Annotated in this window: 54 protein-coding genes and 1 pseudogene (2 of these 55 running past the window's edge); 25 read left to right on the forward strand and 30 right to left on the reverse strand. The window is 66.3% G+C overall.

Features of this window, described 5'->3' with window-relative positions; translation table 11 throughout:
- A protein-coding gene (locus ABZ942_RS21070) for an AraC family transcriptional regulator (RefSeq protein ID WP_357384384.1) crosses the window boundary here: on the reverse strand, positions 1 to 194 show its 5' portion. The gene continues 214 nt to the left of window position 1, outside the view; only the first 194 of its 408 coding nucleotides appear in the window; the start codon lies at positions 192 to 194; the stop codon falls past the left edge of the window.
- Between the two features lie 153 nt (positions 195 to 347).
- On the opposite strand from ABZ942_RS21070, the gene ABZ942_RS21075 reads away from it, so the two are divergent.
- On the forward strand, positions 348 to 2,345 hold the full coding sequence (locus ABZ942_RS21075) for an ATP-binding protein (RefSeq protein ID WP_357384386.1): 1,998 nt from the start codon (positions 348 to 350) through the stop codon (positions 2,343 to 2,345).
- 23 nt (positions 2,346 to 2,368) lie between these two features.
- Positions 2,369 to 3,388, forward strand: a complete 1,020-nt coding sequence (locus tag ABZ942_RS21080; protein WP_357384388.1) for an NADP-dependent oxidoreductase — start codon at positions 2,369 to 2,371, stop codon at positions 3,386 to 3,388.
- Between the two features lie 1,436 nt (positions 3,389 to 4,824).
- Here the strand turns inward: ABZ942_RS21080 and ABZ942_RS21085 are convergent.
- A complete protein-coding gene (locus ABZ942_RS21085) occupies positions 4,825 to 5,652 on the reverse strand; it encodes an SAM-dependent methyltransferase (protein WP_357384390.1) in 828 nt (275 codons plus the stop codon).
- Between the two features lie 506 nt (positions 5,653 to 6,158).
- On the opposite strand from ABZ942_RS21085, the gene ABZ942_RS21090 reads away from it, so the two are divergent.
- From ABZ942_RS21090 to ABZ942_RS21125, 8 genes are all read left to right on the forward strand, one after another.
- The gene (locus ABZ942_RS21090; protein WP_150407093.1) at positions 6,159 to 6,437 is read left to right on the forward strand and encodes a hypothetical protein; all 279 of its coding nucleotides are present in this window, start codon (positions 6,159 to 6,161) and stop codon (positions 6,435 to 6,437) included.
- Between the two features lie 210 nt (positions 6,438 to 6,647).
- Entirely contained in the window at positions 6,648 to 8,351 is a 1,704-nt protein-coding gene (locus ABZ942_RS21095) for a thiamine pyrophosphate-binding protein (RefSeq protein ID WP_357384392.1), read from the forward strand.
- Entirely contained in the window at positions 8,348 to 9,016 is a 669-nt protein-coding gene (locus ABZ942_RS21100; protein WP_357384394.1) for an SRPBCC family protein, read from the forward strand. Before ABZ942_RS21095 ends, ABZ942_RS21100 begins: the two co-directional genes overlap by 4 nt.
- Positions 9,016 to 10,032: a 3-oxoacyl-[acyl-carrier-protein] synthase III C-terminal domain-containing protein gene (locus tag ABZ942_RS21105; RefSeq protein WP_357384396.1), complete on the forward strand. Its 1,017-nt coding sequence runs from the start codon at positions 9,016 to 9,018 to the stop codon at positions 10,030 to 10,032. Before ABZ942_RS21100 ends, ABZ942_RS21105 begins: the two co-directional genes overlap by 1 nt.
- 8 nt (positions 10,033 to 10,040) lie before the next feature.
- The gene (locus ABZ942_RS21110) at positions 10,041 to 11,036 is read left to right on the forward strand and encodes an aminotransferase class I/II-fold pyridoxal phosphate-dependent enzyme (protein WP_357384398.1); all 996 of its coding nucleotides are present in this window, start codon (positions 10,041 to 10,043) and stop codon (positions 11,034 to 11,036) included.
- 210 nt (positions 11,037 to 11,246) lie between these two features.
- Positions 11,247 to 13,643: a hypothetical protein gene (locus tag ABZ942_RS21115; RefSeq protein WP_357384400.1), complete on the forward strand. Its 2,397-nt coding sequence runs from the start codon at positions 11,247 to 11,249 to the stop codon at positions 13,641 to 13,643.
- Positions 13,644 to 13,662: 19 nt separating this feature from the next.
- The gene (locus tag ABZ942_RS21120) at positions 13,663 to 13,977 is read left to right on the forward strand and encodes a type VII secretion target (RefSeq protein ID WP_357384402.1); all 315 of its coding nucleotides are present in this window, start codon (positions 13,663 to 13,665) and stop codon (positions 13,975 to 13,977) included.
- 120 nt (positions 13,978 to 14,097) lie between these two features.
- Entirely contained in the window at positions 14,098 to 14,634 is a 537-nt protein-coding gene (locus ABZ942_RS21125) for a MarR family transcriptional regulator (protein ID WP_357384404.1), read from the forward strand.
- Between the two features lie 3 nt (positions 14,635 to 14,637).
- On the opposite strand, the gene ABZ942_RS21130 is transcribed toward ABZ942_RS21125, so the two are convergent.
- The 3 genes from ABZ942_RS21130 to ABZ942_RS21140 all read right to left on the reverse strand — a co-directional run bounded on the left by ABZ942_RS21130 (position 14,638) and on the right by ABZ942_RS21140 (position 17,670).
- Positions 14,638 to 15,132 carry a phosphoribosyltransferase gene (locus ABZ942_RS21130; RefSeq protein ID WP_357384406.1) on the reverse strand — a complete coding sequence of 165 codons (495 nt, stop codon included), beginning with the start codon at positions 15,130 to 15,132 and terminating at the stop codon, positions 14,638 to 14,640.
- Between the two features lie 90 nt (positions 15,133 to 15,222).
- The gene (locus ABZ942_RS21135; protein ID WP_357384408.1) at positions 15,223 to 16,995 is read right to left on the reverse strand and encodes a long-chain fatty acid--CoA ligase; all 1,773 of its coding nucleotides are present in this window, start codon (positions 16,993 to 16,995) and stop codon (positions 15,223 to 15,225) included.
- 45 nt (positions 16,996 to 17,040) lie between these two features.
- The gene (locus ABZ942_RS21140) at positions 17,041 to 17,670 is read right to left on the reverse strand and encodes a TetR/AcrR family transcriptional regulator (RefSeq protein WP_357384410.1); all 630 of its coding nucleotides are present in this window, start codon (positions 17,668 to 17,670) and stop codon (positions 17,041 to 17,043) included.
- 141 nt (positions 17,671 to 17,811) lie between these two features.
- Between ABZ942_RS21140 and ABZ942_RS21145 the strand changes: the two genes are divergently transcribed.
- Together ABZ942_RS21145 and ABZ942_RS21150 are read left to right on the forward strand one after the other, a co-directional pair.
- Positions 17,812 to 18,630, forward strand: a complete 819-nt coding sequence (locus tag ABZ942_RS21145; RefSeq protein ID WP_357384412.1) for an endo alpha-1,4 polygalactosaminidase — start codon at positions 17,812 to 17,814, stop codon at positions 18,628 to 18,630.
- Positions 18,631 to 18,922: 292 nt separating this feature from the next.
- Positions 18,923 to 19,276, forward strand: coding sequence for a hypothetical protein (locus ABZ942_RS21150; RefSeq protein WP_357384414.1), 354 nt, complete (start codon positions 18,923 to 18,925; stop codon positions 19,274 to 19,276).
- A gap of 11 nt (positions 19,277 to 19,287) precedes the next feature.
- Here ABZ942_RS21150 and ABZ942_RS21155 read toward each other — a convergent pair whose 3' ends face one another.
- From ABZ942_RS21155 to ABZ942_RS21165, 3 genes are all read right to left on the reverse strand, one after another.
- Positions 19,288 to 19,632 (reverse strand): hypothetical protein, encoded by a 345-nt coding sequence (locus ABZ942_RS21155; protein ID WP_357384416.1) that lies wholly within the window; start codon positions 19,630 to 19,632, stop codon positions 19,288 to 19,290.
- Positions 19,633 to 19,745: 113 nt separating this feature from the next.
- On the reverse strand, positions 19,746 to 21,029 hold the full coding sequence (gene aspS / locus ABZ942_RS21160; protein WP_357384418.1) for an aspartate--tRNA(Asn) ligase: 1,284 nt from the start codon (positions 21,027 to 21,029) through the stop codon (positions 19,746 to 19,748).
- A gap of 215 nt (positions 21,030 to 21,244) precedes the next feature.
- Positions 21,245 to 22,009, reverse strand: a complete 765-nt coding sequence (locus ABZ942_RS21165) for a DUF6882 domain-containing protein (RefSeq protein ID WP_357384420.1) — start codon at positions 22,007 to 22,009, stop codon at positions 21,245 to 21,247.
- 124 nt (positions 22,010 to 22,133) lie between these two features.
- Here ABZ942_RS21165 and ABZ942_RS21170 point away from each other — a divergent pair, with 124 nt between their 5' ends.
- From ABZ942_RS21170 to ABZ942_RS21180, 3 genes are read left to right on the forward strand one after another with little or no spacing between them, the layout of a single operon-like run.
- The gene (locus ABZ942_RS21170) at positions 22,134 to 22,583 is read left to right on the forward strand and encodes an AraC family transcriptional regulator (protein WP_357384422.1); all 450 of its coding nucleotides are present in this window, start codon (positions 22,134 to 22,136) and stop codon (positions 22,581 to 22,583) included.
- 5 nt (positions 22,584 to 22,588) lie between these two features.
- Positions 22,589 to 22,999 (forward strand): VOC family protein, encoded by a 411-nt coding sequence (locus ABZ942_RS21175; protein ID WP_357384424.1) that lies wholly within the window; start codon positions 22,589 to 22,591, stop codon positions 22,997 to 22,999.
- Positions 23,000 to 23,039: 40 nt separating this feature from the next.
- A complete protein-coding gene (locus tag ABZ942_RS21180; protein ID WP_357384426.1) occupies positions 23,040 to 25,454 on the forward strand; it encodes an excinuclease ABC subunit UvrA in 2,415 nt (804 codons plus the stop codon).
- Between the two features lie 100 nt (positions 25,455 to 25,554).
- Here ABZ942_RS21180 and ABZ942_RS21185 read toward each other — a convergent pair whose 3' ends face one another.
- The 3 genes and pseudogenes from ABZ942_RS21185 to ABZ942_RS21195 all read right to left on the reverse strand — a co-directional run.
- Positions 25,555 to 26,583, reverse strand: coding sequence for a fused (3R)-hydroxyacyl-ACP dehydratase subunits HadA/HadB (locus ABZ942_RS21185; protein WP_357384428.1), 1,029 nt, complete (start codon positions 26,581 to 26,583; stop codon positions 25,555 to 25,557).
- 125 nt (positions 26,584 to 26,708) lie between these two features.
- The gene (locus tag ABZ942_RS21190; protein ID WP_357384583.1) at positions 26,709 to 27,203 is read right to left on the reverse strand and encodes an SRPBCC family protein; all 495 of its coding nucleotides are present in this window, start codon (positions 27,201 to 27,203) and stop codon (positions 26,709 to 26,711) included.
- Positions 27,201 to 27,707 (reverse strand): annotated as a pseudogene (locus ABZ942_RS21195) (YbhB/YbcL family Raf kinase inhibitor-like protein); the annotation flags it as partial. The gene ABZ942_RS21190 and the pseudogene ABZ942_RS21195, both read right to left, overlap by 3 nt.
- A 151-nt stretch (positions 27,708 to 27,858) precedes the next feature.
- Here ABZ942_RS21195 and ABZ942_RS21200 point away from each other — a divergent pair.
- Positions 27,859 to 28,554 (forward strand): GntR family transcriptional regulator, encoded by a 696-nt coding sequence (locus ABZ942_RS21200; protein WP_357384430.1) that lies wholly within the window; start codon positions 27,859 to 27,861, stop codon positions 28,552 to 28,554.
- A 100-nt stretch (positions 28,555 to 28,654) separates the two neighbouring features.
- Here the strand turns inward: ABZ942_RS21200 and ABZ942_RS21205 are convergent, their stop codons facing one another.
- Positions 28,655 to 29,551: an NAD(P)H-binding protein gene (locus tag ABZ942_RS21205; RefSeq protein ID WP_357384432.1), complete on the reverse strand. Its 897-nt coding sequence runs from the start codon at positions 29,549 to 29,551 to the stop codon at positions 28,655 to 28,657.
- 67 nt (positions 29,552 to 29,618) lie between these two features.
- Between ABZ942_RS21205 and ABZ942_RS21210 the strand changes: the two genes are divergently transcribed.
- Positions 29,619 to 30,428 carry a LysR family transcriptional regulator gene (locus ABZ942_RS21210; protein WP_357384434.1) on the forward strand — a complete coding sequence of 270 codons (810 nt, stop codon included), beginning with the start codon at positions 29,619 to 29,621 and terminating at the stop codon, positions 30,426 to 30,428.
- A gap of 340 nt (positions 30,429 to 30,768) precedes the next feature.
- Here ABZ942_RS21210 and ABZ942_RS21215 read toward each other — a convergent pair whose 3' ends face one another.
- From ABZ942_RS21215 to ABZ942_RS21225, 3 genes are all read right to left on the reverse strand, one after another.
- Entirely contained in the window at positions 30,769 to 30,975 is a 207-nt protein-coding gene (locus ABZ942_RS21215; RefSeq protein ID WP_357384436.1) for a DUF397 domain-containing protein, read from the reverse strand.
- A 379-nt stretch (positions 30,976 to 31,354) separates the two neighbouring features.
- Positions 31,355 to 32,152 carry an alpha/beta hydrolase gene (locus ABZ942_RS21220; protein WP_357384438.1) on the reverse strand — a complete coding sequence of 266 codons (798 nt, stop codon included), beginning with the start codon at positions 32,150 to 32,152 and terminating at the stop codon, positions 31,355 to 31,357.
- Between the two features lie 108 nt (positions 32,153 to 32,260).
- A complete protein-coding gene (locus ABZ942_RS21225; RefSeq protein WP_357384440.1) occupies positions 32,261 to 32,737 on the reverse strand; it encodes a MarR family transcriptional regulator in 477 nt (158 codons plus the stop codon).
- A gap of 41 nt (positions 32,738 to 32,778) precedes the next feature.
- Here ABZ942_RS21225 and ABZ942_RS21230 point away from each other — a divergent pair, with 41 nt between their 5' ends.
- The gene (locus tag ABZ942_RS21230) at positions 32,779 to 33,693 is read left to right on the forward strand and encodes an alpha/beta hydrolase (RefSeq protein ID WP_357384442.1); all 915 of its coding nucleotides are present in this window, start codon (positions 32,779 to 32,781) and stop codon (positions 33,691 to 33,693) included.
- Here the strand turns inward: ABZ942_RS21230 and ABZ942_RS21235 are convergent.
- Genes ABZ942_RS21235 through ABZ942_RS21245 form a run of 3 tightly spaced genes read right to left on the reverse strand, consistent with a single transcriptional unit; the run spans position 33,687 to position 35,865 of the window.
- On the reverse strand, positions 33,687 to 34,040 hold the full coding sequence (locus ABZ942_RS21235) for a VOC family protein (RefSeq protein WP_357384444.1): 354 nt from the start codon (positions 34,038 to 34,040) through the stop codon (positions 33,687 to 33,689). The two genes, ABZ942_RS21230 and ABZ942_RS21235, sit on opposite strands and share 7 nt — an antisense overlap.
- The gene (locus tag ABZ942_RS21240) at positions 34,037 to 34,351 is read right to left on the reverse strand and encodes a hypothetical protein (RefSeq protein WP_357384446.1); all 315 of its coding nucleotides are present in this window, start codon (positions 34,349 to 34,351) and stop codon (positions 34,037 to 34,039) included. Before ABZ942_RS21240 ends, ABZ942_RS21235 begins: the two co-directional genes overlap by 4 nt.
- Positions 34,352 to 34,401: 50 nt before the next feature.
- Entirely contained in the window at positions 34,402 to 35,865 is a 1,464-nt protein-coding gene (locus ABZ942_RS21245; RefSeq protein ID WP_357384448.1) for a carboxylesterase family protein, read from the reverse strand.
- A gap of 70 nt (positions 35,866 to 35,935) precedes the next feature.
- Here ABZ942_RS21245 and ABZ942_RS21250 point away from each other — a divergent pair, with 70 nt between their 5' ends.
- Positions 35,936 to 36,517, forward strand: coding sequence for an NAD-dependent epimerase/dehydratase family protein (locus tag ABZ942_RS21250; RefSeq protein ID WP_357384450.1), 582 nt, complete (start codon positions 35,936 to 35,938; stop codon positions 36,515 to 36,517).
- A gap of 2 nt (positions 36,518 to 36,519) precedes the next feature.
- Here ABZ942_RS21250 and ABZ942_RS21255 read toward each other — a convergent pair whose 3' ends face one another.
- The 10 genes from ABZ942_RS21255 to ABZ942_RS21300 all read right to left on the reverse strand — a co-directional run bounded on the left by ABZ942_RS21255 (position 36,520) and on the right by ABZ942_RS21300 (position 48,618).
- Positions 36,520 to 37,521, reverse strand: coding sequence for a methyltransferase (locus ABZ942_RS21255; protein WP_357384452.1), 1,002 nt, complete (start codon positions 37,519 to 37,521; stop codon positions 36,520 to 36,522).
- Between the two features lie 71 nt (positions 37,522 to 37,592).
- Positions 37,593 to 38,735 carry a MarP family serine protease gene (locus tag ABZ942_RS21260; RefSeq protein ID WP_357384454.1) on the reverse strand — a complete coding sequence of 381 codons (1,143 nt, stop codon included), beginning with the start codon at positions 38,733 to 38,735 and terminating at the stop codon, positions 37,593 to 37,595.
- Between the two features lie 150 nt (positions 38,736 to 38,885).
- The gene (locus tag ABZ942_RS21265; RefSeq protein ID WP_357384456.1) at positions 38,886 to 39,878 is read right to left on the reverse strand and encodes a pyridoxal-phosphate dependent enzyme; all 993 of its coding nucleotides are present in this window, start codon (positions 39,876 to 39,878) and stop codon (positions 38,886 to 38,888) included.
- Between the two features lies 1 nt (position 39,879).
- Positions 39,880 to 40,506, reverse strand: coding sequence for a QsdR family transcriptional regulator (locus ABZ942_RS21270; protein WP_357384458.1), 627 nt, complete (start codon positions 40,504 to 40,506; stop codon positions 39,880 to 39,882).
- 35 nt (positions 40,507 to 40,541) lie between these two features.
- A complete protein-coding gene (locus ABZ942_RS21275) occupies positions 40,542 to 42,338 on the reverse strand; it encodes an acyl-CoA dehydrogenase (protein ID WP_357384460.1) in 1,797 nt (598 codons plus the stop codon).
- Between the two features lie 61 nt (positions 42,339 to 42,399).
- Positions 42,400 to 43,401: a GAF domain-containing protein gene (locus tag ABZ942_RS21280; protein WP_357384462.1), complete on the reverse strand. Its 1,002-nt coding sequence runs from the start codon at positions 43,399 to 43,401 to the stop codon at positions 42,400 to 42,402.
- Between the two features lie 45 nt (positions 43,402 to 43,446).
- Entirely contained in the window at positions 43,447 to 44,568 is a 1,122-nt protein-coding gene (locus ABZ942_RS21285) for a CaiB/BaiF CoA-transferase family protein (protein ID WP_357384464.1), read from the reverse strand.
- A gap of 232 nt (positions 44,569 to 44,800) precedes the next feature.
- Complete coding sequence (gene cysC / locus ABZ942_RS21290) at positions 44,801 to 46,636, reverse strand: adenylyl-sulfate kinase (protein ID WP_357384466.1); 1,836 nt, start codon at positions 46,634 to 46,636, stop codon at positions 44,801 to 44,803.
- Positions 46,636 to 47,568 carry a sulfate adenylyltransferase subunit CysD gene (cysD, locus tag ABZ942_RS21295; RefSeq protein ID WP_357384468.1) on the reverse strand — a complete coding sequence of 311 codons (933 nt, stop codon included), beginning with the start codon at positions 47,566 to 47,568 and terminating at the stop codon, positions 46,636 to 46,638. The genes cysC and cysD overlap by 1 nt, the downstream gene beginning before the upstream one ends.
- A gap of 153 nt (positions 47,569 to 47,721) precedes the next feature.
- Entirely contained in the window at positions 47,722 to 48,618 is an 897-nt protein-coding gene (locus ABZ942_RS21300) for a helix-turn-helix domain-containing protein (RefSeq protein ID WP_357384470.1), read from the reverse strand.
- Between the two features lie 91 nt (positions 48,619 to 48,709).
- Here ABZ942_RS21300 and ABZ942_RS21305 point away from each other — a divergent pair, with 91 nt between their 5' ends.
- Genes ABZ942_RS21305 through ABZ942_RS21315 form a run of 3 tightly spaced genes read left to right on the forward strand, consistent with a single transcriptional unit; the run spans position 48,710 to position 51,853 of the window.
- Positions 48,710 to 49,873, forward strand: coding sequence for a hypothetical protein (locus ABZ942_RS21305; protein ID WP_357384472.1), 1,164 nt, complete (start codon positions 48,710 to 48,712; stop codon positions 49,871 to 49,873).
- Complete coding sequence (locus ABZ942_RS21310; protein ID WP_357384474.1) at positions 49,873 to 50,649, forward strand: SDR family oxidoreductase; 777 nt, start codon at positions 49,873 to 49,875, stop codon at positions 50,647 to 50,649. Before ABZ942_RS21305 ends, ABZ942_RS21310 begins: the two co-directional genes overlap by 1 nt.
- 34 nt (positions 50,650 to 50,683) lie before the next feature.
- Positions 50,684 to 51,853: a sulfotransferase gene (locus tag ABZ942_RS21315; protein WP_357384476.1), complete on the forward strand. Its 1,170-nt coding sequence runs from the start codon at positions 50,684 to 50,686 to the stop codon at positions 51,851 to 51,853.
- A gap of 578 nt (positions 51,854 to 52,431) precedes the next feature.
- Here the strand turns inward: ABZ942_RS21315 and ABZ942_RS21320 are convergent.
- Positions 52,432 to 53,103 carry a PaaI family thioesterase gene (locus ABZ942_RS21320; protein ID WP_357384478.1) on the reverse strand — a complete coding sequence of 224 codons (672 nt, stop codon included), beginning with the start codon at positions 53,101 to 53,103 and terminating at the stop codon, positions 52,432 to 52,434.
- 203 nt (positions 53,104 to 53,306) lie between these two features.
- On the opposite strand from ABZ942_RS21320, the gene ABZ942_RS21325 reads away from it, so the two are divergent.
- Positions 53,307 to 53,963 (forward strand): HAD family phosphatase, encoded by a 657-nt coding sequence (locus ABZ942_RS21325; RefSeq protein WP_357384480.1) that lies wholly within the window; start codon positions 53,307 to 53,309, stop codon positions 53,961 to 53,963.
- A 202-nt stretch (positions 53,964 to 54,165) separates the two neighbouring features.
- Here ABZ942_RS21325 and ABZ942_RS21330 read toward each other — a convergent pair whose 3' ends face one another.
- The gene (locus ABZ942_RS21330; protein ID WP_357384482.1) at positions 54,166 to 54,399 is read right to left on the reverse strand and encodes a hypothetical protein; all 234 of its coding nucleotides are present in this window, start codon (positions 54,397 to 54,399) and stop codon (positions 54,166 to 54,168) included.
- 111 nt (positions 54,400 to 54,510) lie between these two features.
- Here ABZ942_RS21330 and ABZ942_RS21335 point away from each other — a divergent pair, with 111 nt between their 5' ends.
- On the forward strand, positions 54,511 to 54,720 hold the full coding sequence (locus ABZ942_RS21335; protein WP_357384484.1) for a hypothetical protein: 210 nt from the start codon (positions 54,511 to 54,513) through the stop codon (positions 54,718 to 54,720).
- Positions 54,721 to 54,824: 104 nt separating this feature from the next.
- Positions 54,825 to 55,427, forward strand: the 5' portion of a protein-coding gene (locus tag ABZ942_RS21340; protein ID WP_357384486.1) for an alpha/beta hydrolase. 162 nt of this gene lie beyond the right edge of the window; only the first 603 of its 765 coding nucleotides appear in the window; the start codon lies at positions 54,825 to 54,827; the stop codon falls past the right edge of the window.

A 55,427-nucleotide genomic window follows, 5' to 3' on the forward strand; every position in this document is an offset into this window, starting at 1 on the left:
CGGTGCGGCGTATAACCGGTGGCGCGCTTGAACATTCGCAGGAAGTGGTACGTGCTGTACCGCGCGACGCCGGCCAACTCCGCGACGGTCACCGGCCGCGCCAACTGGTCCCGCATGTGAGCCACCGCCCGGAACACGGGGCTGCCCGCCTCGCGCGCGACCAGTTCATCGAGCGGCACTGCACTGTCATTCACCACGACATTCCTTCACTACGACGACTGCGACGCCCCTGAGCATCGATCGGCCGATCGCCCCTGGACAGACCACGCACTGCCCATCTACTGCCCAATTCGCCTGGCAGATCAGCCGGGAATGACCCGGGGGCGACTTGGGCTAACGTGGGTTTCGTGACGGTGCTGGGTGAGCGGCTGCGGGAGCTGCGCAGGCGTTCCTTCGTCGGCCGCGCCGATGAGGTGTCGTTGTTTCGAGCCGCGCTGGCCGAACCAGGCCTGATCTTCGTGCACGGTGTCGGCGGTATCGGCAAGAGCGCGCTGCTCGAGGTGTTCGCCGAGGTCGCGGCAGTCGCGGGACGGTCCGTGGTCCGGATCGACGCTCGGCATCTGCGGATCGCGCCGGACACGATGCCGACCGTTGCCGGCGGCCGGCCGATCCTGCTGATCGACACGTATGAATTGCTCGACGACAGCGACGACTGGGTACGCGAGGAGTACCTGCCTTCGCTACCCGCCGACGTGCTCGTGGTGATCGCCGGGCGTCAGGCACCCGGGCCACAGTGGCGGGCGGACCCGGCATGGCGAGATCTGATGCGAGTTGTCGCGCTGGACAACCTGTCGCCCGGCGACGGGCGGCGGTACCTGACGGCTCAGCAGGTCCCACCCGAGTGGCACGACCGGCTGTTGACCATCAGCCACGGCCACCCACTGACGTTGTCGATGTTGGTCGATGCGGTACGCCGGGGCGCGGTCCCGCGCACACTCGCCGATCTACCCGACGTGGTGAGCACGTTGCTGACGCAGACGATCGACGCGGCGCCGAGCACACGCCACCGCGCGGCGCTGGAGATCTGCGCACACGCACCCGTGACCACCGAAGAACTGCTGCATGAGGTGATCGGCGCGGATGCCGGTGAGTTGTTCGCCTGGCTGCGCACGCTGCCATTCATCGATGAGGGGCCGCGCGGGTTGTATCCGCACGACATCGCCCGCGACGTCCTCGACGCGGACGCGCGCTGGCGCGCGCCCGGCCGCTATGCCGATCTGCGGGAACGGATTTCGGCCGCGATGCGCGACCGGATCCGCGCGTCGGTAGCTGAGCGGGAACAGATCCAGCTGATCGTCGACTCGATCGTGTTGGCCGGCGCTCGCTCGAAGATCGAAACGTGCACCACCCCGCCGCCGACGATGCAGGCGTACGCCGACCGGCTGCGGGACGGCGATCGGGACCCGATCATCGCGATGACCTCGGCCTGGCAGGGCGAACAGCAGGCCGCGCTGGCGGACTACTGGCTGGCGCGGCAACCTGCGGCGTTCTGGGTTTTCCGCGCATTGTCGGGCGAGCCTCGCGGGTATGCGGTGTGTCTGGAGCTGACCGAGGCTGAGCTCGGCGAAGACCCGGGGGCAGCGGCGATGTGGCGGTACGTGCACGAGCACGGCGCGCCCCGACCGGGCGAGCGGGTCCGGGCCTGGCGTTTCTTCCTCGACCGCGAGCACGGTCAGTTCGCCTCGCCGTCGGTGACCCTGTTCGCGGCCTGCCAAACCCTCGACATCCTGAGCCGCGGCGACAACGCGGCGTGGACGTTGGTCGGCGCGTACGCCGACGCGGCCCGGTGGGGCCATACCATGGCGGACCTCGGTTTCCAGCCCGCACCGGGAGCCGAATACGCGGTCGGCGACAAGAGTTTTCCTGTTTTCGCGCACGACTGGCGCCGCACGAATGTCACGGAGTGGCTGCGTTTCGTGCACGCCCGGCAAGCCGGTGCGCCGACCGACTCGGCCGAACCCGGCAGCGGCAACGTGGTGCTCGCCGAGCCCGAGTTCGCGCGCGCCGTCCGGGATGCGTTGCGCGACCTGCACACGCCGGAACGGATACGAGACAACCCGCTGCTGCGCTCGCGGATGGTGCGGCAGCACGACGGCGGCCTGCCCGCCGTCGACACACTCCGAGACCTGCTGACCACGGGCGCGAGCATGTTGCGGCCCGATCTGAGCGAGCTGGTGGACCGCACGTTCCTGCATCCGACTACCACTCAGGAACGCGTCGCTCAGACGTTGCACCTGTCCTTCAACACCTATCGGCGACACCGGGACCGGGCGGTCGCGCACCTCACCGAGTGGCTGTGGGCCCGCGAGGTCGGTTCGACCGCGCAGGGCGACAGGCGGGGATGATCTCGGGGGCTAAGCTCGGATCCATGGTCGAGACGACGAGAATCGTGCTTGCTGCCCGCCCGGAAGGTGCGCCCACGTCGGCGAACTTCCGCACCGAAACGGCTGAGCTGCCGCCCCTGGAGGAGGGGCAGGTGCAGCTGCGAACGCTGTATCTGTCCCTCGATCCGTATATGCGTGGGCGGATGAGTGCGGCGAAGTCGTATGCGAAGCCGGTCGAGGTCGGCGCGGTGATGGTCGGCGCCACGGTCGCCGAGGTGGTCGATTCGCGCGCCGCCGGATTCGCGAAAGGCGATGTGGTGCTGTCCTATTCGGGCTGGCAGTCGCATGACGTCGCGCCCGCGTCGAGTCTGCGCAAGCTCGATCCCGACACGGTGCCGGTCTCGACGGCGCTCGGCGTCCTCGGTATGCCCGGGTTCACCGCATACTCCGGTCTGCTGAAGATCGGCCAGCCGAAGGCGGGCGAGACGGTCGTGGTCGCCGCCGCCACCGGCCCGGTCGGCTCGGCGGTCGGGCAGATCGCCAAGATCAAGGGTGCCCGCGCGGTCGGCATCGCGGGTGGACCGAAGAAGTGCGCGGCCCTGCTCGACGAATTCGGCTTCGACGTCGCGCTCGACCACCGCGCCCCCGACTTCGCCGAGCAGCTGAAGGCCGCGGTGCCCGACGGCATCGACGTCTACTTCGAAAATGTCGCCGGTGCCGTCGCCGAAGCGGTGTACCCGCTGCTCAACACCTACGCCCGCGTCCCGGTGTGCGGCCTCATCGCCAACTACAACGATGCCGGTCTGTCTGACGGCCCCGACCAGCTCCCCGCCTTCTACGGCCGCATCCTCGTCAAGAGCCTCACCATCCGCGGCTTCATCCAGTCCGAGTTCGTCGCTGAACTCTTCCCGGACTTCCTGCGCGACATGTCCGAGTGGGTCGCCGACGGCCGCGTGCACTACCTCGAAGACATCACCGAGGGCCTAGACAACGCCCCCGAAGCCTTCATCGGCCTGCTCGAGGGCCGCAACTTCGGCAAGGCTGTCGTGAAAGTCGCCGACTAGCAACGGGTTACATCATCACTGGACGCGGCAGCACCCGCACCCACCGCCGCCACATCCTGCAACCAACCCCAGCATCGAGTCGAGTCATATGGTCGTTAGTTGATCTCCAAGTTCAACCATTTGACTCGACTCGATTGCGCCAACAACCATTTGACTCGTCTCGATCACGATAAATCTCGAGAACAGCACCACAGCCAGTCTTCACGCTGGAACTCACACGCTGCCCATCACAGGCCGCGGAAGAGAAGGTCGGGGACCCCACCTGACGTGCCCAGCACTACTCCGGTCATCCGATGAGCTGTCGAAAACCTCTGGGGCAGCAGACTATCGGAGGTCTCTGATTACACGAACCCGAATCAGTACAGCGGCCGAAGGCGCCCCTCGCCCGCTGAGACCATCCGAAGGGCGCCTTCGGTTGACCGTTCACCCGCGGCCTGGGCATCGACCGGAGGCGACCTTCATCGGCTGTGACCAATCAGTACCGTTGAGAGACCCCGCAAAGGTGCACCTATCCGGGCAAGTGCTGCTTAGGGCTCCATGTGGTGAGCAGTTCATTGAGCTGAAGACCTGTCCACGTTTTCCTGTGAGTGGTGCTGGGCGCGTCGGGTGGGGTACCCGGCTTTAGGTGTGCGTCAGGTGCGTGGTGTCGCGTTTTTGAGGTGGTCATCTGGCTGTGGTTGCGTTGCGGGAGTTCGATATTGAGTGAATCTCGGCTTCCGGGGTGGTGAAGAAACCTGCGGGCACCGTTTGTGTCGGGCGCTCACTCAGTACAGCGGGGGTGGGGCTGACACGGTGGGTGTCCGGTTAGGTTCTCGCGTGGTGATCCGGCGATGGTTGCGCCCCGCAAGGGTGTATTGCCTTGGATCTGCACTCGGAATTGGGCTCTAGGGTCGGTGCAGATCCCGAGAGTGTGCGCGGATTCTGTCGTCTGTTAAGCGATTTGGGGGGCTGCACACCGTTTGTGTCGGGCGCTCACTCAGTACAGCGGGGGTGGGGCTGACACGGTGGGTGTCCGGATGGGTTCTCGGGTGGTGATCCGGCGATGGTTGCGGCCCAAGGGTGTTTCGCCTCGGATCTGCACTCTGTCTTGGGATCTGCACTCGGAATTGGGCTCTAGGGTCGGTGCAGATCCCGAGAGTGTGCGCGGATTCTGTCGTCTGTTACGCGATTTGGGGGGCTGCACACCGTTTGTGTCGGGCGCTCACTCAGTACAGCGGGGGTGGGGCTGACACGGTGGGTGTCCGGATGGGTTCTGGCGTGGCGATCCGGCTGTTGGCTGCGGTCCCACGGGCTTCGGCGTGGCGAAACCCGTTGGTGGGAAGGGGGTTCACAGGGGGTGTATACCCTTCACAGCAGCTCAGCACCCTGCGAAAGGTATGGGAGCTCTGTGGGTGTGGTCTCGCGGGGTGCGGGAGGGGGGTCAGGTGTGGGATCCGTCAGGGCTTGCGGCCGATGCCTGCCCAGTACCAGGCGGATTCGGGGTCGGCCGGGTTCTCGTCGGGGGCAGGGCGCCAGGTGACTACGGGGACGACGCCCGGGGCGATGAGGTCGGTGCCTGCGAAGAGGACCTCGGTTTCGGCGCGACTGCGTGGGTGGAAGGTGATGCCAGCCTGTTCGGCGGAGTCGACGACACGGGACATGGCGTGCTCGTCGAAGTCTGCCGTGGGGTGGGTGATCACCAGGTAGCTGCCGGAGGGCACCACGTCGAGGAGGTTTTTGATGATGTCGTGCGGGTCGTCCTCGTCGCGGAAGTACATCATGATCGCGACCAGCATGATGGCTACCGGTTGGTCGAGGTCGAGGGTGGTGGCGAGGGTCTGGTCGTGCAGGATGCCGGTGGGGTCGTGCAGGTCGGCGTGGATGAAGGTGGTCTTGCCCTGCGGTTTGCTCGACATCAGGGCGCGGGCGTGGGCGAGCACGATCGGATCGTTGTCCACATAGACCACGCGCGCCGCGGGATTGAGCCGTTGGGCGACTTCGTGCGTGTTGCCCGCGGTCGGAATGCCGGTGCCGATATCGAGGAACTGGGTGATGCCGGCCTCGCTGGTCAGATAGTCGACCGCGCGTCCGAGGAACGCGCGGTTGGCGCGGGCCATGGTGCGGATGGCGGGGATGTGGGTGGCGATGGCGTCGCCGAGCGCCCGATCGGCCGGATAGTTGTCCCGGCCGCCTAGCCAATAATCATAAACGCGCGCTTCGTGCGCGACGCTGGTGTCGATCTTGGTCGGTAATGCGGCGGTGGTGGGAGAATGGCTGTCCGGCATGGTTTTCCCTTCTGTGGCGGCCACCGGAGCGTCGGATCCGATGGCCCCCGAGTCGCCCACGGCCGGCGACTACTCCTGCGAAACTTGCTCGCCAAGGATATTCCAGCGAACGTTCGGCATACGACGATTCGGCCGGATAGGGGAGGTTTTCGGGCTGCCATCCGGTTTCGCTGAAATTTTCGCGCGGCACGCCGTGGTTGTCGCCGACCCGACAACAAACCGGTCGGTCGCCCTGGCTGACGGTGGGCCGTTTGTCCGGTGTGTCGGCGGGCATACGTGATCTTGATGGGGTTGAATTGCCCAGGTCACGAGTTTTTCCGGCGACGAGCGGAAAGCAGGAGACGACATGGTACGAGTCCGCAGCGACAGCTAGCGCCGTCGTGCCGGTGGTGTCGTCGAATTCTTCGGCGGCGCGATTTCTTCGATATCCGAGTTATTGGCGACCACACCGCGATTGCTCGTGTCCGGACCCACCTCAGCCTGCGAAAAGGAGCACGAACGTGAGCATGATTCTCGCCGCGCTACACGACACCGTTCTCGCGGAGGTCGGCAATCCGACACCGGAGGCGCCACCCCTGGCAGACAAATTGATGCAAATGGGCCGCTACTTCACCTGGTTGGTCCAGCTGTCCGGTATCACCGCCATTACTTACGGCGGCGGACGATTCGCCTGGGAGAAGTGGAACGGTGGCGGTTTGCAATCGCCGAAGATGATCGCCAGCGCGATGGCGGGCGGCGCGGTCGCGACCAGCGCGGGCACGATCATGAACTCCGTGATCGGCTGATCCAGTAAGACTTTGGTGTCACCGGCTCGGCGGGACGATCTCGTTGAGCCGGGTTCGGTTGTGTCAGGGCTGCATCAGCGCCTGGTTCAGTTGGGCATCGGACCAACAATTGGTCGCTTGTTCAAAGCTGTTGTGCAGCAAGCTATTTCCTGACCGTTATGACGCAGGTCACATTGTGATCTGACGACTGTCTCAGATACATTGTGGGCGATGAATCGCACGCGATCTATATTGGAAGCGGCGAGTGAAACCGCCGTCAAGTGCCGAAAGTCCGTTGCCGACCACATAGTCGACCTGATCGCCGAACGCAGCGACCACGTCTTCGGTGTCGGCGGCGCGAATATCGAAGACCTCTACGACGCGCTGCATCGCAGCACGGCATCGATCACCGGCATCGTCGCCAAGCATGAATTCGGCGCTGCGACAATGGCCGACGGCTACGCGCGCACTACGAATCGACTCGGTGTCGTTGCCGCGACCTCCGGCGGCGGTGCGCTGAATCTCATTGCCGCACTGGGGGAGTCGTTCGATTCACGAGTTCCGGTGCTGGCCTTGGTCGGACAGCCGCCGCTCGCGCTCGAAGGGCGCGGAGCGTTCCAGGACACCAGTGGTGGCGCGGGGCGGATCGATGCGGAGCGGCTGTTCGGATCGGTGGCGCGGTTCTGTGTCAAGCTCACCCGGGCCGGGGATGTCACCGCGGCCGTCGAGCAGGCGATCAGCGCCGCGATGGCAGGCGGACCGGCGGTCCTGTTGCTGCCCAAAGATATTCAGACACAACTGTTGCCGGATGTCGGCTCGGCCGCCCGGGCTGGGCTGGTGTCCGGCCCGGGCTTTGTTCGCGATGAACCGGACACGCATGACGAGGCGCTCGCCCTCGTTGCCGCCTGCACTGGTCGCACGGTGATCGTTGCGGGGCCCGAGGTGGCTCGCGCCGACGCCAGGGCTGAGCTCGTCGTCATGGCGCGGGCACTGCGTGCTGCGGTGGTGGTGACACCGGATGCCAAGGACGCCTTTCCGAACGACGATCCGCTGTTCGCGGGGATCGCGGGGATCATGGGGCATCCGCGGATCGCCGAGCTGATCGGCGACGCCGCCCTGTGCGTGTTGGTGGGCACCCCGATGCCGGTGATGGCGCGCGCCGGTCTCGAAGCGGCCCTGGCGAATTGCCCGAATGTGCTGCATGTGGGCACTGACCCGGCGTTCGTGCGGACAGATGCCTGGCTGCGCGGGCCGCTACGGACGCTGCTGGTGGAGGTGGCCTCGGCGACAGCGCCTACGGAGCCTGGATATGCGCCGATACCGACTCCCGCACTGAGCGTTCCGGCGGCATCGGGTCCGGGCGTGCGCTACCGGGATGCGATCGAAGCGATCAAGGCCAGGCTGACGCCGGGCACGGATGTGGTTGTCGATGCGGGCAATACGGGCGCGGCGGCGGTGCATCACCTGCCGGTGCCGCCCGATAGCCGCTTCGTCATCGCCCTCGGCATGGGCGGCATGGGTTACGCGTTCGGCGCGGGCATCGGCAGCGCGCTGGGTCGTCGCCGCAGAACATTCGTAATCGCCGGAGATGGCGCGTATTTCATGCACGGACACGAAGTGCACACGGCCGTCGAGTATCACGTGCCGGTGACCTTCGTGATCTTCAACAACAACGCGCACGCGATGTGCGTGACCCGCGAACAGCTCTACTACTCCGGCGATTACACCTACAACAGATTCGGCTCCGCACGCATCGGCGCCGCGGTCGCCGCGATGTTCCCGCGTATTCCGGCCTACTCCACCGACACTCGCGCGGAATTCGAAGCCGCGCTCGACCAGACCAGCGAAGCGACAGGACCTGTATTCATCGAAATCCTCTGTGACCCAGACGAAATACCACCGTTCGCCCCGTTCCTGAAGGAGTTCTCCGCATGACCGACACGCCGACCACGATCAAGGCCGAGCCCATCGAAGCGCCGGACATCGACGTTCCGGGCGTGTACCGAGTCGAGGATCTCAGCCTGAAACAGGCCATGCCGATCGTCCTCGACATGACCCGTGCCGTGTATCCGCACGACGAGGTGTACGGACAGTTCTGCACCGTCCATGAGTACATCGCGGCGCCGCCGGACGAGGTATTCGATTATCTCGCCGACACCCGCAGCCTGTGCGAATGGACCTACAGCATGCGGGGTTTCGAGCAAACCGGGGAGCCGGACCTCTGGGTGTCCGATGACCGCATCGGGGATAACACCCGCATCTACACCCGGACCGTCGCCAATGCCGCCGCCCGCACTGTGGATTATCACTGCGCCTGGGATCAGCCCGACCACCTCTGGATGATCTACATGATGCGGGTGGCCGACGCACAGGTGGCGCTGAACAAGCCGGGATCGGTGGTCATGTGGACCAATTGCCACCATCCGTTCTACGACGAGAACGGCTACCCCGATACCGCGCCGCCGGAGCGCCCGGTCTGGGTCGGCGATTTCTGGAACATCTTCTACGCGGGCCACCTGATGGAACTGCGCAATGTCAAGGCGATCTGCGAACACCGCCACGCCAACGGACAGCCGATCAAGCCGGAATGGATGCGCTGATGAGCACCGACACCGTCAGCCTGGTCGACGTTTCCAGCTACCTACCGAAAAACCGCGTCACCGCGGACTATTTCACCCGCTACGCCTCACCCGAGGACGCGATCTCGAGCGCGATGTTCAAGGCACCGCCGTTCCGCAGCCACATCGCCCCCGGCGAAACACCCGCCGACATGGCCGAGCAGGCCATCGCCCCGATGCTGGAACGGCGCGGTACCGACTTGCTCGACGAGGTCGACGTTCTCATCGTGCACACCCAGATGCCGGAGACATTCATCGTCGGCAATGGGGGAGAGATCGCCGAGCGCCTTGGCATTGCACCGGAGTGGCTGATCGACCTGCACAACGGCGGGTGCGCCGCCTTCATCCACGCAATGAAGGTTGCGAGGCAGATCCTGATGAGCAGTGACGCACGCTCCGCGCTGATCGTGACGGTGCAGAACGCCGCAGGTCCGATCTTCACCCAGGACCAGGTGCGCGGTAAGCCACAGGCCGCCGTCCCCGGCGACGGCGCGGGCGTCGGACTTCTCGTAAAGTCCGGTGACTCACCGATTCTCGATATCGAGGCCCGCCACCTCCCGGAATTCGCCGGGCAGATGACGGTGGTCGCCGATCCGCCGCGCAAGTACTGGGAGGCGGGTCCCGGCCAGCTGCATGTCGGCTTCACCGAGTCGAAAATCGCGAAAGTTCTTGCGCGCGGTAACCGTATCGTCCCGGAAGCGGCGCACGCCGTGTGCGGCCGCATCGGCGTGCGGTCGGAGGAGCTGGACGTGTTGGTGACCAACCAACCGAACCGGGCGTTCCTGCGCAACTGGCGTGATGCCCTGCAACTGCCGATCGAACGGCACCCCGACACCTTCGACGAATGTGGAAACCTGTTCGCCGCGGGCATTCCTGTCACCTTCGACCAAGCGGTGCAGGCGGGCCGGGTCCCCGCCGGATCGTTGGTGATGTTCGCCGGCTTCGCCCATGCCGGAGACTTCGCCGCGGCCGCCGCGGTGCGCTGGGGCGGGCGCTGAGGAACCCGATGATTGTGCACCCCGCGCAACTCGGCCACCAGCTTTCGCTCAACGAGAACCCTTACGGCCCACTGCCTTCGGTGCAGGTGGCGCTGACGGACGCGTTGGTCGAGGCCAACCGGTATCCGGAGTTCCTCCCGCGCAGGCTGCCCGGGCTGATCGCGGAGCGGCTCGGGCACGCACCGGACCGCGTCGTGGTCGGCCCGGGCGCGACCGGCGTGATCATGCATATCCTGCAGGAGTTCGTCACGCCGGGCGCGGCGGTGGTGATGGCGACACCGACCTTCGACGGCTATCCGTTGCTGACCGACACGGTGCGCGGACGGGTCGCAGCAGTGCCGCTTACGCACGACGGCCATCAGGATCTCCAGGCGATCTCGGCTGCCATCGACCAGCACACGGCGGTCGTCGTGCTGTGCAGTCCGCATAACCCCACCGGCACCTGCATTCGGCACGACGCGCTCGCCGAGTTCCTCGAACGCATCGACCCGTCGGTCACCGTTGTCTTCGACGAGGCGTACATCGATTTCGTTCCGCCCGGTGACCGCGCCGACACCGCCGCCCTCGTCGAACGGCACCCCAACCTGGTGGTGATGCGCACCTTCTCCAAGGCCTACGGTCTCGCCGCGCTGCGCGTCGGCTATGCCTTCGGTTCGGCGCCGATTATCGCGCGAATTCGCCGCTGGCAGCTGCCTTTCGGCATGACCGCGCTGGCCGAGGCCGGTGTCCGCGCCTGCTATGCGGCGGAGGACGAACTGGCGCTGCGCACCGAAACGATCACCCGCGAATGCGGCAGGCTCACCGCGGGCTTGCGCGAGCTCGGCTACCGCGTACCGACCAGCGCCGCGAACTTCGTCTACCTGTCCGGCTGCCCCGCCGAACTCGATCGGCTGCGCGCGGGTTTCGCCCGCGACAGCATTCAGGTGAAGCACTGCGCCACCGGTATCCGGATCACCGTCGGCGACACCGCGGCAACTGCGGCGGTCGTCACTGCGGCACAGTGAGACCGGCAACTCGCAAGTGTTGAAACACGAACTGCTGCAACCATTATCGGTCCATTGAGCAATGCGCTGATGACTGGTAGGTGAACTCGTCGCGACCAGGCCCGATTCGCCTGGCGGAGATGGTTACTCGTGCGTCATCGTGGACAGCGACCCTGCGCTTCGCGCGTGCGGCGTCGCCGATCGCCATCGATGAGCAGGAGGGGGAGTCGCATGAGCATGTACCTCCCCGAGGAGCTCCGCTGGCTCGGCTGGATCGCGGGATCGACCTGGCCGGACGGCGACGAAGACCAGATGTGGGCCGTCGCCGCGGCCTGGAAGACCGCGAGCGAACAGTTGCAGGCGCAGCTCGCACATATCGATACGGCCAAGCAGAGCACGTCGCGGGCCTATCCGCAGGGCCAGGCCGCCGAGGAGATGGGCAAACTCTTCGACGGGCTCCGCAGCGGCGACCAGTCGCTGGACTCGCTGGCCAAATACATACAGCAGATCTCGGACTCGACCTTCGACATGGGCACGCAGATTCAGGCGACCAAGCTCACCATCGTCATCTCGCTGGCCTGGCTGGCGATGGAGATCCTGTGGGCGTGGATGTTTCCGCCGACCGCGACCGTCGTGGAAGCCGCCGCCATCACCACCACCCGCTCGTTCCTGCGGGTGTTCGAGGACATGGTGCAGAAGGTGATCCAGAACCTGGCGCGCAAACTGGGGGCCTCGGCGGAGAAGCGGTACTTCTGGAAGACGGTGGCCAGCGGGCGGTTCGTGCTGCCGACCGCGAAGGGATGGGGCGTCTACGGCGTGAAGTTCGCCGAAACGGCCATCACGTCAGGGGGATTGAACGCGGCGGTGCAGCTCGGCCAGATGGCCGACGGCAAGCGGCGGCATTTCGACGGCAAAGAATTCGGCGTGTCCGTGTTCGCGTCGGTCGCCTCAGCGCTGCCGTCACGGGAGTTCGCGCGGTATCTGGGCAACGGGATCGACAAGTTGGCCGGTCGGCAGCTGAACAATGTGTGGGGGCGCACCGGGCGCGGCGCCTTCATCGGCGCGGGGGCCGGCGTGGTCGGCTCGGCATCGGGAAACCTCGCCGTCGGTGTGGCGACCGGAGACTGGTCATCGTTCAGCACACCTCAGGGCTGGGTCGGCGGTGCCGCGCGCGGCGGGATGGTCGGTGGCGCGCGCGGCGCCTTCGCGAAATCCAGCCCGATCTCGAGATCCGATGTGCGATATCCACTCTGGATGCACAAGCCGGGCGCGCCGCGGACACCGCCCTCCAACGCGGCGAGTCGCGGTAGTTCGATGCACGACGGTTCGACTCGATCACCCGGATCCTCCATTCGGCTGGAGTCGTTGAACGGCGACGGCAGCCGTGTCGGGTCGGGCAGTGGCCGGTCGGTGGGCTCGGGCGGGCAGAGCGTGCACGCCAGCTCGCACGGCACCGGGTCTGCGCCGTCGGTGCGTACGAGTGGTGGTGGGTCTTCGCGTGGCACTGGCCCTGCGCCTTCGGTGCATACGAATGGCACCGGTTCGTCGCATGGCACGGGGCCTGGACCTTCAGTTCGCACAAGCGGCGGGTCTTCGCATGGCACTGGGCCTGCGCCTTCGGTGCATACGAATGGCACCGGTTCGTCGCATGGCACCGGGCCTGGACCTTCAGTTCACACGAGTGGTGGGGGATCACAGAATTCGGCCCCGGTTGTGACGAACGGTTCGGGCTCACACCAGGGCCCGCCGTCGGTGAACTCGGGAGGTAGCACGGGGTCGGGCCGAGGCGACACCGGCAGCCGAGGGACGCTCGGCAGCGACGGTCGGTCGTTCCATACCGGTGCCGATCGCGGAACGCTTGACAGTCAAGGGAATTCGTTCCATACAGGCCGGGGAACAGTCGACAGTCAAGGACAGTCGTTCCACACTGCTCGCGAGTCGTACCGCACAGCGCAGGAGTCTCTCGGCAGTGGTCAGTCGTCGGTCCATGAATCGAGCGGTCAGCCCTCGGTGCACGGGTCGACCGGCGGCGAAGGCTCGACCCGGTCGGGCCGTAACGGGTTCGTGCCGCCGACCTCGTGGGAGGCCTCGGTCGACGGCGGCTGGCAGCCGCCCGCCGCTCGTGGGGCGTCGGTGGACGGGGGCACGCCGCCCGTATCTCCGATAAACAGCTCTTCCAGTGGCGGCGAGACGCGTTCGGTCAGCCCGATCCCAGGATCTTCGGTGCACACCGGATCAGGCGGCGATCGGTCGAGCACGGCATCCGGCGCGTCGGGCCAGGGCTCCGCGATCTCGCATCCACCGTCGACGGCACCGCCGAGCGGTACCGGCTCCACCCGAAATACGAACCCCCCTGCCCCGCAAGTCCAGCACCCGGCCGGCCAACCAGATCCCTTCCTGGGCGCCGGCAAGGACATGAAAGCCAAGACCCGCCCGAAGCGACTGCCGTACTGGGCCCCGCTGCCCGGAGTCTTCAACGCGCCACACGCACCGGACGACTCCGCGTGGGTGTACGGCGATTGGTCGGCAGACGACGACTCGCGCGAGGGAACCGGCGAGGGAGTCGACGACCCAACCGATCCGGACGCCGAAGAAACCGTGGATGTGCCCTTCACGCTGAAGCGCTAGACGAACGGAAAGCAGACGAATGGCAGGCAACGTAGAGGTCGACACAAACCAGCTACGACACGCAGCGGGCGAGTGCGACGGAATCCACGACAGCATCACGCACACCCTCACCACCTTGCGCGGTGTGGTGAGCGGTGCGAGTACCCCTTGGGGCAAGGACAGTTTCGGCAAAAAGTTCGCCGACGGCGACAAGGGCTATCGCGCCGCCCGCGAAAACCTGCTCGCCGCCATAGACCAGATGGCCACCACTTTCGGCGGCTACGCCGACGGCCAACGCAGCGCCGCCGACCGAATGGACGCGATGGAAGTAGGCAACACCAACGGTTTCAACTGAACTCGACGATCTTCCCGTCGCGGCCGACGAGCAACTACTCGGACAGCGACCCGCGGGCCGTCTCGCCGACCACGCAAAAGCCCATGAGCAGCGCCGAACTCGCTGGCGTAAGGTGATTGGATGCCCGAAGTAGCGCATCCCAGTTCCGCGGTGCGTGTCGAACCGGCCGCAACGCCGGGCAGCACCGCAACCGCTGGGGACTCCGACCACGACCTGCTGTCGTTGGCGAACCAGCTGTGTTTCGCCCTCTACTCGACCTCCCGCTCGATGACCGCGGCGTACCGGCCGTTCCTCGAGACGATGGAAATCACCTATCCCCAGTACCTCGCCCTGCTCGCGCTATGGGAACGGCCCGGGATGACGATGAAGGAGCTGGGCGAACAGCTGCGCCTGGACTACGGCACTGTCTCGCCGCTGATTCAGCGACTGCAGTCGCACGGCTTCGTGGAAAGCGTGCGTAGTGCCCACGATCGCCGCTCGGTGGAACTCCGTGCGACGGACGCGGGCCTCGCGCTGCAACGCCAAGCCAGGGAGATGATCGAGTCGGTGATGGCGTCGGTCGGCTACCCGCTCGACGCGCTCATCGCGCTGCGCGATCAGGTCAACGCGCTCGGCGAACGCCTCGACGCGATCACCGAGGGACGCAAGGAGCGCTGAGGGTTATGCGTCGAGCACCTTGACTTGGCGCTGCACCACCGGCGGCTCGGTCGACCACGGGAAGTTGATCCAGCGGTCGGTGTGCTTCCAGACGTACTCGCACCTGACCTCCGAGCGCGGCTTCTCATAGACCACCGCGCACCGGACCTCGGCCACGTGCTTCTCACAGAAGTCGCGCACCAGTTTGAGGGTGGCGCCGGTGTCGGCCACGTCGTCGGCGACCAGCACGGTGGCGCCGGCCAGGTCGACCGCCTGCGGCACCGGCGGCAACATCACCGGCAGGTCGAGGCGCTGGTCGATGCCGGTGTAGAACTCCACGTTCATCACGTGCAGGTTCTTCACGTCCAGCGCGTAACCGAGCGCGCCCGCGACGAACAACCCGCCGCGGGCGATCGACAGGATCAGATCGGGCTCGAACCCGTCGTCCGCGATCGTGGTCGCCAACTCCCGACTCGCCGAACCGAACAACTCCCAGGTCAGCACTTCCCGATCCGCCATGGATCCTCCATCTCCCTCGTCGCGACTGCGCACAGAGCATACGAGTAGCCACGATGTGGCCGGCTTCACGGTCCACCCCGGCGGCGTTGTTCAGGCGTAGAGGTCGTCGATGTCGGCGGCGTAGCGGTCGTTGATCGGCTTGCGGCGCAGCTTCATCGTCGGGGTCAGCACCTCGCTGCCCGGCTGCCAGAAGTCCGGCACGATGGTGAACTTCTTGATCTGCTCGACCCGCGACAGCTTCGAATTCGCCTGCGCGACAGCGTCGGCCACGATCTGCTGAATGCCGACGTCCTTGGCGAGCACGGCGGCGTCGAGGGCGACGCCCGCTTTGTCGGCGTACACGGCGGCCGCGTCCGGGTCGAGGGCGATGAGCGCGACGTTGTACTTGCGGTTGTCGCCGATCGCCACGGCCTGGCCGATCAGCGGCGCGAACGCCTTGATCCAGTTCTCGATGTTGCTGGGCGACATGTTCTTTCCGCTCGCATTGATGATGAGTTCCTTCTTGCGGTCGACGATCTGAAGGAAGCCGTCGTCATCGAGGGCGCCGATATCGCCGCTGTGCACCCAGCCGTCGGCGTCGATCGCCTCGGCGGTCTGCTCGGGCTTGTTCAGGTAGCCCTTCATCACGATCGGGCCGCGCACGAGCACCTCGCCGTCCTCGGCGATTCGAATCTCGTTGCCCGGCACGACTTTACCGACGGTGCCGAGGCGGACCTGGCCGGGCGGGCTCATGGTGGCCATGCCGGACAGCTCCGACATGCCCCATGCATCGGAGGCCGCGATGCCGACGCCGTTGAAGAAGCGCAGTACATCCGAGGCGATCGGGGCGGCGCCGGAAAGCGCGAGGCGCACGTCGCCGAGGCCGACCGCGGCGCGCAGCTTCGACAGCACCAGCGCGTCGGCCACGCGCTCCTGCAACGCGAGCAGGGGCGAGACGGGCTTGCCGTCGAGTCGAGCGTCGGACGCGGTGCGGCCTACGGTCAGCGCCCAATTCGCCAGGGCCGCTTTGACTCCGGTCGCCTCGGCCACCTTGGCCTCGATGCCTGCCTTGAGCTTCTGCCACACCTGCGGGACCGCGCCGAACACGGTCGGGCGGGCGTCGGCCAGCGTCGCGGCGAAGTCGGCGCGGTCGGCGACGGTGGTCAGCTGGTTGCCGAGCACCTCCAGGATGTAGAGCCCCGACCAGCGGTCGGCGACGTGTGCGGAGGGCAGGAAGGACACCATGCGCTCGGCCGGGGTGGCACTGGCGAGTTCCTCGGTGCCGTCGACCATGGCCAGCATGTTGGCGTGGGTGAGCTGCACGCCCTTCGGGCTGCCGGTCGTGCCGGAGGTGTAGATGAGGGTCAGCGTGTCGTCAGGTTGCACTGCGCGCCAAGCGGCGTCGAAGTCGAAGCCCTGGAGACTGCGTGTCTTGACCTCGTCGAGGGTGATGGTGCCCTCCGGTGTGCCGTCGATGCACACCACATGCTCGACCTGTGCGCCGTCCTGACTCGCGAATATGGTTGCGGCGTATTGGTTTTCGCAGACGACGACGGTCGCGCCCGAGTCGGTGAGCAGGTAGTTCAGCTGTTCGGGGGAGGAGGTGTTGTAGACCGAGAACGGGGTGGCGCCAAGGTGCTGCAGGGCGACGTCGATCGGATAGAACTCCGGCCGGTTCGTCATCAGCAGCGCGACTCGATCGCCGTGCCGCACCCCGAGCGCCGCGAATCCCGCTGCCAGCGAACGGACTTGCTCGCCCCACTCGCGATAGGTGAGGGTGCGCCGGTCGCCGAGTGTGCGCACGGCGACCTTGTTCGGGTCGCGGGCGATGGTGGCTTGGAATGCCTCGCATAGCGTGGACGAGGCGGATGCGAAGGTGGGCATACGATCTCCTGGCTCGTTGGTGGCCGGTGTTCCGGCGGCAGGTGGTCAGTGCTGATGAACGCCGACGAGAGCGTCGACAAATATCTGGGCGAGCAGCTCGACGTATTCGTCTCGCGCCATGTCGATTTCGCCGTTGTGCCAGGCGAGGGTGACGGCGGAGTTGCCGTGCACCACCACCAGTGCGGCGAGTGCGATCCTGGCGTGGGTTTGCGGGTCGGTCTCGCCGTGGACCGCGCAGACCTGGCGGGCGGCTTGTTCGGCGTAGCGCTTGATACCCTCGGCCTTGCGTGCGGCGAGGGTGGGCAGGGTCGCTGCCTCGGTGTAGAGGCGAGCGCGGCGGGGTTCCTCGGCGAAGAAGTCCAAGAAGGTCGCCACCGCCACCCGTGCGCGCACGAGCAGGTCGAGTGGCTCCGCCTCGACGGCGGCGATGGTGCGGGTGATCAGGTCGCTGATCATCGTCTCGTGCAGGGCGTCGAGGAGCTGATCACGGTTGCGAAAGTGTTCGTAGAAGTACCGCTGGGTCAAACCGGCCCGTTCGCAGACCGAACTCATCCGCAGCTGCGCGACGCCGACCGCCGCGATCTCGTCGAGGCCGGCCTCGAGCAGGTCGGCCCGGCGCTGGGCCAGCCGTTGCTCGGCGCTGACCCCGCGGAACGGGCGGACAACTGTGGACATGAACAAATCCTGACATAGCGCTGTGTCAAGATCCACCCTGTGGCCGAAAATCTCGATTTCGGGCCGGATATGCCGCTTGGCGACCGCTGAACAGTAAGAACTCCGTGGACGGTGTCGAAGGTCAGGATTTACTGTGCCGCTATGACTTTCGCTCGAACCTCGCGCCGATGGCTACGTACGACTGTTTTGGTCGCGGTCGTCACGGCCGTCGCCGCGTGCTCCTTCGGCGCCGCGGCGGCGGACCCCGGTCCGTGGTGGCATCCGGACAAGGGGCTCACCTGGCAGTGGCAGCTGCACAACGAGCCCGTCGATACCTCGATCAACGCCCAGGTCTACGACATCGACCTGTTCGAAAACCCCGCCTCGACCGTGAAAACCCTGCACGACCAGGGCCGCAAGGTGATCTGCTACCTGTCGGGCGGCTCGTGGGAGCCCTACCGGCCCGACGCAGGCGACTTCCCGGACAGCGTGAAGAGCGGCCCGGTCCCCGAGTGGGACGACGAGCGGTGGCTCGACATCAAACAGATCGACGTGCTGAAGCCGCTGATGGCGAAGCGGATGGATTTGTGCAAGCAGAAGGGGTTCGACGGCGTGGAGCCGGACTGGGCCGATCTGCACAACCAGGACACCGGCAACCTGACGATCACCGCCGCCGATCAGCTGACGTACAACCGCATGCTGGCGGGCCTCGCGCACGACCGCGGGCTTGCGATCGGGTTGAAGAACGATCTGGACCAGGTTGCCACGCTGGCCGGGCTGTTCGACTTCGCGGTCAACGAGCAGTGCTTCGAAGAGCGAGCGACGTGTGCGAAGCTCCAGCCCTTCATCGGAGCGGGCAAGCCGGTGTTCCACGCGGAGTACAACCTGAAGCCCGCCGACTACTGCGCAGACTCGGCTCGCCTCGGTTTCTCTTCCATCAGGAAGAAACGTGAGCTCGACGCTTGGCGTGAAACCTGCTGATGGCTGCACTGTTTCGCGAATAACCGCGCATCTGTACCCGGCAAACCTCGTGGGCAAACATTGCTACGGCATTTGCCGACGCGTTTTGTGGGAATTTCTATCCGGCTTTTCAACAGGTACCGATTCCACCGCGACACCCGGTTTCAAATAGGACAAAGCGTCGCCGGATTCAGCTACGGTTCGCGCTATCGCGTGTTACCTCGAACCCTCTTGGCTGCGTCGAAGCGCACGATGACAGATGCCTGCGCGTACTGCGGCCAATGGACCGACACCGTACAGAATGGGGATAGTCATGCGCTTTCGTCCGGCCCGGATCGCAGCCCTGGCAGTCTTGTTCATCGCGGCGGCCGCCGGCCTGACCGCCCTCGCCTCGGCCGCCATCGCGGACGAGCAGTGGACGTATGTCTGTGACGAGATCGAGGAGCCGGGCGAGGTCGGCGCGAAAGGCTCCGGGAACTGCCAGGCCGACAACGGCGCGCCACAATCCGGCCCGATCAAACAGAAATTCAAACTGCACCAACGCGGCGTGCAACCGAAGCCCGACATGATCGCCGTCTGCGAGGGCGAGGCCAAGGACGCCTTCGGTGAGGCGTCGCTGCCGACGCGGGTAGACGGATTCGGTTGCTACGTATACGAAATGCGCTGAATAGGAAGGCCTTACTGCCAAGCGGATTTGAGGCCGCGCATTGCGCTCATCCCCGCAGCGGACAGGTCGGGCCACGGCGGGCGGCGGAACACCGCGAGTGTCGCGATCACCGTCGCCGCCAGCCCGATGAATTCAGCGAGCAGCGCAACACGAGTGGTGTCGACCGCCGACTCCCATTTCACGGTGCCGTCGTGGATGACGAAGATCCCCAGCGGCGACGCACGGAACGGTCCGCCGCCTGCCCTCGCGACGGTGATGACAGTCGAGCCATCGGCAGTCTCGTACGGTTCGCCGAAGACTTGCACGCCCTTCGCGCCCGGCTCGATTCGTCGCACGGACCTACCGATGATGGTCATTTTCCCCACTCTCGCCGCAATCACCCACTGGCCCACCACCGTACCGCCAGCCGTCGGCGGGAACTCCCGAACGGGACATGAGTAACGCCGCCGTCATGTCCCGTTCGATGGGCTCAGGGCCGGAGGCGGTGGATGTCTCGGGGAAACAGGGTGGCGTGGCGGATGTTGTCGGCTTCGATCAGGCGGGTGACCCACCTTTCCAAGCCAATGGCGAAGCCGCCGTGCGGCGGCATCCCGTGGCGCATCGCTTCGAGGTACGGGGCGTATTCGGCGGGGTCTTCGCCGCGGACCGTCAGCGCCTCGAGGTAATCGGCGTGGTTGTGCAGGCGCTGCCCGCCGGTGACCAGTTCGAGCCCGCGGAACAGCAGGTCGAAGGAGTTCGTCCACCGCGGGTCGCTCGGTTGCGGGTGGGTGTAGAAGGGCCGCTTGACCGCCGGATATCCCTCTACCGCAAGGAAATCCGAGTCGAACTGGGACTTCGCCCACTGCCCGAGGAAGCGTTCGTGCTCGGGCGCGAGGTCGGGTTCGGTCGATGCCGCGCCGACGAGTTCGAGGGCTTCCCGGAAGTGGATGATCGGGATCTGCTCGGGCACGAACGGCAGCTCCGCGCCGACGGTTTCCACTGCGGCCCCGGCCTTTTCGCTGATCGCGTCGACCATCGCGGCGAGTGTGTCACGCAGCTGGGCGAGTACGTCGCGGTGGTCGCGGATGAAGCCGAACTCGACGTCGAGGGAAACGTATTCGGCGAGGTGCCGTGCGGTGTCGTGTGGTTCGGCGCGAAAGACCGGTCCCACTTCGTAGACCCGCTCGAACACTCCGGTGAGCATCTGCTTGTACAGCTGCGGCGACTGGGCGAGATACGCGGTCGACCCGAAGTAGTTCAGCGTGAACACATTCGCGCCGGATTCGGTGGATTGGCCGACGATCTTCGGCGTGCTGACTTCGGTGAATCCGGCACCGTCGAGCTGGCGACGGAAGCCGCTCATCGAAGCTGCGGCGATCTGCCAGACCGCCCGCCGGGTGGGATGACGCCAGGTGATCGCGGCATGGTCGAGCGCGGTGGGCAGGGTGACGCCGAGGCCAGGTCGCCACAGCTCGATCGGCGGTGGTTCGGCCGGCCCGCCCAGCGCGCGCACCGTCGGATCGATGATCTCGATTCCACCGGGTGCCTTCGAGTTCTCGATCGCCGTCCCGGTAACCCGGACGACGGTCTCCTCCGGCAGCCCCGAAACCTGTTCGCGGACTTGCGGATCGGTCACCACGGCCTGCGCGAGGCCGGAACGGTCGCGTAGCACGACGAACGTGACGGTCGCGAGTTGCCTGCGCCGGTGTATCCATCCTTCGACGGTCACCGATCCGCTTCCTGCGTGCAGGGCCGAACAGAGTGTGCGTGGCATCAGTTTCACCTCCTGGTCGCTATCCCCGGGAGGTGTGGGCGATCGGGTCCGTCGCGGTGCCACCACACCTTCGCAGCGCGATGCTCGCTGCCTCTGGCGGTCGATTTCTCAGTCGGTGACCGGCCGACGCGGCTCGGAGTTCGTCACGCTCGTCAGCGCCGCGCTCCCGATCTTAGCTGGCCGAATCGATTGCGCCAGCCATTAATACCCGATGGCTACGACGGGTGGCCGCTCGACGACGACATCGCCGTGACGAGCCCTTTCTCGTTGAACGCGATGGCTACCTCGACACCTGTGCCTGCTAGTCGCAGCTTCGACGCATCGTGGTTGAACGTGGCGATCATGCCGCGTTGCATCGCATAGCTGTGCAGCACGCGCCGGTGATCGGGGAGCCCGAGTTCGACGATGCTGTTGAGAACACGCATTGTCCGCAACGGCTCGGGCGCGGGCAAGGTGAGATCAGGGTGCTCGATCAATACCGCGAGGCGCGTGCCGCCGCCGACATCGCAGCTGTACCAGGTCCAACTGCCCGACACCGCCTTGGCGAGTTCACCCATCAACCAAGCGGCTCGATTCGGCTCGGTCGGCGCTCCCGGCAGCTCCGCGAACGGAACCTCGGCGCTGCGCAATGCCGAAATGCCGTGCCGCAGTCCGTAATCGCGAACGGAGCGGGCCAATTCGGTCACCTCCGGCGGATACCAATCATTGTTCGCCCAACTCCACAGCCAGCTCTGCGGCCCGGGCGCCGCCGTCCCCAACACGTGAAACCGGCTGCACGCCAACGGGTGATCGCCGAAGAACTCGAACCGCGGCGGTTCATAGCTCACCTGCCAGCGATGTTCACCGAGGACCGCGAGACAGTGCTCTTGATGTTCAAAAGACATTAACGCGGCATCATCGAGTAACTGTTCGAGCGTTGGTGATTCATCGTGGAGATAAGCGGTCACGATCCACGATCCTGTCCTACTGCTGGGCGGCATGCATCCCCATAAAAATAACGTCCATTAAGTTCGGACGGGTTGGGTAAATCGTGAATTCGGCAAATCGACTCGTATTCGGGGCGGCGCTGGGCAACATCCGGTGCGACGTGGCACGATCGTGTAGGTGACCAGCAGTTCCGCCGAAGCGCCGCACCTGCGCGACCTCGCGCGGCTGCGTCGCGTGCGCGACCGGATCGACCGGGAGTACGCGCAACCACTCGACGTCGAGGCGCTGGCCCGTGACGTGCACATGTCGGCCGGGCATCTCAGCCGTCAGTTCAAGCTCGCGTACGGCGAAGCACCGTACAGCTACCTGATGACGCGGCGGATCGAGCGCGCGATGGCGCTGCTGCGGCGCGGCGATCTCAGCGTCACCGAGGTGTGTTTCGCGGTCGGTTGTTCGTCGCTGGGCACCTTCAGCACCCGGTTCACCGAACTGGTCGGGGTGCCGCCGAGCACCTATCGGCGCGACGAGGCCGAGGCGACGGCCGGCATGCCGTCCTGCGTCGCCAAACAAGTCACCAGACCGATCAGGAATCGAGAAGCACAGGTAGTCGCGCCGGAACTAGCCTGATCACCATGAACATCACCATTCAAGCGAGCTTCCTCCCGCAGAACGACCCGGACGCCGCCATCGCCTTCTATCGCGACGTTCTCGGCTTCGAGGTCCGCAACGACGTCGGCTACAACGGGATGCGCTGGATCACCGTCGGTCCGGCCGACCAGCCCGGCACGTCCATCGTGCTGTACCCGCCCGCCGCCAGCCCCGGCATCACCGACGACGAGCGCCGCGTCATCGACGAGATGATGGCCAAGGGCACCTACGGCAGCATCCTGCTGGCAACCAAGGATCTGGACGGGTCGTTCGAGCGGCTGCAGGCCAGCGACGCCGAGGTCGTCCAGGAACCGACCGACCAGCCCTACGGCGTTCGCGACTGCGCGTTCCGTGATCCCGCGGGCAACATGGTGCGTATCCAGCAGCAGAGCTAGCTCACCGAACCCAGTCGGCGCAGGGTTGAATGGAGGCATAATGACGACCGCCGCGAAGAAAAAGGCCACGACTTCGTCCGTTGCCGACAGCCACGATCTGATCCGGGTACACGGTGCGCGCGTGAACAATCTGCGTGACGTCAGCATCGAGATCCCGAAGCGCAGGCTGACGGTGTTCACCGGTGTCTCGGGGTCGGGCAAGAGTTCGCTGGTGTTCAGCACCATCGCGGCGGAGTCGCAGCGGCTGATCAACGAGACCTACAGCTCGTTCGTGCAGGGGTTCATGCCGACATTGGCGCGGCCCGAGGTCGATGTGCTCGAAGGGCTGACGACGGTGATCACCGTCGACCAGCAGCGGATGGGGTCGGATCCGCGTTCCACGGTCGGTACCGCCACCGACGCGAACGCGATGCTGCGGATTCTGTTCAGCAGGCTCGGTAAGCCGCATATCGGTTCGCCGCAGGCGTTTTCGTTCAATGTCGCCTCGGCCAGCGGCGCCGGCGCGGTCAGTTTCGAGCGCGCGGGACGGACCGTGAAGGAGCGTCGCAGCTTCAGCATCATCGGCGGTATGTGTTCACGGTGCGAAGGGCGCGGTTCGGTCTCCGATATCGACCTCACCCAGCTCTACGACGCTTCCAAGTCGCTGGCCGACGGTGCGTTCACCATTCCCGGCTGGAAGTCGGACAGTTTCTGGACCGTGCGGGTTTACGCCGAGTCGGGCTTCGTCGATCCGAACAAGCCGATCAGCAAGTACACCAAGAAGGAACTCAACGACTTCCTGTACAAGGAGCCGGTCAAGGTCAAGGTCGACGGCGTCAACCTGACCTACGAGGGGCTGATTCCGAAGATTCAGAAGTCGTTCCTGGCCAAGGACCGGGAGTCGCTGCAGCCGCATATTCGGGCGTTCGTGGATCGGGCGGTCACCTTCACCACGTGTCCCGAGTGCGGTGGCACTCGACTCAGCGAAGAAGCGCGGTCGTCGAAGATCAAGCGGAAGAACATCGCCGAGCTCTGTTCGATGGAGATCCGCGATCTCGTGGAATGGGTTCGGGCGCTTGATGAACCGTCCGTGAAGCCGTTGCTCGATTCGCTGGTGCACACGCTCGACTCGTTCGTGGAGATCGGGCTGGGTTACCTCTCGCTGGAGCGGCCTTCGGGCACGCTGTCGGGCGGAGAAGCGCAGCGCGTCAAGATGATTCGGCATCTCGGGTCGGCGCTCACCGATGTCACGTATGTGTTCGACGAGCCGACGATCGGGTTGCATCCGCATGATATTCAGCGGATGAACGATCTGTTGCTGCAGTTGCGGGACAAGGGAAATACGGTGCTCGTCGTCGAGCACAAGCCGGAGACGATCGTCATTGCCGACCATGTCGTCGACCTCGGTCCCGGTGCTGGTTCGGGTGGTGGCACGGTCTGTTTCGAGGGCACCGTGGACGGGTTGCGCGGCAGCGGCACCATCACCGGGCGGCATTTCGACGACCGGGCGGCCTTGAAGGAGTCGGTGCGAAAGCCCAAGGGTGCGTTGAAGATCCGGGGCGCATCGGCGAACAACCTGCAGAATGTCGATGTCGACATTCCACTCGGGGTGCTGTGTGTGATCACCGGCGTGGCCGGTTCCGGCAAGAGTTCGCTCGTGCATCGGTCGGTGCCTGCCTCAGAGGGTGTTATCGCGGTCGATCAGACGCCGATCCGTGGTTCGCGGCGCAGCAATCCGGCGACCTACACCGGACTGCTCGAACCGATCCGCAAGGCGTTCGCGAAAGCCAACGATGTGAAGCCCGCGCTGTTCAGCTCCAACTCCGAGGGTGCCTGCCCCAACTGCAACGGCGCGGGTGTCATCTACACCGATCTGGGGATGATGGCCGGCACCGCCAGCACGTGCGAGGTGTGCGAGGGCAAGCGGTTCGACGCATCGGTCCTTGACTACCACCTCGGCGGCCGCGACATCAGCGAGGTGCTCGCGATGTCGGTGACCGAGGCCGAGGAGTTCTTCGGCGCGGGCGACGCGCGTCTCCCCGCTGCACACGCCATCCTCGAGCGACTCGCCGACGTCGGCCTCGGCTACCTCACCATCGGCCAACCCCTCACCACCCTGTCCGGTGGCGAGCGCCAACGCCTCGAGCTGGCCACCCACATGGGCGACAAGGGCGGCGTCTACATCCTCGACGAACCGACCACCGGCCTGCACCTCGCCGACGTGGAAAACCTGCTCGCCCTACTCGACCGCCTCGTCGAGTCCGGCAAATCCGTCATCGTCATCGAACACCACCAGGCCGTCATGGCACACGCCGACTGGATCATCGACCTCGGCCCCGGCGCGGGCCACGACGGCGGCAAGATCGTCTTCGAAGGCACCCCCGCCGACCTCGTCGCCGCCCGCTCCACCCTCACCGCCGAACACCTCGCCGACTACGTCGGCGCGCCTAAGAAGGCCACGCGGTCACGCAAGTAATTGGTCAACTGATCATGGGGAACTGGTGCTGGTATCGGCCGAGAGGCCAACAGCACCAGTTCCCCATGATCGCTTGTCCAGTAAGGTAATTCGAGGTGACCTACGCGAGGCGGACGGTCGCGGTGGCGAGGCCGAAGACCTTGCGGCCCGCGGACTTTGCGACGATGACGATGACGGCGGTTTTGGTCTCGGGGTCGAGAGACTTTATGCGGCCGGTGAATTCGACGTTGCCGACGGAGCGGGCGTCGATCACGGTGTAGCTGGACAGGCGCACGCCGTAGCGGGTGAGGGCCCCAGGGTCGCCGAGCCAGCCGGTGACGAATCCGGCGCCGAGGCCCATGGTGAGCATGCCGTGGGCGATCACGTCGGGGAGGCCGGTGAGGGTTGCTACGGAGTCGTGCCAGTGGATCGGGTTCGCGTCACCGGCGACACCGGCGTAGTTCACCAGGTCGCCGCGCGTGAGTTGGGTTGTCCGAGGGGGGAGTTCGTCGCCGACGGTGAGGTCTTCGAAGCGGATTGCGGTCCGGGGGAGGCGTGTTCGGGTGACCTCGGACAGGATCGGAGCGGCCGCCCGAGTTTTTTCGGTCGACTGGTCTGTCGCGACTCCCGGTGTCCGGGAGGGTACTTCGATGCCGTGCATGACCACGCGCTCGATCGCGTCGCTGATTCCTTCGGCGACGCTCTCGCCGGTGATGCCCGCGACGGTCGTGTGCATGATCTGCACGACCTCGCCGGTCTGGTCGGAGAAGGTGTTCTTGATGGTGAGCAGGTCATTGCCCGCTACCCGGCGGACCGAGGCGAGTTCGACGTCACTGACCAACCGGTCCCCGGTGACCACCGGCTTGTGCATCTCGAAGACCTGATCCGTCTGCACGTACACGTCGTAACCGGTGATGACGGTCTCGAAGAGCTTGCGGTTGGCCAGCATCGCGGGGATCGAGATGAATGTGGTCGGCGCGACCAGTCCGGCGTAGCCGAGTTCGTCGGCGGCGTCCTCGCTCCAGTGCACGGGATGGAAATCCTGTACCGCGCGGGCATACTCGCGGATCTTCTCCCGGCCGACTTCGTAATAGTCGTCGACCCGGTAGTGATGCCCGACCAGGGCGGCCACATCGAACATTGCTTCCATCAAGCCGCTCCTCGCGTTGGTTTCCTCGGGCATCGTAATCAGCGCTCGCAGAGCCGAATCCATCAGTCGAGAGTTTCCGGTCGCGGCCCGGCGTGCGGGCCGCGACCTGGAGCCTCAACGCTGGATCAGGCGGTCCGTCGACGGACGGTGCGCTCGAGGATACCCAGGGTGGCCTTGAGGGCCGACTCGGGGACCACCGGGAAGGTGAGGCGCCGCTGCCACTTCTCGTCGATCTCCGACCAGTCGTAGAACGACGTGACGAGGGTGCCGCCCTCGGCAGGCTGAAGCCGGTAGCCGTAGATGTGGCGGACGGGTGGACGTATCTGCCCCTCGACGGTCCAGGCGATCTCCTCGTCCGGGGTGAATGCGGTGATGACGACCTCGACGTCATACTTGCCAAGGGGGAAGTCTCCCAGGGCTTCTCGGTCCATATGAACCAGGAACCGGTCGCCGGTCTGCTCGACGGGTTCGCCTTCGGCATCGAGGAGCATGCCCGACGCGTCGATGTCCACGTGGCCCTTCGGGTCGGTGAGGACCGCGAAGATGGCGTCGGCGGGGGCCGGGATGAGGCGGGAGACCTCGATCCGTTGGGGGCCGGGCGTTTCCGCGGTGGCGGTCAGGACCGCGCGGCCGAGGGTGTGGCCGGACATGGTGAAGCCGAGGACGGCGGGGGTGGCGTCGGCCGGGACGCCGATGGACTCGACGTCGAGGGCGTGCACCACGATGAAGTAGCGATGCGGGCCGTGTCCGGCGGGCGGGGCGGCGCCGATGAAACGGGCGAGGCGCGCGTCGTTGGGTACCTGGAAGGCGCCCTCGGGCAGGCCCGAGCCGGTGTCGTCGCCCGCGCCCTCGGGCAATTCGGTGACGCCGGCGGGGATGTCGGCGACCGCCCAGTGCCAGAATCCGGACCCGGTGGGAGCGTCGGGGTCGTAGACGGTGACGGCGTAGCTCTTGGTACCCAAGGGCGCGCCGCTCCAAGACAGTTGCGGGGAAACATCTTTCCCGCCGGGGACACCGGCGGAGAACTGCTCGGGCGACCAGGCGGCGCCGTCGGTGACGGTGGCGCTGGTAACCGTGAAGGTGGCCGCCTCGGGGAGGCGAGCGAAGGGGTCGTTGGCGCTCATCGCGTCTTTCCTTTCAAGCCATGCTGGGAGAGTGGCGGTGGTGCGGCTGACGGAGGCCCGCAGCAGCGGCCCATGAGGGCGACGCCATCGCCACTAGATCGACAGTAGCATAGATAATCGATTATCTGTCAGATTGTTCTATACTAAGAGCATGACTCGGATGGCCCCCGCCTCGACCTCGTCGGGGAAGCAGATGCTCAGCGAGCAGATCTACACGCACCTGCGGGACGCGATCATGCGCGGCGACTACGCCCCCGGCGACGCCCTCAAACCGCAGGACCTCGCCAAGGAGCAGGGCGTGAGCTTGGCCGTCGTGCGCGAGGCGCTCGTGCGGGTGGTCGGCGAGGGGCTCGCCGACCGGCTGCACAATCGCGGCTTCGCCGTCCCGGCGTTCTCCGATCGCCGCTGGCAGGAGATCGCGGAGGCGCGCCGAACCATCGAACCGGCGATGCTGCGTATGTCGATCGAGCGCGGTGATATCGACTGGGAGGCCCGCGTCCGAGCCGCCCATCATCGGCTGGTTCGCACCCCGGCGTTCGTGCCGGGGGAGGGCGAGCACTACAGCGAAGCCTGGTCCGAAGCGCACCGGCTCTTCCATCGCACCTTGTTGGAGGGTTGCGGAAACCCGGTCCTGCTGGAGACTTTCGACCGGATGTGGATCGCGAGCGAGCTGGCCCGCCGCTGGTCGGCGCAGCGCACGCCCGGGCGGGACGGCGTCGAGGAACATCGCAGACTCGAGGAGACTGCGCTGGCCCGCGACGCCGATGCCGCGGCCGAGACGTTGATTCGGCACCTCACGCTCACCGCGGCCGGACTCGCCGGACATGAACCCGCGCAGGAAGTTTGATCCGTCGTCGGCTGCCTTCAGCGGGTGCGTTGACTGCCACGTCCTGACGGCGTTGCGACGACGGCGCGCGTACTCGGTGGCCAGGCCGAACGACGAGGCTTTATGCCCCGACAGCCGGCTTGAGGACCTCTTCGCACCACTCGCGGAAGGTAGTCGGGCTCGCGGTCTGCGGGGTGCGCGGAACGCCTGAGTCGAGTCCGTCGTCCTTGGCGAGCATCATGTCGACGAGGCCCTGCGCGTGCGCGTCGCCGACGCCATATCGGGCGAGCGCGGCACGGAAATCGTCGACCGACTGCCGTTCATAACGCACCGGGCGGCCGAGCACGTCGGTCATGATGCCGGCCATCTCGTTCTGCGAAAGGTCTTCGGGGCCGAGTACCGGGACTTCGCCCGTTCCCGTCCACGATCGGTCGCATAGCAGGCCCGCGGCGGCTGCGGCGATGTCCCGAGTAGCTACCGTCGGGCTTTTTTGGTCGGCGGTGACGATATCGGTGAACACGCCGTTGTCGCGGATCGAAACCACCTGCCGCAGTAGGTTATCCATGAAACTCGGGTTGGCGAGCGCCCGGTAGGCCACGCCCGTACCGGCGATGAGGTCGTCCATGGCCAGCGACGCGGTCACGTGCCCGGCGCGCCCCGCGACGAGAGTGCCGCGACCGAGCGCCGAGACACCGACGACGTGCCCGACCCTGTTGGCCGTGAACGCCTTCGCAGCGGCGCGGGTGAATTCGGCGAACACGGAATCGAGGCTCGATGCCTGCGGGTTCGGCGGTACCAGCCAGAAGACGGCGTCGGCGCCCGCGAAAGCCCGGTCGACGACCTCGGCGTCGCCATGTGAGCCGGTGACGACGTCGACGCGGGTACGGACCGTCTCGGGAAGCTTGCCGGGGTCGCGCGCAATGACGCGCAGTTCTTCAGTGCGAGTTGGGCTTTCGTTGAGCAGGAGATCCAGTAGCCTGCCGCCGATAGTGCTGGTGGGTGCGGTGATGACGATCATGCTTCGAGTCTCGGGTCGGCAACCCGCGCCGTCCAATACCCTTTCCAGCGATTGATACCCTCGAGGTATGGATCTCGATCTGCGCAAGCTCCGCTACTTCGTCGAGGTGGCCGAGCATCGGCACTTCGGCCGCGCGGCGGAAAAGCTCTACATCGCCCAGCCGGTGCTCAGCCGTCAGATCAGGGCCTTCGAGCAGGAGCTGGACTGCACCCTGCTCGTGCGAACCACCCGCAGTGTCGAGTTGACCGCCGCGGGACAGCAGCTCTACGAGGAGGCGAAGGGCATCCTCGCCTCGGTCGACGCGGCGGTGCGGCGCGTGCACGACGTCGATCAGGAGGTGCGGCGCCTCGTTGTCGCCTTCGCTCCGGGACTGCATGTGTCCGAGGCGATCCGGGCGTTCGCGTCGCGCTACCCGGACGTCGAAACTGACCTCGTCCCCGCGCGCTGGTGGGAGCAGGACGCGCCGCTCCGAGACGGTCGAGCCCAGGTCGCGTACCTGCGGCGACCGTTCGACGAGTCGGGTCTGCGAACCATCCTGATCGGTGACGAACCCAGAGTCGCCTGCATGCCCACCACCCATCCGCTGGCGCACCGCCTCGACCTCACCCGCGCCGACCTCGACGGCGAGCGAACGCTCGACGCGCCGACCAGACGGACGACCACCCTGGAAGAAAAATTCGAGCTCATCGCCGCCGGCCATGGCGTCGCCCTCATCCCGCTGAGCGTCGCCCGGGCCTACGCCCGCCCCGACCTCGTCCACCTCCCCGTGACCGACGCCCCACCGATCGAAAGATGCCTGGCCGTCTCCGTCGACCGACGCGAGAGTCTGCTGCGCGACTTTCTCGAGATCGCCACCTCGACACTGCGAGGCACCTGAAACCATTGCGGCACAGACTGTTCGAGTCGGCCACCGGGCGCGATGTTGCCCGCCGATAGTGTCACTCCACTTCGGCAGCAAGTACCGACCAGCTGTGCCAGCAGTCAGAGCAACCCGCCGCGCGGCAATGCATCCAACCCGCGCACTTCTCGTCCGGTTCCCACAGCACGTGCTCCGCGATCGGATGTGGGCATTGATCGCACACGGGTGGGGGAGTCCATCCGCTCCCTGGGGTACTCATAACACTCATTTCTGCAAGTACTGCTCGGTCAGGTCTACGCACGTGTCGAGCCCGACTCGAACGTGCGAGTCGGGCTCGTCAGCTATCTGCAACGGGCGACTACGCGCTGGTGAACTCGCCGTCAGCTACCCGCGCGGTGAACGTATCCCACACCTCAGGGGCGAAAACCAAAGCCGGCCCGGTCGGGTTCTTCGAGTCCCTGACACCGACCGCACCGCCCTCGACGAAGGCCACCTCCACACAATCCTTGGAGGCACCACTGCGACGGCTCTTGAACCACTTCGCGCCGGACAGGTCTACGTTCACGGGCATACTCCTTTGTGATCCTGAGAATGAGCGAGCGCGGCAACTGCCGCGCCCGCGATAGACACACACGGTCGGGCCGGGTCACGATACGACCCGACCCCACCCCGGCGCTACCCTCATTTCACATTCGCGCACCGCCGCAGGATCAATGGCCTCCCCGCATTACCGCCAGAAGTCCGCTTTGCGCGTTTCACGAAATGTCATGAGCACAACGCGATCTCTCATGGTTGAATGCTGGCCGGTCGAGCCAATTCGCTCATACAAAAACCACTGGCGTTCAAGGTGTTTCGTGCTCGAGCGGTCCAGTTCGTCTGGGATATCGAAGAAATCGATGTATTCCCAAAACGACGCGGCCTATTCGATGATTTCCGGACAATGCCTATCGCGCGTGCGCGAGGTGCCGGTGGAACCACTTGACCAGGGCGGTGTCTACATCGCGGGCGTGGGGGCGTTGGGGGGCGGGTTCGATGCCGGGTTCGTCGGCGAGCGGGTGCGCCAGTCCCGGGACGGGCAGGAGTTCGGCATTTTCGCCTACTGCGTCGGTGAGGTCGACTGCGTCGGCGCGTAGTGCGGGGTGGTCCAGTTCGCCGCTGACGACCAGCAATGGGGCGCGGCCGATGGTGGGTGCCTTGGTGACGAAATCCAAGCTGTCGACGGCTTTTTCGGACTCGGCGTCGTAGGGGTATTCGCCGGGGAACAGGTTTACGACGGAGCGCATTCGGATGGCGGCGTTGACTATGGCGGCGGCGAAGATCGGAGTTTCGGTGTCAGCGAGGACTCGCAGTGCGACGGCTCCGCCCAGGGAGCCGCCGAGTACGCCGATCGGTCCGTCGTCGACGGGTAGTTGCTCGCGGATCGATGCCAGGGCGGCGGGTAACTCCTCGGTCGCCTGGCGGACGAAGGGGTAGAGGAAGGACATCAGGACGTCCTTGCGCATCAGCTCCGCGCCGGCGTCCATGGTGCCGTTGACCATGCGCGCTCCGCACATCGGCATGCCGAGGTGGACGCGCCATGCGGGGAGGCCGTTCATCGGTAAGGCGGCGGCGAACGCGGCGTCGGAGCGTGGGGCGTCGAGCATGTGCCAGGTGACGATCATGGGTGCGGTGGTGGCGTCGCTGACCGGCGGTAACGCGGTGAACGGCACGCCGGCGGCGGTGCCCGTGATCGGTGATTGCATGTGGGTCACGGTAGGTCTACGGACTGCGTGCCGGGAACCGGTTTCGCTACCAGCGGAAGATGTTGCGGAATCATCGGTTTCGGATTGACCGCTTACCAGGTGGATGGATCATCCTGCGGGCAAGCCGACCTGGTCGCGCTCGAGCGCGCCGCGCAGTTGCGAAAGGGTCTGCGCGACAGCCGACCACGAGGAACTGGCGACGGCGGTGCCGAGCAATCGGGTCAACTCCTCGGCGAAAGTCTGCTCCGCTGCCTCGACCAGGCGTGCGCCAGCATCGGTCAGCGCCAGGAGCGACGACCGCCGATCCGACGGATTCGGTTGCCGCACAATCCATCCCTGCTTCGCCAAGCGGTCGACACCTTTACTCATCGCCCCGACTCCTGCGGCGAACTCGTTCGCGAGGTCCGCCACCCGGGCCGCGGGGTGGTCGCGCAGGAAGCGCAGGGATTCGAACTGCGAGGTGACGATCCCATGCCGTTCGCGAAGGCGCTCGTTGAGCGCGTTGTACAGCCGCGTCTCGCACCGGACGAGGTCGGCGAACAATCTCGGCAGGTCGACAGTGCCGCCATCCGATGTATATTCCATGGCATATACTGTACTGGAAGATAGTTCCTAGGAAGGTGCATATGAGCAGGGAACAACGCGCAAGGATCGACGCGCTGCTACGGCGGCCGCGACCTGCGGGGATGGGCTCGGTCGAGGAGATCCGCGCGGGATTCCGGGCGCTGATGGCCCAGATGAACGTGCCGACCGAGATCCACACTCGAACCACGACACTCGGCGACCGGCCCGCCGTGCTCGTCGAACCGGTGCGTGCTGCGCGAGCCGGGACGATCCTGTACTTCCACGGCGGCGGTTTCGTCTACGGTTCACCCGAGACGGCGATGCCGCTGACAGCAAACCTGGTGACCCGCACCGGATTCCGCGCCTACTCGGTCGACTATCGACTCGCACCCGAACACCCGTTCCCGGCCGCGATCGACGACACACTCAGCGCTTACCGAGCCCTGCTCGACAGCGGCGAACGCCCCTCGACCATCGCCTTCGCCGGCGATTCCGCAGGCGGCGGCCTGACCGTCTCCACCTGCCTCGCCGCCCGCGACGCCGGCCTGCCCATGCCCGCCGCGATCGTGGCGTTCTCACCCGGCCTCGACCAGACCCGCACCGGCGAAAGCATGGACACCAAAGCGGGCATCGACCCGCTGTTCACCCGCGAAGGCATGGAACACACCGGCGCCATGTACCTCGCCGGGCAGGACCCGCATCAGCCGCTGCTCAGCCCGGCAATCCTCGCCGACCTCAGCGGCTTCCCGCCGATGCTGCTGCAGGCAGGCACCAACGAAATGATCCTCGACGACGCCACCCGCCTGGCCGCCCGCGCGCGAGCAGCCGGTGTGGACGTCATCCTGGACGTCACCGCCGACGTGCCGCACGTGTTCCAGTCCTTCGCCGGCCTGCTCGACGAAGCCGACGAAGCGCTGGACCGTGCGGCCCTGTTCCTCGGCCAGCGCATCTCGACCCGAGAAGCGATCAGTCAGTAGTACTGGACCAAACAGAATTCGTGGTCTTCGGGATCGGCCATCACGACGACGACGCCCTCGGCATAGTCGTGCCGTTCCCCGGTGTGCCTGCCGCCGAGGGTGATGACCTGAGCGATGCCGTGCTCGATGTCGTCGACGGCGACATCGAGGTGCAGGCGCACCTTGCCGTGCTTCGGGTTGCGCACGGGTTGGAAGACGAGGCGCGGCAGCGAGTCATCGCGGTGGCCGAGGTAGATCCAGCCGGGCCGGGACGGTCCCGGTGGCCGGTCCAGCAGTGCGCTCCAGAATCCCGCGACCCGTTCCACGTCGACGCAGTCGATCGTCACGCCGACCCAGCGGTTCGTCATTCCGTCAGTTCTCCTGTGCCGAAGAGGATCTCGCCGGTGCATCGGGAGAACACGACCTTCCCGGACTCGGTGAACCGCGCACCGTCGGCGCGCAGTGCGACGGCCGGGCCGGATTCGTACGCGGCGAACGTCTTTCGATCCGGGAACAGGTAGCGCCCCTCGACGCGCCCGTCGTCGAGAAGCGCGACCTGCCCCGAGACGGCGGCGCCGAGCTCGACCACCTTCGCCACGTGGCCGTCTCGCATCCAGGCCAGATACTCCTGTCGCACTTCATCGTTGGCGAATTCCGCGGTCACTACGTAGGTGAACATGTCAACCATGTCACTCGGGAAACGTCGTCTTGGCAAGGGGCAGAACTCGATCAGGCGAGGTCGCTCCAGAGCTCGCGTTCGTCGGCGCGAGGATCGGAGATGAGCTGAGAGCGAGGGGCGTTGAAGGTCATGACAGGGCGCGTGTCGGGGTTGTAGGCGTCCCACGGGGTGCGGCCGTGGGCGAAATCTAGCCAAGCGCGGTGGATTTCGGCGGCGAGAGTTTGCGGTGGGGTATCGGGGCCGAGCAACATCGCTGTTCCTTCGGCGGTCAACGTGTCGAAGACGAAGGCTATTTCTATGGCATGGCAGGCCCTGAGGTCTAGATGGGTTGTGGGCCAGGCGAACTCATAGGCGTAGGCGGTGGTGGCCGCTTCGGCCAGGCGGATGGTGGGGATGCGGAACGCGAAGTCGGTGAGGATGGCGGCCAGGATGTCGCCGGGGGTTGCGTCGGGGCGGTTGGCGGAATAGGTGTCGGCGATGGCTGGGTCGATGCCTCGGGCGGTGAGGACGCTGGTGAGGGCCTCAGGAGTTAGCGCGGTGGTGAGGCCCGTTGGCGCGGAGTAGAGACGGAATTCGTCGGCGGTGGTGCCGATGATGAGGGGAACGTTGGTGGTTGCGGCGATGGCATCGACGGGGAGTTGGGTGAGGGTGTGGCCGTCGATGGTGGGGTGGAAGGCCATCAGGCCCAAGCCCGCGGTGATGGTGGATGGGCCCCAGCGGCTTGGGTTTTGGTTGAGCGTGAAGTCGAGGACGAGGTTCTGTTCGGCCTCGAGTAGAGCGGGGATGGCGGCGGTTTCGGGGGTGGTGTCGAGACGGCCGGCGAAATCGGCGGCGACCAGTCGCGCGTCTTCGAGGGTGGAGGCGATGGTTCCGTTGGCGCTCTGGATGATTGCGCGGTGGAACAGGCCCTCGGTCAAGGGAGACGCGAGCAAGGTGGCGACGCTCATGCCGCCTGCGGATTCGCCGAAGAGGGTGACTTGGCCGGGGTCGCCGCCGAACGAGGCGATGTTGTCGCGGACCCACTGGAGGGCGGCGATCTGGTCCAGGAGGCCGCGGTTGGCGGGGGTGCCCTCGAGGGCGGCGAAACCGATGGCGCCGAGGCGGTAGTTGAGGCTGACCAGGACGACGCCGTCGCGGGCGAAGGCGTGGCCGTTGTAGACCGAGACCGCGCTGGAACCGAGACGGAAGGCGCCGCCGTGGATCCAGACCATCACGGGGAGGCCCGAGGTGGCCGGGTCGGGAGTCCACACGTTGAGGTTGAGGAATTCGGGGCCCTCGATCGCGGGATTGTGCAGGATCGAGCGCAGGGGTTCCTGATAGCCCAGTTGTGGTGCGGTCGGGCCGAATCGGGTGGCGTCGCGCTCGTCATCCCAGCTGGGCGCGGGGCCGGGGGCTTGGAACAGGGCGGCACCCAATGGTGCTGCCGCATAAGGGATGCCAAGAAATTCGTGCACTGATCCGGTGACGCTGCCGCGCACCTTGCCTTGGGGTAGAGCCACTACTGACGTGTGCATTCGAGTTCCTCACAAATCGCCGACGACACCTTGAACGTCTCACACCCGGGCGGATCACTAGGGTGGAATGATGCGGATCTTTCTGGCCGGTGCGACCGGCGTGATCGGAACACGGTTGGTCCCACTGCTGGTCGCGGCGGGCCATGAGGTCGCGGGCATGACCCGATCGGCCACCAAAGAGAACCAGGTGCGCGACGCCGGAGCCGTCCCGGTGATCTGCGATGTCTACGACCTGGATGCACTCACCGCCGCCGTCGTGGACTTCCGTCCCGACCTGGTGATGCACCAGCTGACCGACCTCCCCGACAACGTCGCCCGCCTCGCCGAGTCGGCCGCCGCGAACTCGCGCATCCGCACCGAGGGCACGCACAACCTGATCGCCGCCGCCCGCGCCGCCGGGGCCAAGCGGTTCCTCGCCCAGAGCATCGCCTGGGAACCAGCGGGCCGAGCCGGGAGCATCCACGATCACGAAGCCGCCGTCCTCGCCGTCGACGGCGTCGTCGTGAAGTACGGCCAGTTCTACGGTCCCGGAACCTATTACGAAGGCGAACTCCCACCACACCCGCGCATCCACGTGGACGACGCTGCTGCGCAAACGATTCCGCTGCTGGACGCAGCGAGCGGCGTGGTGATCATCGCCGACGCCGCCTGAGCTCATCGGTCGATCAGCCGAAATTCGAGCAGACAGCGTTGGTCGGTCAGGTCGATCACCGTGTCCAAAACCAGGCCGTGCGGCGAAGCGAGCGTACGGAATTCGTCGATCCGACGCTCGCGCCCGCCGTACATCACGAGCATGGCCAGGTTGAATTCGCTCGCGGCCCGCATCCCGCCGACCGGTTCGATGACCAGCACGCGCCCGGCAGGCTGGGCGGCCTCGACGCAACGGCTGAGGATGCGGTGGGCGTGCTCGTCATCCCAGTCGTGCAGGATGTCCACCAGCAAATAGGCGTCCGCACCTGACGGCAGCGGGTCGAAGAAGCTCCCCGCCGTGACCCGCGCCCGATCGTCGAGAGCGTGGGCGCTGAAGGTGCGACGGGCTTCATCGGCAGTCGGTTCGAGATCGACCAGATGGCCATGTATTCGAGGGTGCGCGGCCAAGATCGCGGCGAGCACGCCGCCCCGGCCACCACCCACATCGACGACGGTGGAAAACCGGGACCACTCGAATCCAGCGACGATCCGTGGCAGCTGCTCGCGGAACCGGTGCGTCATCTGCCGGTCGAACGACGCACGCAGCCGCGGATATTCGGCCAGATCGGCCCAGAAGTCCTGCCCGTAGCGGCGTGGGTAGGCGGCTCGCCCGGTGGTGACGCTGTGCGCGAGTTCGACGAACGCCAGCTCGGCACGGCCGCCCGCGGCATCCAGATGCAGAAGGTCGGTCAGACCATTGCCTGCATCGGCACAGAGATTCGCACCGAAATCGGTCGTCCGGTAGCCGGTAGGAGTCCGTTCGACGACCCCGAGGGTCGAAAGATGGTCCAGCAGTAGCTCGAGTGCGATCGAATCGACGGCCAGCGCGGCCGCGAGTTCATCGACGGAAGCACCCTCGCCGAGCAGCCGATCCGGCAGCCCGAGAGTCACCGCCACCCGCAACGCCATCGGCGTAGCCAGCCCAGCCATGCGCCGGATCGAGTCCGTATCGTCGTTGCGTCCCACGAGAATCCACTGTGCCCTGCCTGTCAACTGAGAATCGATCCTGTTCAGCCGACACGGAAACCATGTCCGGTCTAGGCGACGCAGGTGCCGGTGCTGACGGCGGTGTCGGATCGACCTAGGTGCTGGAGTAGCTCAGGGAGGGTTGAGGCCAGGCCGATGCTGACGTTGTTGGCGTCGACGCCGAAGACCATGCCGAGGACGCGGCCCTGGGTGTCGACGAGGGGGCCGCCTGAGTCGCCCTCGTGTACTGCGCCGTCCAGCGTGTAGGCCGAGCGTTCGCTAGTTGTGCTGCGGTAGATGTCGGGGACTCGGCTCACGGTTCGTTGGGTGATGCGGGCGGCGGCTGCGGTGTATAGGCCACCGGCGGGATAGCCGAGCACGATGGCGTCCGCGCCGGACTTGGCCGGCTCGGGTGCGACGGTGACCGGTGGTGCGGTTAGTCCTGGGACGGCGAGGACTGCCAGGTCGAGCACCGGGTCGAATTGCACGACTGTGGCGGGCAAGGGACCGCTGGGAGTATCGACCGAAACGTTGGTGGTGCCTGCGACAACATGCGCGTTGGACAACACGCGTTCCGGGGCGATGACGAAGCCGGAGCCGAATTGTTTGCGCGCGCAGGCGGGCGCCGGACCGGAGACACGCAATACGCTCTTCTGGAGATCGGCGGGAACGTTGGTGTAGACAACGCTCGGATCCGGTGGGGCCAGCGGAAGGACCAGTCCGGCGTCGACCAGAGGAGCGGTGAGCGTGCTCGACAGGCTCGCCAACCAGTACGGCGCGACACCGTCCACCGTGCGGACAACCCTCGAATCGCGCACGGCCGACACCAGGCTGGGCGCCATGGTCAGCGGCACCGCGAACATCCACACCGCGAGCGGCACCGCGACCGCATGCACGAAGGAACCACCAACAGCATCTGCCCGCTGCGCGGCGTGCCCACGTACCGACCGGCGCGCGACGTGCCCGAGCCGGTGGCCTGCGGTTTCACCAACTGCCACCAGCGCGACGATGAGCAGCACGACAATCAGCAACCGCATGCGACCCGGCGCCAGTTGGGAGAGTGTCACCGTCGCGATAACGGCTCCGAGCCCAGCACCCGCGAGGATGCCGAGCAGGCCGAGCACGGCGGTGATCGCACCCCGGCGCCAGCCGACGAACGCCGCCAGCACGGTCACCGAAAGTGCAACGAGGTCGAGCCAATTCGGCAGGGTCACGCTTCCAATGTACTGACCGGCACCGACAGGTCGAGATTGTCTGATTCAGGCTGTGGTCTGCGGTAATGCGCACAGTGTGTATGCGCAAACGTCATCGCCCGAGCGCTTCGAGGCTTCGGCAGCCCGTTCTCGGACCACGTCGTCAGCGAGCTACCGGGGCCCGTACGTATTGAGGAACAACACGGGACCTGTACCGAACCCAGCCGCGTTATCGAGGTGCAGCACCGCCGCCAACGCCTTGGCGGTGTACACGGTTTCGAGCTGCAAGCCATCTTGCGCCGCAAGGCTCTGCGCCTCATGAGCGGCGGGAGTCGGATGGCCATAGCCTGGTCCGAGCCAGTCCGTGGTGATGGTCAGATCGTCCGGCCCCAAGCCGGTAGGCTCGAATCGTGCACCGCGCGAACGCAAAAACCGTTCCGCACGCCCAGCCAGCCGGGCGATATGCGGGGCATCGAGGGGGAGCGAATCGTTGACGACCACCCCGACGACGCGCGTCTTCAGCCCGGCCAACCGCAGCCCTAACGCCAAACCTGCTGCGGTGCCGCCAGATCCGACGGCGGTCACGATATGGCTCGGCTCAGGCATTACCCCCGCGGCGATCTGATCAGCCAATTCGAGCGCACCTTCGGCGTAACCGAGCGCCCCGATCGGCGACGAACCACCCACCGGCAGGAAGTACGGCCGGGTGCGACCTTGCATGTGCCGCAGGTACAACCACGGTGCGGTCAGCATGGTCCGCCGCTTGGTATGCGTGAAATATATTGTGGCGCCGGATTTCTCCAACCGCCGCAGCTGCTCGCGAACATGGTCGTCCATCGGCTGATCGACCAGCGCGAGCACGGTCTCGATGCCCTGGTCACGCCCGTACAACGCGGTGGCAAGACCCCAATTGGTGCCCGTGCCACCAACAGTGAAGATGGTCCGCGCCCCGCGTCGATGCACATCCGGCAACAGCCATTCCAGCTTGCGGACCTTGTTGCCGCCCCATCCGCCGTCACCGTAGCCGCTGTCGTCCTTGCACCACAGTGAAACTCCGGTACCGACCTGGAGCGGCCGGATCGGCGTCGGCGCGGTACCCAGTCGCACGTACGGCAATGTGTCGGCGAGAGCAGGAAAACGCTTGTGCAGCAATGAGTCCGACATGTCAGCTTCCGGTGGGAGGTCTGGTGATCGCCTCGGGGATGCCGAGCAGTGCGGCCTGTACCTCGTGCAGCCGGTCGACATCCCCTCGGATGCCTGCGACATTATCGTTGTACAGGAAGGCCTCGCCGAGGCGGACCAGTGTGTAGGCCAGCAGATCCGGTTCCACCGGGGGGTGGTATCCGTCCTCCCGTTCAGCGCGGGCGATCAGCTCGCGCACGGTGGTGACCACGAGCGGTTGCACCGGCCCATCGCTCGCGGTGAGAATCCGCAGCCCGGCCAGGGGCTCGTTCTCGAAGTACCGCCGGAACGGCACGTTGTCGGTCATCCAGCGATTGACCCGGTACAGCACATCGAGAATGCGCCGGGCCCCGGTCGAGCGCCGCCTGGCGTCGGCACGGGTGAGCAGCGCCGCGAACTCGCCCGCCAGCACCGTGCCGAGCACGCCCTCGCGTGAACCGAACCAGCGGTAGACCGAGGCGCGACTCAGCCCGAGCTGCGCGGCGATCGCCTGGATGTCCACCCGCTCACCGGCCAGGAACGCCTGGCGGGCCAGGTCGATGACCTCTTCCCGGGTCGCCGACGCCGGTCGTCCTGGCGGGCGGGTGGTTCGCTGGCTCGGGGTGGTCATCGGAAAATGATACATCCTTTGATGCGTGTACCGAATCAGAACCAGGCGTCGCGCATTTCCAGCGTGGTGACATCGAGACGGGCGAGCAGGTCCAATGCCGGTGCCGTCTTGGGCAACTCGAACCGGTAGAAGTACCGGGCCGCGTGCCGCTTGCCGGCGTAGAAGTCGCCGGTGTGCGCGGCGGCGGCCAGCCACTGCTCCAGCCAGATCCAGGCCAGCACGATGTGGCCGAAGGCCTCCAGGTAGACCGAGCTGTTGGCCAGCGCGGCCTCGAAGTCGCCGGTGGCGAACAGTCCCGCGGTCACCTCCACCAGCCGCTGCCATGACGAATCCAGTTGCGCGGCAAGCTCGGCCGCCTCGCCACCGGCCGCGCGGGCGGCTGCCACAGTGCCCTGTACTCGTTCGTTGAGGGCGAGCAGGCTCGCGCCGCCCTGCTGGGTTACCTTGCGCCCCAACAGGTCCAGGCCCTGGATGCCGTGCGTGCCCTCGTGGATCGGGTTGAGCCGGTTGTCGCGGTAATGCTGTTCGACGTTGTACTCGCGGGTGTAGCCGTAGCCGCCGAGCACCTGGATGGCGAGATTGTTCGCCTCCAGGCACCACTGGGACGGCCAGCTCTTGGCGATCGGCGTCAGGATGTCGAGCAGCAGCGTGAGCGCTCGCTTCTCGTCGTCGGAATCGGCGGTTTGTTGTTCGTCGACCAGCCGGGCGCAGTAGAGCACGAGCGCCAGCGCACCTTCGGTATATGACTTCTGCGCCAACAGCATTCGCTTGACGTCCGCGTGCTCGATGATCGGCCGCTGCGGCGCGGTCGGATCGGCGGGCAGCTTCGCGCGGCCCTGCTCGCGGGTGCGGGCATAGTCGAGGGACTCGAGATACCCGGTGTAGCCGAGCGCCGACGCGACCATGCCGACGCCGATCCGCGCCTCGTTCATCATGTGGAACATGTAGCTGAGCCCGCGGTGCGGCTCGCCGACCAGGTAACCGACCGCGCCCGCCGCGCCGTGTGGCGTCCAGCGGCCCTCGCCGAAGTTGAGCACGGTATTGACGGTGCCGCGAAAGCCCATCTTGTGATTGAGCCCGGCCAGCGCGACATCGTTGCGTTCACCGACCGCGCCGTCGTCGTCGACCAGGAACCGCGGCACGACGAACAGCGAGATGCCCTTGGTGCCCGGCGGACCGCCGGGGATCTTCGCCAGCACCAGGTGCACGATGTTCTCGCCGAGCTCGTGATCGCCGCCGGAGATCCACATCTTGGTGCCGAATAGCCGGTAGGTGCCGTCGTCCTGCGGTTCCGCGCGGGTGACGATATCGGCCAGCGACGAACCCGCCTGCGGCTCGGACAGGCACATGGTGCCGAAGAACCGGCCCTCGAGCATCGGGCGGACGAACCGCTCGGTGAACTCCGGACCGGTGTGGGTAAGAAGCAGATTCGCGTTCGCCACGGTGAGGAACGAGTAGCCCGAGGTGCCGGGATTGGCCGCCTGGAACCACGCGTAGCTGGCCTGCGCGACGGTGACCGGCAGCTGCGCGCCGCCGAGTTCGTAATCCATTGCCGCGGCGGGCAATCCAGCCTTGGCGAAGGCGGCCAGCGCGGTGGCGACCTCGGGAATGATGGTGACCCGTTCGCCGTCGAAGGTCGGCTCGTTCGCGTCGTTCAGCTTATTGTGCGGCGCAAAGTATTTGGTGGCCAGCTGCTCGCTGAGCTCGAGCACGGCATCGAAGGTCTCGCGCGAATGATCGGCGTAGCGCCCACGTTTGGTGAGCTCCTCGACGTTCAACCACTCGTAGAGCAGGAAGTCGAGATCGCGCCGGGAAAGCAGCGTGGAACGCATCAGCCGTCCTTTCGAGACATGTGACAACCACTGTATCTTACGGTCCGGCAGGTGGGACGGGCTAGCTCGACGCCTCCACACGAGACAGCCTGACCAGGGCGGTTGCCACCTCGGGTGCCCGGCTCAGCAACACCCGTTTGGCCTCGACGGCGACCGTCATCCACTGGCCGTCGGTGTCGCGAAGCCGCACGGTGCCCGTCACCGGACCGGACGGCAGCGCCCGGGCGATCTGCCGGGCGATCGGAAGATCGTCGGGATGCAGCGCCGGATCGCGACCTGGATCGCCGGTGAGTTCCCAAGCGACGCCGGGCATTTCGTCTGTGAGCCAACGGTACGCGGTGAGCGTCTTCAGGTCGACGAGCGCGTAGTAGACGCCGGGCTCGGCACCCAACTCGGCCTCGACCAGAGCCTGGGCGAAGGTGCGCGGCGGCAGCGGCGCGTCCTCGTCGTCGCCCTCGGTGATGTCGTGTGTGAGGCCGTGCAGAAACCGCTGGCCGTCGACCATGCCGCCGCGCGCGACCCAGTTGATATCGCGGCGCACCTGGTCGTCGCGGGTGATCTGCCAGGTGGTCTGATACACCAGACTCTCGTCCGCCGACAGCGCGGCGGCCAGCGCCTCGGCCTGATCGTCGGCGGCCGTCACGTGCCGCAGCGAGGACACCCGGGAGATCTCGTCCCTGCGTCGTTCGGGCGGCACCGCGTAGATGTCGTGCGTCTCCTCGGTCGCCAGCGCGGTCATTTTGTCCAGGTTCCAGTCCCACGCGCCGGACCGGGTGCGCGGCGGCACGGCGTCGTCCAGCCGGCCGATCCACAACCGCACGCCGTGCACCATGTGCAGGACGTTCGCGACAGGTTCGGCGATGACATGCTCGTCGCGGGTCCGAGAGAATTCCTCATAGCGCTGCCCGGTCTCGCGGACCTGGGTGATGGCGTGGTCCGCGGTGCGAAGTGCTTGGCCCCGCAACACTTTATCGAGCGGTTCGAGGCCGACCGGCACACGGCCGATAGCGAGCACGGTGGGCGCATCGCGAATGCACTCGATCAGCAGCCACTCCCCGCGCATCTTTCAAAGGTAGAGCACGGGAAGCGGCTTCGAGCCGAAGTCGGCTCAGCTGGTCACGCGATCGATCTGCTCGGCTTGAACACCCCAGCCGGACAGCAGCTTTCGGACCTGTTCCGGGTCCGCGGTCAGTGCGGCCGGAGTGTCGATCGGCGTGCGGTCGAAGCGTGGCGCCGGCGCGGGCTGGAGCACGCCATTGACTTCGATGAAGGCATTGCGCGCCTTGTTGTGCGGATGCTCGTGGGCCTCCCACGGGCTCAGCACCGGGGCCACACAGGCGTCGGTGCCCGCGAACACCTCGGCCCACTCGTCGCGGGTGCGCTCCTTGAACTTCGCGCCGAGCACCTCTTTGAGTTGCGGCCAGCCGTTCTTGTCCAGCTGGAACGGCAGGTCGGGGTCGTCGATGCCGAGGATGGCGAGCATCTGGTTGTAGAACGGGATCTCGACGCAACCGACCGCCATGTACGCACCGTCGGCGCACTCGTAGGTGTCGTAGAACGGTGCGCCGCCGTCGAGCATGTTCTCGCCACGGGGAAAGTTCCACAGGCCGAGATGGTGCAGGCCGTGCATGGACGCGGTGAACAGGGCGGAACCGTCGACCATCGCCGCGTCGACCACCTGGCCTTTGCCGGAACGTTCGCGCTCGTAGAGTGCGCCGAGCACGCCGAGCGCGAGCAACAGGCCGCCGCCCGCGAAGTCGCCGAGCATGTTCGCGGGCGGCACCGGCGGTTCCCCGGCGCGGCCGACGAGCCCGAGCGCGCCGGAGATCGCGATGTAGTCGATGTCGTGACCCGCGGTGCGGGCCAGCGGGCCCTCTTGCCCCCAGCCTGTCATCCGGCCGTAGATCAGGCGCGGGTTACGGGCGGCCAGATCGGCGGGGCCGAAGGCGAGACGTTCGGCGACACCGGGCCGGAACCCTTCGATGAGCACGTCCGCGTGATCGGTGAGCGCGAGCAGCGACGCACGGTCGGCGGGCTGCTTGAGATCCAGGGTGATGCTGTGCTTGCCACGGTCCAGCGGACCCTCCGGCGAGACGATGCCCGGGCCGGGCGCACCGCCGCGGTCCACCCGCAGCACCTCCGCGCCGAGATCGGCCAGGATCATCGCGCCGAACGGGCCGGGCGCGAGACTGGCGATCTCGATGACTTTCACTCCGTGCAGTGGTCCCATGTCTCCGCTCTCTGTCGTCCTCGACGAGGGCATGCGGCGACAGCCGAACCCCGCCCGTCCGGATCGGTGTCCCCGAGGGTAGGCCCGCTCGGGGGTGTCGCCAATGACCGTCGCGCTCGATAGGGCGTGACCGTTGCGCTCATAACTCCAGCTAGTTGGGCGAACTGCCAACCCCGACCGGCCGCCGTTGTCGAGTGGCACAGGGGCGTTCGCGTGCCACTCGACGGGTGATCTAGTCCAGCCCGGACAGGCGGGCGAGGATGGTGGCCGCCATGGCCGCCGGATCGCCGTCGTCGGGGCGGAGTACGAGTTCGGCCTCGGTGGGGGACTCGTAGGGGTCGTCGATGCCGGTGAAGCCGCGGATCTCGCCGGCGCGGGCCTTGGCGTACATGCCTTTTGGATCGCGCGATTCGCAAATATCCAGTGGGGTATCGACGAAGACCTCTACGAACGGGATGCCTGCCGCCAGATGTGCCGCACGGACTCGGTCGCGGTCGGCGCGGTAGGGACTGATCAGCGAAACCACCGCTACCACACCGGCTTCGGCGAACAGGCGGGCGACTTCGCCCACGCGGCGGACGTTCTCGACTCGATCGGCGGCGCTGAAGCCGAGGTCGGCGTTCAGCCCGTGCCGCAGGTTGTCGCCGTCGAGCAGGAAGGCGGGGCGGCCCGCCGCTACTAGCCGACGTTCGAGTTCGACGGCGACGGTGGACTTTCCGGAGCCGGACAGACCCGTCAGCCAGACGGTGAGGCCACGGGTCGCCCGCTCCTCACGACCGACCGCGGTGGAGTGCCAGACCACGCGCGACGACGGCAGGCTCGGGCCGGTGATCATGCCCGCGCCGACGGTGTTGTTGGTGCTGTCGTCGACCAGGATGAAGCTGCCGGTGAATCGATTGCGGCGATACGGATCGAACAGCAGCGGCTGGCGGGTACGCAGCTGGACGCGGCCTATCTCGTTGAGCGACAACGATTCCGCGTTCTCGTCACGGTGCAGAGTGTTGACGTCGAGCCGATAGTCCAGTGTCCGCACCTCGACGGTGGCGGTACGGGTGGTGTGCCGGATGGTGTAGGTCGAGCCGGGCGTGAGTTGCGTTTCATCGGCGAACCAGCAGACCATCGCGTCGAGATCGCGCCCCGCGGTGGGCCGATTGTTCGGGCGGCAGATCATGTCGCCGCGAGACACGTCGAGGTGGTCGGCGAGCTGCATGGTGACCGCCTGTGGCGGAAAGGCTTCCGCGACCGGCTTGCCGCCCGGGCCCCAGATCGCCTCGACGGTGGTGGTGAATCCGGAAGGCAGCACCGCGACCTCGTCGCCGGGCTTGAACACCCCACCCACCACCGTGCCCGCGTAACCACGGAAATCCTGTGCATGGCTGCGGGTTACGTACTGCACCGGGAACCGCGCGTCGATGAGGTTACGGTCCGAGGCGATGTGCACCTCTTCGAGGTGGTGCAGCAGGGGAGTGCCCTCGTACCAGGGCATGCTGGCACCGCGGTGCACGATGTTCTCGCCGTCCAGCGCGGACATCGGCACGAAGGTCAGGTCGAAGATGTCGAGTTTCGAAGCGAACTGGGCGAATTCGGTCCGGATCTCCTCGAACCTGGCCTGCGACCAGTCGACCAGGTCCATTTTGTTCACGCACAGCACCAGGTGCGGAATGCCGAGCAGGCTGGCGAGGAACGCGTGCCTGCGGGTCTGCTCCACCACGCCCTTGCGGGCGTCGACCAGGATCAGCGCGAGGTCGGCGGTGGACGCGCCGGTCACCATGTTGCGGGTGTACTGGATGTGGCCGGGGGTGTCGGCGATGATGAATTTCCGTCGGGGCGTGGCGAAATAGCGGTGCGCCACGTCGATGGTGATGCCCTGTTCGCGTTCGGCGCGCAGTCCGTCGGTGAGCAGGGCCAGGTTCGGGTAGTCGTCGCCGCGGTCGCGGCTGGTGCGCTCCACGGCGGCGAGCTGGTCGGTGAAGATCGTCTTGGAATCGAAGAGCAGGCGGCCGATGAGGGTCGATTTGCCGTCGTCGACGCTGCCCGCGGTGGCGAGGCGCAGCAGTGTTGCGGTCATCAGAAGTAACCCTCTCGTTTGCGATCTTCCATGCCCGCCTCGGAGATTCGATCGTCGGCGCGGGTGGCGCCACGCTCGGTGACCCGGGCCGCGGCGACCTCGGTGACCACCTCGGCGGGGGTGGCCGCGGTCGACTCCACGCAGCCGGTGCAGGTGGCATCGCCGACCGTGCGGAATCGCACCGTCGCCTCCGCCGGTTCCTCGCCGTCCAGGAGTTCCAGAAAGCGAGTGTGCGCCAACAACATTCCGTCGCGCTGCACCACCGGGCGGCGGTGCGCGTAGTAGAGCGGCGGCAGGTCGATGCCCTCGGCGGCGATGTAGGTCCAGATGTCGAGCTCAGTCCAGTTCGACAGCGGGAACACCCGAATGTGTTCGCCCGCACGGTGTCTGCCGTTGTACAGGTTCCAGAGCTCCGGTCGCTGGCTGCGCGGATCCCACTGGCCGTACTGGTCGCGGAAACTGAAGACGCGCTCCTTCGCGCGCGCCTTCTCCTCGTCGCGCCGGGCGCCGCCGAAGACCGCGTCGTAGCCGCCCTCCTGGATCGACCGCAGCAGCGTGGTGGTCTGCAGCCGATTGCGCGAGGTGCGCGGTCCGGTCTCCTCGACCACGCGGCCCGCGTCGATATCGTCCTGCACGCTGCCGACCACCAGCCGCAGCCCGAACCGCGCGACCGTCTCGTCACGGAAGGCGATCACCTCGTCGAAGTTGTGTCCGGTGTCGATGTGCAGCACCGGGAACGGCAGCGGCGCGGGCCAGAAGGCCTTGGCCGCCAGGTGCAGCATCACCACCGAGTCCTTGCCGCCGGAGAACAGCAACACCGGACGTTCGAATGTCGCCGCTACTTCACGGAAAATATGTGCCGACTCGGCCTCGAGCGCGTCCAGATGAGGCAGCTCGTAGGTGCTCGCCGTCGACTTCGCGTACTGGCTCACACCGCAAAACTAGAACACGTTTCGATCGTTGGCAACAGCTCGCGACGTATCCGAAGCGGCGTGCTGCCATTCTCGGCGAAATCCGTTTCACATTCTGGCGATTGCCGGAATCAGGATGGACGGTTCAGGAGGTCGTGGCGCGAGGTTCGCGGATCAAGGGTGCGGTGACGTCTGTGCAGGTCGACGGCCACCCGAAGCGGTGGTCACGGCGTCTGCCGCCGCGACGAGAGCCGTTCCGCGCCGGTCGATTTCGGCGCCGGTGATGGACGCGCCGACGTACATGGTCAACACCATGTTCTGCCTGCCGTCGCCGCCGTAGGTCGGCGCGGCGAGCAGGCTGACGGGATGTTCCTTACGCGGCCGCAGATCTGTGCCGAGGTACACCCGCTCACCGAGACTCGTTACCAGGTCGCCGACCAGTTCGCGCAGCTCGTCGGGCAGGTCGCGGGCGGCGAATCCGGCCAGCATCGAGTACAGCCTGCCGCCGGCGGTGGTCAGGCTCTCGACGAGATATCCACGCGCACGGCATTCCGCGACGATCTGCCGTAACCGCGCCTCGTCCTGCTGCAATGGCACCGTCGGCGGTTTCGCCAGCCAGGCGTTGAACGCGGCGTCGGTATCCCACAGCACGTACATCAGGCCGACCGGCGGCGCGAAATGATAGGCCGCGCCGACCTTGACCAGGCCTGGCCCGGTGCTCTCCAGCACCATGATCTGCTCGCCGACCACGGCCGACGCGGTGCAGGTGGTCCGGTATTGCGCGGTGAGTTTCTCCAGCTCGGTGCGGGCGAGCGCGGAAATCGCGAAGCTGTCCTGGGCCACCCGGCCTGCGGCGATCAGCGCGGGTCCGAGACCGTAGGTCAGCGTGTCGGCGTCGCGGACCAGGTAACCGCCCGCGGTGAGCTCGGTCAGGATGCCCAGGCAGGTGGGTTTCGCCAGGTCGAGCGCCCGCGCGAGCTCGGACAGGCCGAAGCGCTTGCCCCGCTGCTCGACGAGGAAATCCAATACCTGTACCACCCGCACGGTGGGTGCGGATCTACGGCCGACCATTGACCACTCCTAGAACACGTTCTAATCTTGCCTCAAACGAAATGTACCAGAGTGGTACATATTTGGAACACCGCGATTCAATGGAGACCTTTTGCTGACACAGCCGTTCGCGGAAGCCATCGCCGCCGCCGAGCAGATCATCACCGAGGCCGCGCACATCCGCACCGAACAGGACCTCGTCGAGGGCTACGACTACCTGGCGGGCAGCATCCGCGCGGCCCTGCAGATGGCGTGGGCGTACGAACGGGACTTTCCGTTCTTCGTCCAGTCCACCGGGCCGTACACGAAGATGGGCCTCGACAACCCGGACACGCTCTACTTCCACTCCTATCTGCGACCGGACGCGGAATATGTGGTCACCGGAAAGCGTGGCACCACAAGGGATCTGAGCTTCCAGGTGCTGAACGGCAATTACTCGCCGGTGGATGTGCCGGACAGTCTCACCGCCTTCGACGACCGTTCACTGGAAGTCGGTCCGGACGGTTCCTACGAACTCAGGCTCGGCCCCGGCGAAGCGCGCCCGGGATATGTGCACCTCGCCGCGGACTCGGCCATGCTCGTTGTCCGCGAGGTCTATAGCGATTGGCTCAACGAAAAGCCGGGCACGATCCGGATCGCGCGGGTCGACGGCATGGGCGACGCACCGCCGCCGCTCACCAAGGACGTGCTGACCAAGCGGTACGGCGTCGCGGGCAAGATGCTGATCTCCCGGCTGAAGACCTTCCTGGCCTTCCCCGAGTGGTTCTACCTGAACCTGCCGGTGAACACGATGACCGAACCCCGTTCCACGCCGGGCGGTCTCACCACGCAGTTCTCCTCGGCGGGCCACTACGAGCTCACCGACGACCAGGCGATGATCATCACGGTGCCGAAATCCGATGCGCCGTACCAGGGTTTCCAGCTCGGCAGCATGTGGTACCTGTCGCTGGACTACATCAACCACCAGACCAGCCTCACCGCCGACCAGGCGCACGTCGACCCCGACGGGATGATCCGGCTGGTGGTCAGCGAACGAAATCCCGGGCTGGCCAACTGGATCGAACGCACCGGGCACGAGCGCGGGTATCTGCAGTTCCGCTGGCAGCGACTGTCCCGCGACATGAAGCCCGAGGACGGGCCGACGGTCGAGGTGGTACCGGTCGACGAACTGGCGCAGCGACTGCCGTGCTACGACCAGGCGCGCGTCACGCCGGACGCATGGCGCGCACGAATCGCGGCACGGCAGGCAGCCGTCGCGGAAAGGATGCTCGGCTGATGTTGTTGCAGGACAAAGTAGTTGTGGTCTCCGGGGTCGGCCCCGGGCTCGGACGCGCCATCGCGGTGCAGAGCGCCAAGGCGGGCGCCGACGTGGTGCTCGCGTCGCGCACCGAGTCGCGGCTCACCGAGGTGGCCAAGGAAATCACCGAGCTCGGCCGGCGCGCGGTGGTGGTGCCGACCGACATCAACGACGAGGCCGCCGCCGTGCACCTGGTCGAGGCCGCGCACAGCGCGTTCGGCCGGGTCGACACGCTGGTGAACAACGCGTTCGCGATCCCGCCGATCACCGACCTCGCCGACGTCGACCTCGACCAGGTGCGGGCCGGCTTCGAGACCAATGTGCTTGCGGCGCTGCGGTTGACGCGACTGTTCATTCCCGCGCTCACCGAGTCCAACGGTTCTGTCGTGATGATCAACTCCGCCGTGCTGCGACACTCGCGGCGCACCTTCGGTCCCTACAAGATGGCCAAGGCCAGCCTGCTCGCGCTGGCGCAAAGCCTGGCCACCGAACTCGGACCGCGCGGCATCCGGGTGAATACCATTGCCCCCGGCTACATCTGGGCCGACAACCTGAAGTGGTACTTCAACTATCTCGCCGAACAGCGCGGCATCACCGCCGACGAGGTCTACGCCGAGACGGCGAAAACCATCGATCTGCGCAAGCTGCCCGAGCCCGACGAGATCGCCGACGCGGTCGTGTTCTTCGCCTCGCCCATGGCGCGCGCGATCACGGGGGCGTGTCTGGATGTCAACGGCGGCGAATACCACCACTGATCGGGTGCGTCTGTCGCGCACCACTACTGAGGAGATGACGTTGATCGGTAGGGACGATGTCGGGACCATCGATGATCTGCACGCGTCGGCGACCAAGGTCGTCGGGCTGGACGATTTCGGCGCCGACGACTACCGCGCCGGGCTCGAGGTGCTGCTCGAGTCCTATGCCAAAGATGCGGAGCTGACGCCGTTCGGCAACAAGGTGAATCGCGCGTTCCTACGCGGGGCACTGATCGCCAGGCTGCTCAGCGAGGCCGCGTGGCAACGCTTTCCGGAGCATGCCGAGGTGAAGATCGAACGGCCGATCTTCGTGACCGGGCTGCCTCGGTCGGGGACGACCGCGGTGCACCGGCTGCTCAATGCGGATCCGGCGCATCAGGGCTTGGAGATGTGGCTCACCGAGATGCCGCAGCCACGGCCGCCGCGGGAGACCTGGGCGAGCAATCCGGTGTACCAGCGGATCGAGGCGGCGTTCGAGAAGCATCACGTGGAGCATCCGGAATTCATGGGCGTGCACCATATTTCCGCCGACCAGGTGGAGGAGTGCTGGCAGTTGCTGCGGCAGTCGGCCATGTCGGTGTCCTACGAATGCCTCGGATATCTGCCGACCTACTCCGAGTGGCTGCGGGAGCAGGACTGGACCGGCGCCTACCGCAGGCATCGGCGCAACCTGCAATTGATCGGTCTGCCCGACGCCGGACAGCGCTGGGTGTTGAAGAACCCCAGTCATTTATTTGCACTGGACGCCATTTTCGAGGTGTATCCGGACGCGCTCGTCATCCAGATGCATCGCGATCCGCGCACCATCATCGCCTCGGTCTGCAGTCTCAACGAGCAGGCCTCGGCCGGATGGTCCGACAAGTTCCGCGGCCCGGTGGTCGGGGCCGCGCAACTGGATCTGTGGGCACGCGGCGCCGATCGCTTCCTGGCAGACCGCAAGCGCCACAACGCCGCCCAATTCTGCGATGTCGACTACGGCGACTTCGTCGCCGATCCGATCGGCACCGTCGAATCCATCTACCGCCACTTCGATCTGCCGCTGACCGAGGACGCGACATCGGCAATGTCGGCCCTGCACGCGGAAAGCACCTCCGGCGCAGCCCGTCCCGCCCACCGCTACACGCTCGAGGAATTCGGCCTCACCGCCGACCAAGTCGACGAACGATTCGGCCCGTATCGAGCGGAACACTTCCCAGGACGCTGATCGACAGCCTTGCCGTGCACGGCAATTCATGCATCCATGCACGGCGTGCAGCAATCGGGCCCACGGACGGCTTCGCCCGCTCCGCGGGCCCGAACCTGTAATCCACTGACCATCACGACATCTCATGCATGAATGCAGTGTGCGCAATTCCGAGATGCGCAGTGGCCCGGAACAGTCATAACCCGCTACCCGGAGTATCGCCGACCCCGCACGACACCCGGTCTCGCATTGCCCCGGCAATCCACGGCCAACGCTCCGCGCACAACTCCGCCTGCCGCGCGTGCCCTACGCCCACGCGCACGAATCAGTCAGCAATTTCACGCGCACCCAGCGAAACCGCGCGCAGCGCACCGGCAGTCGCCGTGCTGTCTCGCCGCGTCGCATGCGCACGGTTCCGCTCGCTGCGCGTGCATTGTGCGGGCGCGTACGAAATTGCTGGCTGATTGGTGCGCGGTGAGCGGAATCGTGCGCGGCGAGCGGAATCGTGCGCGGCGAGCGGAATCGTGCGCGGCGAGCGGAATCGTGCGCGGCGAGCGGAGTTGTGCGCGGCGAGCGGAATCGTGCGCGGTGGGGGCGGGTTACGGCTGGCCGGGCTTGAGGGTGATGAAGAGGCCGTGGGCTTCGGCGCAGAGGCGGTCGCCGTCGTGCAGGGTGGCGCGGACGTAGACCTTGCGGCCCTCTTGGCGTTCGGCCCAGGCGCGGACCTTGAGTTCGGTGCGCAGCGGGGTGATGGAGCGGTAGTCGACGGTGAGCGATGCGGTTCGGGTCACCTGGCCGCCGTAGACCGCCGCGGCCATGCCGAGCAGGTCATCGAAGGCGATCGCGATGTGGCCGCCGTGGGCGGCGTTGTTCCCGCCGAGGTGGTAGGTGCGGAAGGTGATGCGGGCGTCGACGCCGTCGCGGCCGACGTGATCGAACACGAACGGCGGCAGCGTGATGTTGCCGCGGCCGGGCAGGTCGTGCCTGGTCCAGTTGGGCGTGGACCACTCGTCGACGATCGCGGCGTCCAGCTTGTCGTTCAGCTGCTTGAGCAGGCCGATCGACTCGACGGCCAACTCGTCCGAGGGGGAGGCGAGTCGGACGCGGTCCATCAGCCCGCGCACCTGCTCGATGAATTCCCCGTAGTGCGGTCCACCACGGGTGATGTCGATGTTCTGCTCGTGCGCGTTGATCAGCTCGCTCATCGGCCGGAACGCGCCCTCGTGGTGCTCCTCGCTCGGCAGCGATTCACCGGCCTGTTGTTCGTTCATGCAGAACACGTTATAGGTTGCCCATCGAATGCTCGCATTTCGGGCCGACTTGGCGGATTCGTCGGTCGGTCCGAATCGTCCGCTGTGGCCTAGGCTGGTTCGCGATTATCAAACGCGGTTACCAGAAGGTTGGCGGCGCGGTCTCGATGAACGTCGGCCAGCGAGCGTAATGACAGATCCGGCTGGCGAAAGGCGTTGGGTAGATGGGTATTACGGCAGTTGTCTTCGACATGGACGGCGTACTGATCGACTCCGAGCCGGTGTGGGAACAGGTTCGCCGGGACTACGTTGCGGAGCGGGGCGGGCAGTGGCTACCCGATGCCCAGCAACGGCTGATGGGTATGAGCACCAAGGAATGGTCGGAATACCTGAGTACCGATCTGGGCGTCGACGCGCCGCCGGAGACCGTGGCGCGCGACGTGATCGAGCGGATGGCCGCGCACTACGACCGTGCGGTCCCGCTGCTTCCCGGTGCGATCGACGCGGTCCAGCGGATGAGCGAGAAGTGGCCACTCGGCGTCGCCAGCTCCTCCCCGCGCGCACTGATCGACGTCGTCCTCGGCCGCACCGGCCTGATCGAATTCTTCAACGTCACCTTCTCCACCGAAGAGGTAGATCGCGGCAAACCTGCCCCCGATGTCTACGTGGCCGTAGCCGCCTTCCTCCGCCAACGCCCCGCCGACTGTGCCGCAGTGGAAGATTCGAGCAACGGCATGCGCTCCGCCCACGCCGCAGGCATGCGCGTCATCGCCGCACCCCGCCCCGAATACCCGCCGGCCCCTGACGCCTTGGCGCTGGCCACCCACGTAATCGCCGACCTCGCCGAACTGACCCCAACCCTCGTCACCGAACCCGCCTGACCCCCTGACATGCGCCGCGCCGAACGACTGGAGCCGATCCCCTCGACGCTGACCCACACACCGAGCCGGACACCGTCGCGCCGAACCGCGAGTGCCGCAGCCCGTTTGGCAATCGGCCGGCTGATCCGCCGCCGCGTCGAGCCCGGCTGATCGTCTCGTCGAGTGGGGAGACGGTGGCGTGGATGTGCGGGTGTTGCCGCCGTCAGGTCCCGTTCGGTGAGGTGTCTGGCTTGTAGGAGTTCAGGAGGGTGCGGGCGGCGGCGGGGAGGTCGGTGTCCAGCCAGGTGGGGAGGGTAGGGGTGTGGGCGTGGTGGCGGAGGGCGGCGTAGGGGAGGTCTACTACGGCTCGGCTGATGGCGTCGATTTCGCGGTCGCCCGCTCGGCCGAAGAGGGCGGTGGCCAGGCGGCGGAGGTGGTCGAACAAGGGGGCGTTCATGGTGGTGAGACGGGCGCGGAAGTCGTCGTCGGGGCCGCCGTCCAAGAGATCGCTGACGCGTAGGTTGAGGAGAAGTCTTGCGTCGTCGGGTAAGTCGCGGCGCCCGCCCGCTTGGCATTGAAAGGGCGGCACTGGTTTTCGAAGTACGCCCTGATCTTTGAACTCGACGACGAAGGCGCGAACCGAACCCGCATCCGCGCGAAGACGTTGGCGAATTTCCCCGGGCCGCATGGCAAAATCTATCGCGCGCTGGTCATCGGCAGCGGCGGCCACAAGATCGTGGTGCGCAGGATGCTTCGGCAGATCGCGGCTGCGGCATGATCGGCATGGTCTGGGGCGCAACCGAAGGCGCCCCGGTCCTGTCGGTGTGTTGCGTGCACCCGGGCGATTCGTACTGTTGATCTTGCATCGAGCATGATCACCGTATGGCAAATGATGTTCAGCTCGGCGACGTCCGGACTTGGTATGACGAAACGGGCGACGGCGAGCCGGTATTGCTGTTGCACGGGGGTTTTGTGGACTCGCGGTCGTTCGAACCGGCCGTCGCCGGATTGGCCGAGCACTTCCGGGTCTTCCGGATGGATCGCCGCGGGCACGGCCGCACGCCTGATGTCGAGGGGCCGCTGTCCTATGACCTGATGGCACAGGACACCATCGCTTTCCTCGACACGGTGGTCGGTGGCGCGGCGCACCTGGTCGGTTACAGCGACGGCGCGATCATCGCGCTGCTGGTCGCCATTCGTCGGCCGGATCTGGTCCGCAAGCTCATCTCGATCAGCGGCAACTTCCACCGTGACGGCCTCCTGCCGGGCGTGCTCGACGGCTTCGGCCACGAGGAACCGATGCGGCGCTTGGCCGCTCGCTACGGTGAGGTGTCGCCGGACGGCGAGGAGCACTTCCGTGTGGTCGCGGACAAGAGCATCCAGATGTCGCGCGAGGCGCCGACGATGACCGTCGAGGAACTCGGCGGCATCACCAGCCGGACCCTCGTCATCGCGGCCGACGACGACGCGATGAGCCTGGAGCAC

Source organism: Nocardia sp. NPDC046473, assembly GCF_040645995.1.
Taxonomy (GTDB): Bacteria; Actinomycetota; Actinomycetes; order Mycobacteriales; family Mycobacteriaceae; genus Nocardia.

Bases quoted from the DNA above. Each gene is read 5' to 3' on its own strand.
- ABZ942_RS21240 (WP_357384446.1), bottom strand. From the start codon at position 34,351: ATGTTCACCTACGTAGTGACCGCGGAATTCGCCAACGATGAAGTGCGA.
- ABZ942_RS21085 (WP_357384390.1), bottom strand. From the start codon at position 5,652: ATGCCGGACAGCCATTCTCCCACCACCGCCGCATTACCGACCAAGATC.
- ABZ942_RS21180 (WP_357384426.1), top strand. From the start codon at position 23,040: ATGACGACCGCCGCGAAGAAAAAGGCCACGACTTCGTCCGTTGCCGAC.
- ABZ942_RS21315 (WP_357384476.1), top strand. From the start codon at position 50,684: ATGACGTTGATCGGTAGGGACGATGTCGGGACCATCGATGATCTGCAC.
- ABZ942_RS21125 (WP_357384404.1), top strand. From the start codon at position 14,098: ATGCCCGAAGTAGCGCATCCCAGTTCCGCGGTGCGTGTCGAACCGGCC.
- ABZ942_RS21115 (WP_357384400.1), top strand. From the start codon at position 11,247: ATGAGCATGTACCTCCCCGAGGAGCTCCGCTGGCTCGGCTGGATCGCG.
- ABZ942_RS21245 (WP_357384448.1), bottom strand. From the start codon at position 35,865: ATGCACACGTCAGTAGTGGCTCTACCCCAAGGCAAGGTGCGCGGCAGC.
- ABZ942_RS21230 (WP_357384442.1), top strand. From the start codon at position 32,779: ATGAGCAGGGAACAACGCGCAAGGATCGACGCGCTGCTACGGCGGCCG.
- ABZ942_RS21250 (WP_357384450.1), top strand. From the start codon at position 35,936: ATGCGGATCTTTCTGGCCGGTGCGACCGGCGTGATCGGAACACGGTTG.
- ABZ942_RS21225 (WP_357384440.1), bottom strand. From the start codon at position 32,737: ATGGAATATACATCGGATGGCGGCACTGTCGACCTGCCGAGATTGTTC.
- ABZ942_RS21210 (WP_357384434.1), top strand. From the start codon at position 29,619: ATGGATCTCGATCTGCGCAAGCTCCGCTACTTCGTCGAGGTGGCCGAG.
- ABZ942_RS21185 (WP_357384428.1), bottom strand. From the start codon at position 26,583: ATGGAAGCAATGTTCGATGTGGCCGCCCTGGTCGGGCATCACTACCGG.
- ABZ942_RS21285 (WP_357384464.1), bottom strand. From the start codon at position 44,568: ATGGGACCACTGCACGGAGTGAAAGTCATCGAGATCGCCAGTCTCGCG.
- ABZ942_RS21155 (WP_357384416.1), bottom strand. From the start codon at position 19,632: ATGACCATCATCGGTAGGTCCGTGCGACGAATCGAGCCGGGCGCGAAG.
- ABZ942_RS21105 (WP_357384396.1), top strand. From the start codon at position 9,016: ATGAGCACCGACACCGTCAGCCTGGTCGACGTTTCCAGCTACCTACCG.
- ABZ942_RS21300 (WP_357384470.1), bottom strand. From the start codon at position 48,618: ATGGTCGGCCGTAGATCCGCACCCACCGTGCGGGTGGTACAGGTATTG.
- ABZ942_RS21100 (WP_357384394.1), top strand. From the start codon at position 8,348: ATGACCGACACGCCGACCACGATCAAGGCCGAGCCCATCGAAGCGCCG.
- ABZ942_RS21275 (WP_357384460.1), bottom strand. From the start codon at position 42,338: ATGCGTTCCACGCTGCTTTCCCGGCGCGATCTCGACTTCCTGCTCTAC.
- ABZ942_RS21140 (WP_357384410.1), bottom strand. From the start codon at position 17,670: ATGTCCACAGTTGTCCGCCCGTTCCGCGGGGTCAGCGCCGAGCAACGG.
- ABZ942_RS21235 (WP_357384444.1), bottom strand. From the start codon at position 34,040: ATGACGAACCGCTGGGTCGGCGTGACGATCGACTGCGTCGACGTGGAA.
- ABZ942_RS21165 (WP_357384420.1), bottom strand. From the start codon at position 22,009: ATGCCGCCCAGCAGTAGGACAGGATCGTGGATCGTGACCGCTTATCTC.
- ABZ942_RS21200 (WP_357384430.1), top strand. From the start codon at position 27,859: ATGACTCGGATGGCCCCCGCCTCGACCTCGTCGGGGAAGCAGATGCTC.
- ABZ942_RS21330 (WP_357384482.1), bottom strand. From the start codon at position 54,399: ATGAACGCCCCCTTGTTCGACCACCTCCGCCGCCTGGCCACCGCCCTC.
- ABZ942_RS21150 (WP_357384414.1), top strand. From the start codon at position 18,923: ATGCGCTTTCGTCCGGCCCGGATCGCAGCCCTGGCAGTCTTGTTCATC.
- ABZ942_RS21135 (WP_357384408.1), bottom strand. From the start codon at position 16,995: ATGCCCACCTTCGCATCCGCCTCGTCCACGCTATGCGAGGCATTCCAA.
- ABZ942_RS21175 (WP_357384424.1), top strand. From the start codon at position 22,589: ATGAACATCACCATTCAAGCGAGCTTCCTCCCGCAGAACGACCCGGAC.
- ABZ942_RS21145 (WP_357384412.1), top strand. From the start codon at position 17,812: ATGACTTTCGCTCGAACCTCGCGCCGATGGCTACGTACGACTGTTTTG.
- ABZ942_RS21270 (WP_357384458.1), bottom strand. From the start codon at position 40,506: ATGACCACCCCGAGCCAGCGAACCACCCGCCCGCCAGGACGACCGGCG.
- aspS (WP_357384418.1), bottom strand. From the start codon at position 21,029: ATGCCACGCACACTCTGTTCGGCCCTGCACGCAGGAAGCGGATCGGTG.
- ABZ942_RS21130 (WP_357384406.1), bottom strand. From the start codon at position 15,132: ATGGCGGATCGGGAAGTGCTGACCTGGGAGTTGTTCGGTTCGGCGAGT.
- cysC (WP_357384466.1), bottom strand. From the start codon at position 46,636: ATGACCGCAACACTGCTGCGCCTCGCCACCGCGGGCAGCGTCGACGAC.
- ABZ942_RS21265 (WP_357384456.1), bottom strand. From the start codon at position 39,878: ATGTCGGACTCATTGCTGCACAAGCGTTTTCCTGCTCTCGCCGACACA.
- ABZ942_RS21325 (WP_357384480.1), top strand. From the start codon at position 53,307: ATGGGTATTACGGCAGTTGTCTTCGACATGGACGGCGTACTGATCGAC.
- ABZ942_RS21220 (WP_357384438.1), bottom strand. From the start codon at position 32,152: ATGCAATCACCGATCACGGGCACCGCCGCCGGCGTGCCGTTCACCGCG.
- ABZ942_RS21310 (WP_357384474.1), top strand. From the start codon at position 49,873: ATGTTGTTGCAGGACAAAGTAGTTGTGGTCTCCGGGGTCGGCCCCGGG.
- ABZ942_RS21095 (WP_357384392.1), top strand. From the start codon at position 6,648: ATGAATCGCACGCGATCTATATTGGAAGCGGCGAGTGAAACCGCCGTC.
- ABZ942_RS21205 (WP_357384432.1), bottom strand. From the start codon at position 29,551: ATGATCGTCATCACCGCACCCACCAGCACTATCGGCGGCAGGCTACTG.
- ABZ942_RS21090 (WP_150407093.1), top strand. From the start codon at position 6,159: ATGATTCTCGCCGCGCTACACGACACCGTTCTCGCGGAGGTCGGCAAT.
- ABZ942_RS21280 (WP_357384462.1), bottom strand. From the start codon at position 43,401: ATGCGCGGGGAGTGGCTGCTGATCGAGTGCATTCGCGATGCGCCCACC.
- ABZ942_RS21110 (WP_357384398.1), top strand. From the start codon at position 10,041: ATGATTGTGCACCCCGCGCAACTCGGCCACCAGCTTTCGCTCAACGAG.
- ABZ942_RS21080 (WP_357384388.1), top strand. From the start codon at position 2,369: ATGGTCGAGACGACGAGAATCGTGCTTGCTGCCCGCCCGGAAGGTGCG.
- ABZ942_RS21320 (WP_357384478.1), bottom strand. From the start codon at position 53,103: ATGAACGAACAACAGGCCGGTGAATCGCTGCCGAGCGAGGAGCACCAC.
- ABZ942_RS21120 (WP_357384402.1), top strand. From the start codon at position 13,663: ATGGCAGGCAACGTAGAGGTCGACACAAACCAGCTACGACACGCAGCG.